This is a genomic window from Thermoflavimicrobium dichotomicum, from assembly GCF_900114055.1.
Taxonomy (GTDB): domain Bacteria; phylum Bacillota; class Bacilli; order Thermoactinomycetales; family Thermoactinomycetaceae; genus Thermoflavimicrobium; species Thermoflavimicrobium dichotomicum.
The window spans coordinates 1-57,671 of the sequence record NZ_FORR01000014.1 but is presented as its reverse complement, the minus strand read 5'-3'; the positions used below and the strand labels follow the sequence as shown (position 1 = coordinate 57,671).

Sequence of the window (57,671 nt, the reverse complement as noted above, 5' to 3'; positions counted from 1 at the left end):
CTTCTTCCTGTAATTCTTCTCGAATCTGCTCAATTTCTCGAAGGGTTGAATTTTGCAGTTGGACCAGGACAGATTCGAGGTAAGTGATTTCTTCTTTCGCTTTTTTTATTTGTTCCTCATTCCACTTTTTTGAGGCCTTTAATTTATTGTATTTCTTGAAATAGTACTGAGCGTTAGCAGATGGTGTTAATTTAGGATCAAGCGGAATGACAATCTCCCTGGCTTCAGGGTCATAGTAATTGATCAAGCGAACCTCCTGGTCTCCCCGTTTGATTTGATGCATATAAGCGGTAAGTAATTCCCCATAAATCCGATAAGTTTCGGCTTTTTCCGCATCGTGCAACTCTTTTTCCAACACGGAAATCTTCTTTGTGTTTTTATCGATTTCGTTTTGTAACAGGCGCATGAGATCGTTTGTTTGTTGCTTGATGCGGTCTCGTTCCGCCTTACCGAAATAAAAAGCTTCCAGGCAGGCACTCATGGTCGGGTAGGTACGTTTTTCACCATGGACATGTGTAAGCGGGATGGCACTAAATACGCTTTTTTGTTCGGCATGGATGATGGTAGGTACATATTGATGATGGCGAATCAGCTCGATCACTTGCTGAAAAGCTTCCCACAGCTGGTCCCGATTTCCCAAACCTGCACGGTGAACGATTTCTCTGGCGATCAGTGGCCCGATGCCTGTAAATCGTTGGACGATTTGTTTGTCCAGTTGTCCACGATTGTAATCAAATCCGGCAATGAAGGTGTTTTTATCTACATCGAGCGGGTTTTGTTTATTTTGCTCCGGTGGAGGCGTATAGGTGGCCCCTGGAAAAACTTGTCGGTGTTGGCTGATCGCCGGAGTGACCCGACGAATGGCATCAAAAATATAGCCTGTTTCTGGATCAAGCAGGATAAAATTGCTATGTCTTCCCATGATTTCAAGGACCATGCACCGAATAACTTCATCGCCCAATTCGTTTCGGGTTCGAAAGAGAATATGGATGATGCGTTCCATTCCAACCTGCTCGATGGACTCGATAATGGCACCTTCACAATGTTTGCGCAGAAGCATGCAAAACATCGGTGGTTCTACTGGATGATCCACCTGATGTTCGACAAAGTGAATACGTGGGTAGGCAGGATGAGCGGATAATAACAAGCGATGATTTTTTCCTTTTGAACGAATATGAAGCAGAATCTCTACATCACTTGGCTGGTATACTTTTGTAATCCGACCACCAGACAAGATTTTGTTTAATTCATGAACAATCGCACGTGTAACGATTCCATCAAAAGACATCGGTATTCATCCTTTTCTATCGATAACTCTACGTTCTTATATCTTACTCGATTTTTGTACAAAAGTCTTTGCAAGATCAGTTGAGAGGAGGGGTTCATCCAAACTTTACAATCACATTATATTAAATAATAGTATCCATTTAGAATAAAAGCAGAGTTCTTATCCATAAAGGATGCCCATGTGGGTACAGGTCCAGTGCCGTAGAACTGCATGGGATGGGGTGATGGCACACCCCTGAACTTGGGCGCCCGCCAAAACGGAAACGGACTGAGGACGCTAACGACCCAAGAATCCCACGGCTTCAGCCGTATGGAGTGTCAATGGAGGGGGATGACGAAGAAGATAGTGGTGATCAGGAAGTTTCTTCGATGATTTCTTTGGCGGGGACGATGATGATTCTAACAGGTGTACTGGAAAATCCGGTGCACCTGTTTTTCTTTGTGCATTTTTATGGGCTTGTCTGAATACACATGAGCTAGAGAAAGTGGCACAAAGGAGGAAATCAAGTTGTCGGAGCAAGCACGTTGGATTGATTGGGAACCAGACAAAGTGACATCACATTTTGGTGTAGATCCTGCAAAAGGTTTAAATGAAAAAGAAGTCGATGAACGACTCAAACAAGTAGGGCTCAATCAATTGACTGAGGGAGAAAAAGCTTCTTACTTTGCTGTGTTTATTGCCCAGTTTAAGGATTTTATGGTCTGGGTTTTGTTAATTGCTACTCTCATATCTGCATTGCTTGGCGAATATACCGATGCCATTGCCATTATTGCCATCGTGATTCTAAATGCCATTTTAGGCTTTATTCAAGAAGTACGGGCAGAGAGATCACTCAGTGCGTTGAAAAAACTGTCGGCCCCAACGGCGCGAGTACTTCGGAATGGAAAATGGGAGCGTGTCGATGCGGCCAAACTGGTCCCAGGAGATATTGTTGTCCTGGAAAGCGGCGATCGAGTTCCCGCTGACCTTCGCTTTTTGAAAACAGAAAATTTATATATTGAAGAGTCTGCTTTAACAGGTGAATCCGTGCCCGTTCAAAAAAGATCGGAAGCATTGGCAAAAGCTGACGTTCCATTAGGGGATCGTAAAAATATGGGCTATATGGGGACCATGGTGGTACGGGGTACGGGACTTGGTGTCGTTGTGTCAACAGGAATGGCCACGGAAATGGGAAGGATTGCTCATTTGATCGAAAGCACAGAAGAGATGGAAACACCTCTCCAGCGGCGTTTGGAGCAGCTGGGAAAAGTATTGGTAGTAGTAGCCCTGATGCTAACCGCACTGGTGGTGGTTACAGGCATCTTGCACGGACACGATGTGTATAAAATGTTTTTGGCTGGAGTCAGCCTAGCCGTGGCTGCTATTCCAGAAGGTTTGCCAGCGATTGTGACCATTGCTTTGGCATTGGGCGTTCAGCGGATGATCAAAAAACGGGCAATTGTCCGCAAACTTCCTTCAGTCGAAACACTCGGTTGTGCGTCTGTAATTTGTTCAGATAAAACGGGTACGCTTACACAGAATAAGATGACCGTTACCCATCTTTGGGTAGACGGCAAACGAGTGCAAGTCTCCGGAAGTGGTTATGCACCATATGGGAACTTTTCCTGGCAGGGAAAAGAGATTCAACCCTTCTCTTCTCAAGCTTTTCGACGTTTGCTCGAAATCGCCGTTCTTTGCAATAATGCCCAATTGTCTTGTAACACGGTGAAAGAAGGATTATTAAAGAGAAAGCAAGAGGAATGGAGGATTGATGGAGATCCAACGGAAGGTGCACTGCTCGTGGTTGGAGCCAAAGGCGGATTGTTGGCAAGTGAAGTGACAGGGGAATGGACACGGGTAAAGGAATATCCCTTTGACTCCGATCGGAAGATGATGTCAGTGATAGTGAAACATCGAAATGGAAAACAGTTTCTCTATACAAAAGGGGCCCCAGACATTTTGCTTTCCCGATGTTCCCATATTTTGCATGATGGAAAAATTACGCCACTTACCCCTACTTTACGAGCTGAAATCCTGAAACAAATTGAAGAGTTGGCTCTGATGGCACTGCGTAATCTGGCTTTTGCTTTTCGAGAAGTCAGGCCTGGCGAGAAAGTTGAACGCAGTAGCACAGTGGAACAAGGATTAACCTTCGTTGGATTGGCAGGAATGATGGATCCACCTCGTGAAGAGGTGAAAGAAGCGATTCGGGTTTGTCGACGTGCTGGAATCAAAACGGTCATGATTACGGGGGATCATCAAACAACAGCAGAAGCGATCGCCATCGAGCTGGGGATCAAACAGCCACATGGTTTGACAATCAACGGGAATGATCTTTACACTATGAGTGATGAAGAACTGCAGCAGAAAATCAATCAGATTGATGTTTTTGCTCGGGTATCACCCGAACATAAATTGAAAATTGTGAAAGCACTGCAAAAGCAAGGCCATGTTGTGGCGATGACAGGTGATGGAGTGAATGATGCTCCTGCAATCAAGGCCGCAGATATCGGAATTGCGATGGGAGTTACCGGAACAGATGTATCCAAGGAATCTTCTTCTTTAATTTTGGCTGATGACAACTTTGCCACGATTGTTGCGGCTGTTGAAGAAGGACGAAATATTTATGATAATATCCGAAAGTTTATCAGCTATTTGCTAGCTAGCAATGTAGGCGAGATTTTGGTCATGTTTCTGGCGATGTTAGGAGGCTTTCCCCTGCCGTTGGTGCCCATTCAAATCTTGTGGGTGAATCTGGTAACAGATGGTTTGCCAGCGATGGCATTGGGTGTAGATCCGGCTGAGGAAGATACCATGACCCGCCCGCCACGTGACAGTAGGGAAAGTGTGTTTGCACGCCGGGTGGGTTGGAAGATTGTCACGCGTGGATTATTGATCGGTTTCTGCTCCCTGATGGCTTTCTGGATTACTTATAGCGAAAATCCAGACAATCTCGTCTTGGCTCAAACCGTTGCTTTTGCGACGCTAGTGATGTCGCAATTGATTTATGTGTTTGATTGTCGGACAACCGGCTCGATCTTCAGCCGTACCCCCTTCGATAACAAACTGTTGATTTTGGCGGTTCTCTCATCCGTCCTTCTTTTGTTGGCCGTGATTTATTATCCACCGTTACAACCCATTTTTCATACGGTGCCACTTGGAATACGGGAGTGGATTTTGATCTGTGTCACCTCCATCTTGCCCGTGAATATTGCAGGACTGCTGGACCTACTCCGACCTGTCAGAAAATTAATCCATGGATAAGCGATGAGGTGAAACATCAATGCAGTTTACAAAAATGCATGGTTTGGGAAATGATTTTGTAATTGTTGTCCGGGAAGAAGTTCCACCCTATGTTGAAAAGTTAGCGAAAGAGATCTGTCATCGTCGATTCGGTATTGGGGCAGATGGTCTGGTCTTTATTCTTCCTTCGGAGCGAGCGGACTTTCGGATGCGCATTTTTAACTCGGATGGTTCAGAATCAGAACAGTGTGGAAATGCCTTGCGTTGTGTTGCGAAATACTATGCGGAAGAGCTGTCAACCATCCGGAAATCAGAGCTTACCGTTGAAACAGGGATTGGCGTGCAGAATGTTTGGCTGGAGATGGAGCAAGATCAAGTCAAACAGATCCGTGTCGACATGGGGGAACCCATTTTGGAAGCGGAGAAAGTACCTGTATTAAGTAAGGAAAAACAGGTCATTCATCAGCCGATCCGGGCAGGGGAGCAAGCATTTTATTTTACTGCTGTATCCATGGGGAATCCACATGCGGTCATTGAAGTGGAGGATGTGCAAAAGATCCCCCTGGATGTTTTGGGCCCCATGATTGAGACGCATGAGTGGTTTCCGCGTAAAACGAATGTGGAATTTATTACCGTTCACTCTCCCGATGAAATCACGATGCGGGTGTGGGAACGGGGAGCAGGAGAAACGATGGCTTGCGGTTCAGGGGCTTGTGCCGTGGTAGTAGCGGGTGTACTTAACGGAAAGTGTGATCGGAAGGCAACGGTACATCTTGCAGGAGGAGATTTGGAAATCGAGTGGAATTCAGGAGACCAGCATGTATATATGACGGGGCCGGCAGAAAAGGTGTTTACAGGTGTTTGGCTAAAAAAATATTGATCAACCGATTTATCAACGATCACCGTTAACCCTTTCTGGAAATTGGCTCAGTGTGGCGATCCCAAAAATATAAAATATGGATCCATTTCTCCCACGCTTCGGGATGGGTTCCTTTCTCTGTGACGACTTCTGTACCATCAACCAAAAGCCGTCAGGTATTGTTCCTGACGGCTTTTTTTAATACATCGTTGTTTGTTTTTTCTTTCTCTTGCGTAGGAGAACAACGAGAAGAATGATCCCTGCAATCAGCAGAATGCCCCAAGTGAACGGGTTGGGCACATCTTTTGCAATGTAAATATGATTGTCACCAGTAGGATTTAATTTCCAAGTCAATGTTTTTCCATCCTCTGATACACTTGTAGCATTGTGTTCAGTCGCAGCTACAGGAAGGGTTAAGATAAAGCGAAGATTGATTTTATCCAGAATCATGTTTTTCCACTGTTCTGGGATTTCATCAAAAGAACTGTTTTGCTGGAATTTTTTTGCATCCACATGAACATCCATTTTCAATGTGGTAAAAAATAAACCCCAGTCGGTGGTAAATCCAGAACCTGTCCCGTTTTCATTGGGGGGCATAGGCTGACTTCCTTGCAAAGAAGCGACTTGCTTTGTTGCCCAATCATAAGCTGTTTTTAAATTGTTACTGAGATTGGTAGGTGGTTCCTTTAAAAAGTTATCCACATTTTTGGTTGCTTTCCAACCGGTTTTGTCGTCTTTGGTAATTTCTTGTATTTGATAACCTTGTTGTGCCAGTTGTTCTTTCATTTTTTCTATTTGGTTGTCTTTGTTACCGGTTAAAAATTTGTCAGCAAGAGATGAAGTAAGAAAGGTAAACTCATAGGTACCTGTTAAATCAGCGTTGAGTGTCACATGTGCATCCACATCAACGCAGCCTGTAAGGAGTACAGCTACCATGAGCAATAGAAGAACAGACAGTGTGATTTTCTTTTTGTTAAGCATGATTTCTCCCCTATTACTGATCTGATTCCGTAAAAATAAATCATATTCGTATTTTATTTAAATGAGTATAATCCAACAAGCTAAAAAGATTTGGATTGTTTTCATCATAGACCAAATTGAGGAATGAGAAAAGAAAATGGTCAAGGATTTCAAGGATTTGTCAGATTTTTGGATTTTCTGTTGGCAAGAAAACACCGCCTCAAAGCGTTAGCCTGGGCGGTGGGAGATTCATGGAAGATCAATCAACATAAAAGTAGCGCCAGAGTGCGTAGTCAGGTCGAGCTGATCCTGTTCAGTGATTCGTGCGGAATCTCTGGTATGAAGCTGGGTTTCGCCATGGATCATCAGGTCACCTTCAATAACAAAGAGGAAAATCCGACGCCCTGGTGCCTGTTGGAATGAAATCTCTTTCTTCGCTTCCAGTTTGGATAGATATAGGGTCAAGTCTTGGTGAATATAAGCGACATGTTCGGACTGGACCTTGTTGGAAACAACGGGTAATAGCGCATTGTTCATTTTTTGTGGGTCATATGAAACCGTTTCATATGAGGGTGACAGTTTTGCCTGATTTGGCAAAAACCAGAGTTGTAGAAGATTCACTTCATCGGTGGCAGAAGGGTTCATTTCTGAATGAATGATACCCGTTCCTGCTGTCATGCGTTGGACTTGTCCAAACTGAAGGATTTCCGCATTTCCGATACTGTCTTCATGTTTTAATTGCCCTTTCAAAACAATCGAAACGATTTCCATCTCCTGATGTGGATGAGGCGGAAAGCCATGACCGGGTTGAACGATATCGTCATTTAAGACACGAAGCGGTCCAAAGCTCATATTGTTGGGATCAAAATACTCGGCAAAAGAAAAACTGAAGTGGCTTGTTAACCAGCCATGATCCGCTTTATATCGGGAGTTTGCTGGATATATCCTGATCATCTGAATTCTCCTTTTTGCTTGATATGGTTATGCACATATAGTTCTATATTAAATATCTTAATTTAAAGATATTCAGTTGTCAATTTATCAATAGCCAATACTTTTAATGGTATCTAAGAATGCGAAGAACTATTTGTCAATCTCCATCAATCTTTTTCGTTTGGGCAAAACAGAGAAGGAGCCCTGGTACCAAAAAGAAGACTTTGTCAACAAGCTGTATTTATTTAAAAAGCTATTTGTAATTAAATATGATTAATCGGTTTAAAGCTTTTGACTATTAAAAACCCAAAACTGAAAAATAAGAATGAAACGTATATTTATACTTATTTGATATGAGAAAATGATTTTAATAAATTTAATCATTGACATAAAAAAATAAAGTATTATTATAGATAAAAAGGGATGTTCCTTTGCCAAATTGGACTGAGGGATTTGTCACACTATTCAAACGGAGGAGAGGTTATGAGCTTATTTCGTACCAAAAGCATCGAGTCGCTTGTCCGAGATGGTCAGCAAAAAAGCAAGTTGAAACGTGCTCTCAATGCCTGGGATTTGACACTTCTGGGAATTGGGGCGATTATTGGAACGGGTATTTTTGTATTAACAGGAACCGGTGCCTTAAAATCGGGGCCAGCTTTGCCTCTGTCATTTATTATTGCCGGAATTGCCTGTGTATTCACAGCATTGGCATATGCTGAATTTGCCTCAACAGTTCCTGTGTCCGGTTCAGCCTACACGTATAGCTATGCCACTTTGGGAGAGATCGTGGCCTGGATCATTGGATGGGATTTGGTGCTTGAGTATCTGTTTGCGGTCAGTTCAGTTTCAGTGGGATGGTCAGGGTATTTTCAGCATCTCCTGTCTGGATTTGGCATTCAGCTGCCAACAGCTTTAACTGCTGCACCAAAAGCAATCCCTGGTGTTAAGACTATTTTCAATTTGCCTGCATTTATCATTGTTATGATTATTACATTTTTATTAGCCCGGGGAGTCACTACTTCCAAACGTGTCAATAATATCATGGTCATCATCAAAGTTTTCGTTATTTTCTTGTTTATTGCTGTCGCTATGTGGTATGTAAAGCCCGTTCATTGGCAACCATTCACACCTTTTGGCTTTAATGGTGTTGTTGCAGCAGCCGCAACCGTATTTTTTGCCTATGTCGGTTTTGATGCAGTCGCATCTGCTGCTGAAGAAACAAAAAATCCGAAACGGGACTTGCCACGCGGTCTTCTGTATTCTTTGCTGATCTGTACAGCCCTTTACGTGATCGTTTCAGCCATTATGACTGGGGTCGTTCCATTCCAGCAATTTGAGAAAAACCTGTCTCATCCTGTATCCTTGGTACTTGATGTAGCAGGACAAAACTGGGTAGCCGGATTTATTGATATCGGTGCAATCATGGGGATGACAACGGTTCTTCTCGTTATGCTGTATGGACAAACCCGTATTTTCTACTCCATGTCTCGGGACGGTTTGTTACCAAAACTGTTCTCCAATGTTCATCCAACCTATCGGACGCCTTTTGGGGCAACTTGGGTATTGGGAACCATTGCTGCTTTTGCAGGGGCACTCATTCCATTGGACAAATTGTCTGAACTCGTGAATATTGGAACACTTTTCGCCTTTACACTCGTATGTATCGGGGTGATTGTCCTTCGTTATACCCGTCCAGATTTACCACGTGCTTTCCGTTGTCCAGGTGTTCCGTTCATTCCGCTTGCAGGTGCAGGAATTTGCATTTACTTGATGCTGAACTTGCAGGCGCTGACTTGGCAAGTCTTCTTCATTTGGTTAGCAATCGGTCTAGTGATCTATTTCACTTATTCCAGACGGAATGCAAGCATCAACAAAGAAGAACAGGTACAAGCAAAAGAAGGTGCTTAAAAGGAAATCCCCCCTGTTATTCAGAACAGGGGGGATTTGTTTATGCACGAATCAAATGCAAACGACGGAAAATGTGCAAGAGGCGGTTGCCCATTGGCAGGAGGCGTACTTCGTTTTCACCCAATGTTTTGGTTAGCAATAAGGTGATAAAGAAGACGATGCCTCCAAATAGACCCAGCACAATGCTCATCCATGTATAAGTGAGTCGTAAGTTGCCTGTTGGATCAACCAGATGTTCCATCCCGATATAAGCAAAGTAAAGGAATATGGACATAATCACACCACAAATGGTGGGTTTTATAAAGATCTGTGTATACTTCACCCTGGTTTGGGTTTTTTCCAGAACCGCCCACATATTCAAGATGCAGACGACGAGATAACAAATAACCATGGATAAAGCAGAACCGGCAATTCCGATCAGGGGAATATAGATAAAGTTTCCGATCACTTTTACGATTCCGCCAATGATCAGGTTTTGAACGGGTATTTTATTGTACCCCAATCCTTGCAAAATGCCGGTGCTGGCAGTGGCAACCGTACTAAAAATGGCGGCAAAGGCTAAAATCGCAAGTGGAAACCAGCCTTTATCATCTTTGTACATCATAATGTTAAGCGGTTTGGCGAGAACTGTTACCATCAAACTGGCCGGTAAGCTAACGATCAGGGTCATTAACCAGGCTTGCGAAATGGTACGGCTGACCGCAGCCATTTCCTTTTTGGCCACATAGGCGGAGATAGCCGGAACGAGTGAAAGTGAGATGGCTACTGAAAAAGATTGAATGAGATTGACAAATGGTTCTCCGCGCCCATAGATACCATACAAGGTATTGGCCATTGATAGATTATGTCCCATCCATTGCAACAGGCGTGGAACAGTGGCCGAATCCAAAAACTGGATCATTGGGTAAACCAATGAGCCTAAAGAAATTGGGATGGAGAAGGCAAGAATTTTTTTGATCAATGGCCACAGTGGCTCAGGGTCGGTAGGTGGTTGCTGTTGTACTTTTTTGCGCCATTCTCTTTTATCTCGCAAGTTGTACCACAGGACAACCAGAAGACCACCAATGGCTCCTGTAAACGCTCCCGCTGTTGCACCTGCGGAGATCTGTTCTGACGAAAATCCTGCTTCTACCATGTAATAGGTTAATACGATGACGGTAACGACACGAAGGATTTGTTCAACCACTTGCGAGATCCCGGTTGGCATCATGTTTTGATGGCCTTGGAAATATCCGCGCAGAACCGCCATCAAAGGAACAAAGACAATGGCCAGGGCCAAAACTTGTAACGAAGCTTTCGTCGTTGGGTTATGTAGCATGACATTCGCTACAAAATCCGCTCCCAGATAAAGAGAAAGAGCCAGTACAAGCCCTGTGATCGAAAGAATGATGGAAGCGGCTTTCAATACGCGCCGTGCGTTCAGATGGTCACCCTTGGACAGGCGTTCGGAGACGAACTTGGATACGGTCAACGGAACGCCTGCAGAAGCGATGACCAGCAAGGTAGCGTATAGAGGGAATGAAACTTTATACAATCCAACGATTTCATCCCCGGCGATATTTTGAAATGGAACCCAAAAGAGTGCTCCAATCATTCTGGTTAATAATGTAGCGATACTAAGTATGAGTGTTCCTTTCACTAGTTTGCTAGCCATGAATGTTACTTCCTTTTACTTTAGATTGATCACTTTTCCTATTTTAACAGCTTTATAAAATAAATCATATAAACCAGGTCATTTATTCGCAAAATCGTAATGGCTGTGAAGATTTTGGTTTCTCATGTGAGAGGTTCATGGGACATTGTCCAGAAATAAAGCAGTCTCTTATTGTTGGGAAACTGTTGACTGTGAAGGCAACAGGAACAACTCGTAAAAGGACCCGATGCCAACCCATGAAGATCGCAGCACAAAGAGAGTACTCGGGTTCGCTTGCATTTTTACAGGAATCAGTTCAAAATAGATTCATGATGAAAAATAGTGGATTAAATAGTATGACAGGTTATGGACGAGGCGAAGCTGAAATTGATCAGGTTCGCATCGTAACAGAAATTCGTTCCGTGAATCACCGCTTCCTTGATATTGTGGTGCGTTTGCCAGCTGGCTGGTTGTCCTTTGAAGAGGGAATGAAGCGAGTTGTGAAAAAGTATATAAAAAGAGGAAGGGTGGATGTATTCGTTAGTGTGGAAGGACAACTCAGTCCTGAAAAACAGGTAACAGTCGACTGGAAATTAGTTGCCGGTTATGTGCAAGCGAGCAAAGAAATAGAGAAACATTTCAACATACAAGGTGAACTTACTTTATCTGATCTGATCCGTTTACCAGATATTTGGCTCATTGAAGAAAGTAAGTGGGATGAAGACCACTATCGTTCCGCTTTGTTTGCTTCTTTGGAGAAAGCGTGTGAAGCCTTGCAAGCGATGCGTGAGCAAGAAGGGCAACACCTGGCGGAAGATCTTGCTTTCCGGATCCAAAAGATAAGCGGGATCGTTGCAGAAATGGAAGAGTTGGCTCCACAAGTGGTGGAGTCACTGGAAAAACGTTTGTATGACAAATTGAAGGAATGGATCCATGAAAATCAGGAGATGGAAGATCGCATATTAGCAGAGATCGCTGTGTTTGCGGACAAAGCTGATATTACCGAAGAACTGACACGGCTGAAAAGCCACACCAAAAAATTTTTGGAGAGTCTTTCTTCGGAGGAACCGATTGGACGCCGTTTGGACTTCTTGTTACAGGAGATGAATCGGGAAGTAAATACCATTGGCTCAAAAGCGAATCATCAATCTATCAGTATGCTTGTTGTCGATGCGAAAAGTGAACTCGAAAAAATGAAAGAACAGGTACAAAATATTGAGTAGAGTTTGTAGAATTAGTGGGTCTCGTTGATTCTTCTTGCAAAACGGTCTAAAATAGCCTAGTAGGATAACTTTTTGAGGCTGCTGATAAACAAGAGGGTTTCTTTGGGAGTTGAGCAACAGAAACCCCATGTTGAAACAGAATCTTTGTCCACAAACTCATCATTTTTTGTCAGTGAGATCCGGGAGTTGATCTACGCTGTCATTATTTACAAGGAGGGCACTTTAACTTGGGTATCAAATTAATAAATATTGGTTTTGGCAATATTGTGTCGGCAAATCGTATTGTGTCCATTGTGAGCCCGGATTCCGCTCCAATCAAACGAATTATTCAGGAAGCACGTGAACGCGGCGTATTAATTGATGCGACATACGGACGTCGGACTCGAGCGGTCATCATTACCGATAGTGACCATGTGATCTTGTCTGCTGTACAGCCGGAGACGGTTGCACATCGCTTGCAAAGCAAAGAACAACCTGAAGAGTTAATCGAGTAGAAAGGATTTGTCATGAAAGCTCATTATCAAACGAGAGGTCTTTTAATTGTCCTTTCAGGCCCGTCTGGTGTAGGAAAGGGAACGGTTTGTGCCGCTCTTCGAAAAAGAATGCCAGAACTGGCCTATTCTGTTTCTGCTACTACACGTGCGCCGCGTGAAGGAGAAAGAGAAGGAGTCAATTATTTCTTCAAAACGGTTGAAGAGTTTAAGCAGATGATTGAGCGTGAAGAGTTGATTGAGTGGGCACAATATGTAGGAAATTACTATGGTACCCCACGTCGTTTTGTGGAAGAAACACTTGCACAGGGAAAAGATGTGTTGCTGGAAATTGACGTACAAGGTGCTCACCAAGTAAAACAGCGTTTTCCTGAAGGCATTTTTATTTTCTTATTGCCACCGACGATGGAAGAGTTGAAAAATCGGATTGTCCATCGCGGCACCGAATCAGAAGTCACTCTGGCTCATCGTTTGAATGCGGCAGCTGACGAGTTTAAGCAAATTCACCAATATGATTATGTTGTCATTAATGACGAAGTGGAAAAAGCATGTGAACGAGTAGAAGCGATTATCAAGGCTGAGCATTGCCGGGTTGATCGCTTGGTAATGACAGAGTAAAGGAGGGTTTTCATGCTTTATCCATCCATTGATAAATTGATGACCAAAGCGGATAGCAAATATTCCTTGGTTGTGCTGGCAGCGAAACGTGCACGTCAACTGCTCGATGGAGCAGAACCGCAGCTCAAGCCCAAATCCAAAAAACATGTGGGTGTGGCTTTAGAGGAAATCGCTGAAGATCTCCTGGTAGCTCCAGTACAGAATCGCAAACAATAACAACCTTTTTGGGTTGTTGAGCCGTTGACAATCAGAGAGACTGTTGACAAATCAAGGGTTCCTTTTCCGGTTGAGCAACTTTTGATGGATCAAATAAGCGGGAACGAAATGGAAAGGGAACCCTTATCAATACAGATCTTTTGTCAACGATGCGACAACCTTTTCGGGTTGTTATTTTTATTGTAAAAATAGCGGATAGAGGAGTATCTATATGCATGGGAAACGAATTGTCATTGGGATATCGGGTGGCATTGCTGCATTTAAAGCCGCATCCATTGTGAGTCAGCTGACCCAACGTGGTGTGGATGTGCGTGTCATCATGACTGCTTCCGCTACACAGTTTATCACACCACTTACCTTGCAAACCTTATCGCGCAACCCAGTAGCGGTGGATACATTTGATGAGAAAGATCCTGCCGTTGTGCAACATATTGATTTGGCAGATCATGCGGATTTATTCATTATTGCGCCCGCTACGGCAAATGTCATTGGCAAGATTGCCCATGGCATTGGCGATGACATGTTAACCACCACGTTGCTTGCCACAACGGCTCCCGTAGTGATATGCCCAGCGATGAATGTGCATATGTATGACAATCCGATCGTTCAGGAAAATATCAAACGGTTGCGTCAATTGGGGATGCATTTCATTGAACCGGCGGAAGGCCAATTGGCTTGTGGTTATGTGGGACGGGGAAGACTGGCAGAACCAGAGGAAATAGTTGCATGGGTTGAGCGTTTCTTTGATGGACAGTCCTGTTTGGCTGGAAAAAAGGTATTGATTACGGCTGGGCCTACCGTTGAACCGCTGGATCCGGTACGCTTCTTTTCCAATCATTCTTCAGGAAAAATGGGATTTGCATTGGCAGAAGCAGCTGCTTTGGCAGGAGCCGATGTCACATTGATCAGTGGACCGGTTTCTCTTCCCACTCCGCCACGTGTACGGCGAATTGATGTCGTACGGGCAGAAGAAATGCTGCAAGCGGTTCTAGATGTTCTCCCTGAAATGGATGTGATTATTAAAGCGGCGGCTGTGGCTGACTACCGCCCAAAGCAGGTGTTTGATCAAAAGTTGAAAAAGAGCCAGGACGAATTGACCGTCGTTTTGGAAAAAACAGCAGATATTGCTCAGGAAGTTGGGAAAAGAAAAGCTCCACACCAATTGTTTGTAGGATTTGCGGCAGAAACGGAAGAAGTAGAAACCTATGCACGGGCGAAACTGGAGCGAAAGGGAATGGATTTGATTGTTGCGAATAATGTTTCCGTTCCGGGAGCTGGATTTGGCACAGATACCAATATCGTCACCGTGTATGATCGGAACGGGAGAGTGAAAACCTTCCCGAAAATGTTAAAAAAGATGTTAGCGAAAGAATTAATCTCTCTGATCGGGGATCGATTACATGGCAAATGAAATGGTACGGATAGCCGAAGTGATTGTGGATGTACCTGCCAATAATACCGATCGTCCTTTTGATTACAGAATCCCACCGGAACTTCAGGATGATGTGCAAGTAGGAAGTCGTGTCCTGGTTCCATTTGGGCATCGTAAGGTCATCGGATATTGTATCGGAATCAAGACGGCTTCTTCCTCCATGCGACTCAAATCCATAATCGATGTGATGGATATGGCACCACCCCTTACCCCTGAACTGGTTCAACTGGGACAGGTGATGGCGGAGGAGTATTTATGCCATACCATTACCGCTTTACAGTCGATGGTACCCGCTGTGCTAAAGGGAACCTATCAAAAAATGGTTAAACTGCATCCTGAATCCAGGGAACCTCTTTTTTCTTTATTGAGTGACCCTGAACAGCAGCTGTATTCGCTTTTGGAGAAGCGTGGTGAATGTACTTGGGAAGAAGTGAACAAGATCCCAGGCATGAGTCGCTCGCTACTGAAAAAACTGATCGAAGAAGAACGCATTTTGGTGGAGGAGCGCATCGGGGATCGTGTAACGAAACAAAAGGTAACATGGGTTTGGGCGGCAGATGCTGATCAGTTGCGTTCCGGTTTACAAACGCTGTCACCTCGAGCTGTGCGACAAAGAGAAATCCTGCAATATTTTCTGGATCATCCAGGTGAAGTGGAACTGTCCAAATTATTGACTCATATACGCACAACCCGGTCTACAGTGAAACGATTGGTGGAACAAGGCTGGCTTTGTTGGGAAGAGCGAGAGCAATACCGTGATCCATATGGAGATCGTACCTTTGGCAAAACAGAACCTCTCCCCCTGACGAAGGAACAACAGCGTGCCTTTCAAGCGATCGTAAGACCCATTCATGAGAAGCGTGCCCATACGATTTTACTACATGGAGTGACAGGAAGCGGAAAAACAGAAATTTATTTACAGGCAATCGAAGAAGTGCTGCGGCAGAAGCGAGAGGCGATTGTTCTTGTTCCGGAGATTTCGCTCACCCCTCAGATGGTGCAGCGTTTTAAAGGACGATTTGGCAAACAGGTAGCTGTGCTTCATAGTCGGCTATCAAACGGCGAACGTTATGATGAGTGGCGCAAAATCCGTCAGGGTGAAGTGCAGATTGCGATTGGGGCACGTTCGGCCATTTTCGCTCCCTTTCAAAATTTGGGGTTAATCATTATCGATGAAGAACATGAAACCTCATATAAACAGGAAGAAAATCCAAAATACCATGCAAGGGATATTGCCAAGTGGCGGGCACAAGCACATGGAGCCACGTTGGTATTGGGATCGGCTACTCCTGCTGTCGAAAGTTATTTCAAAGCTCGTACGGGTGAATATGAATGGATTCAACTTACTGAACGTGTACACGGCCGCCCTTTTCCTGAGGTACAAGTCGTGGATATGCGTGAAGAGCTAAGAAAAGGTAATCGCTCCATGTTCAGTCAGTTACTCGCCCGATCGCTCAAAGAGTGTATCGAGCGTGGTGAGCAAGCGGTTCTTTTTTTAAACCGGAGAGGCTTTGCCACTTTTGTGATGTGTCGCTCGTGCGGGGAAACGCTGATCTGTCCTCATTGTGATATTACGTTAACCTATCATCAAACCAATCAGACAGTTCGCTGTCATTATTGCGGATATGCCGAAAGGTTGCCACAAACCTGCCCGAATTGCCAAAGCAAACATATTCGTCACTTTGGTACTGGAACACAGCGGGTGGAAGCAGAATTGCTTCGCCAATTTCCTGATATCAAAGTGATCCGCATGGATGTGGATACAACGAGTCGAAAAGGGGCGCATGAACGGTTATTGGCACAATTTCGTGATGGCAAAGCACATGTATTACTTGGGACACAAATGATTGCCAAGGGATTGGACTTTCCCAAAGTGACATTGGTAGGGGTGATTGCCGCTGATACCATGCTTCACCTGCCTGATTTCCGAGCTGCAGAGCGGACGTTTCAGCTTTTGATGCAGGTGGGAGGTCGAGCTGGGCGGCACGAACAGCCAGGAAAGGTGATTATTCAAACCTATAGCCCTGATCATTATAGTATACATTTAGCTGCCACTTACCAAACAGAAATGTTTTATCGGCAAGAATTGCTTATTCGCAAGCGGCATGTATATCCGCCTTTTTGCAGTTTGTTTACAATCATGATCAGTCACGTCGATCGGATCCATCTCATGAAATATGGGCAACAGATGGCTCAGTTTATTCGCAACAAGGCTCCAGCTGACTGTCACCTCTTGGGACCTGTTCCACCACCCATTGCGAAATTGAAAGATCGTTACCGTTTGCAGATGTTGATCAAATGTCAAACGGATCCAAAAGTATTGGTCAGATTAAAGCATATTTTGCATCAAATCGAAAACATGTTTGATGATAGAGAATTAGTCATTAGTATGGATCGGGAAATCATGAATTTTCCTGTAGGATATTCCGATCTGTTAGAAACCAGTCAGAGCCTGATTTAGAATAAAAATGAAGCTGGAAGATCAAAAAGATACGATCCTTCCATCATCGGCGTAATAAATATAGAAATAGGTTTTCAAAAATAAGGAGTGATTGAATATGGCGATTCGTAAAATTGTACAATATCCTGATCCAATTTTAAAAGAAAAAGCAAAACCGGTGACAAAATTTCATGCTCGCCTGCACAAATTGCTCGATGATATGGCAGAAACGATGTACGATGCGCAAGGAGTGGGATTGGCAGCACCACAGGTAGGTATTTTAAAAAGAGTGATTGTTGTCGATATTGGGGATGGTTTGATTGAGATGGTAAACCCGGAAATTGTGGAAAAATCAGGAGAACAGATTTCACCACCAGAAGGATGCTTGAGTATTCCGGGACTTGTTGGTGAAGTTCGCCGAGCGAACAAGATTAAAGTGGTTGGACAGGATCGCTACGGCAACCCGATGGAGGTAGAAGCAGAAGGATATTTGGCTCGGGCATTTCAACATGAAGTGGACCATCTGAATGGCATTTTATTTATTGACATCGCAGAACGGGTATACCGTAGAGAGGAAGAGGAGGAAGAGGCGTGATTCGAATTGTGTTTATGGGCACCCCAGATTTTGCGGTGCCTTCTTTAGAGATGTTAATGGCTGAACAATATGATGTGATCGCTGTAGTCACCCAGCCGGATCGCCCGAAAGGACGAAAAAAAGAACTGGCCCCTCCACCTGTCAAGGTAGTAGCGGAAAAGTATCAGATTCCTGTCTATCAGCCGGAACGTCTTCGGAACCCAGACGAAATGCAAAAAATCATCGATTTGAAACCGGATCTGATCGTGACAGCGGCATTTGGACAAATCTTGCCAAAAGAGATTTTGGATGCACCACGCTTGGGTTGTATTAACGTGCATGCCTCGCTGTTGCCGAAATATCGTGGTGGAGCCCCCATACATAAAGCGATTATGGATGGAGAAAAGGTAACAGGCGTGACGATTATGTATATGGTCGAGAAGCTGGATGCCGGAGATATCATTGCACAGCGAGAAGTGCCCATTACACCCGAAGATCATGTGGGAACAATGCATGATAAATTGAGTCGGGTTGGTGCAGAATTGTTAAAGGAAGTGTTGCCCAAATTGATTCGTGGTGAGATCCAGCCGATTCCACAGGATGAAAGTCAGGCTACCTTTGCCCCAAATATTCGGCGGGAAGATGAAAAGTTGGATTGGACACGGACAGCAGAGCAGCTCGCCAACCAAGTACGTGGCTTGCATCCATGGCCAGTGGCTTTTACGTTATGGAAAGAAAAACCGATGAAAATCTGGTGGGCTGAAGCTTCTGATCAAGAAGCCAATGCTTTGCCAGGAACAGTCATTCGGGTCGAAGAGACAGGGATCTACGTGGCGGCTGGAAAAGGAACACTGATTCTAAAGGAAGTGCAACCAGCAGGAAAACGTCGGATGAAAGTAGAGGAGTTTGTCCGTGGACGTCAGATGCAGGTGGGAGAACGGTTGGGTGATGATTGATGAGACGAAAGCCAGCCCGGGAATGGGCACTGGATATCCTATTACAATATGAACAGAATCAATCTTACAGTAACTTGTTATTGAACCAGGCATTGCAAAAAAGCGGATTGGATGCACGAGATAAACGATTGGTAACGGAATTGGTATATGGTTGTATCCAACGGTTAAATACACTGGACTGGATTTTGAATCAATTGGTGAAAAAGGGACTGTCTGCATTAAAGCCATGGGTTAGACAGGCATTACGGCTGGGACTGTATCAGCTCATGTATTTGGATCGGATTCCTGAACGGGCTGCCGTGAATGAAACCGTTCACCTGGCAAAAAAGCGCGGACATCAAGGAATCGCTAATCTGGTCAATGGTGTTTTGCGTCGTTACCTGAGAGAAAAAGAAAAATGGACGTTTCCGGCGTCAACTGATTCCACGAAAGAACTTGCACTGGCTTATTCCCATCCCGAATGGCTGGTGAAGCGTTGGGTACAGGTATACGGATTGGAAACGGCAATAGCGATGATGCAAGCCAATCTTCGACCCGCCAGGGTTTCGGTGCGGGTCAACCGCTTGAAAATCGATCGGGATCGTTTCATGGCCTTATGGAGGGAAAAAGAAGCGGGAGAAGTTGTCCCTTCTGATCTTTCACCAGATGGAGTCATTATCGAACGAGGTGGAAATCCTGCTCACAGCTCCCTATTTGCTCAAGGTTTGTGTACCATCCAGGACGAAAGTTCAATGTTGGTTGCACGGGCTTTGGCTCCCAAACCGGGTATGCGCATTTTGGATGCATGTGCGGCCCCTGGTGGGAAATCGACACATTTGGCTGAGTTAATGGATAATGATGGCTCGGTATTGGCTTGTGATATTCACCCGCATAAAATGGAATTAATTCGTTCGAATGTAAACCGGTTAGGCATTCAAATGATTGAGACCAGACAAATTGATGTGAGAAAATTAGCGGAGGAACCAGACAAGCAAGGATACTTTGATGCGATTTTGCTAGATGCACCGTGTTCGGGGTTAGGGGTTATACGGCGAAAGCCTGATATTAAATGGAGTAAAGAAGCCGAAGAGATCGATTCGCTTGTCCAATTGCAAAAAGAGCTACTGGAATCGGTAGCAAAACTTCTCCGCACAGGCGGTGTGCTGCTGTATAGTACCTGTACCATTGAACCTCGAGAAAATCAAGAGCAAGTCGAGCAATTTTTACAAGCGCATCCTGATTTTATTCCGGATCGTCATTTGCCTGATTACTTACCTCCTGTCGTTCAACAAAAATCAATGACAGGCGAAGGTTGGGTGCAGATTTTTCCTCATCATTTTGAAAGTGACGGTTTTTTCATTGCGAGATTGATCAAGCAAGCTTAGGATCAGAGGATGTTGACATAACGGAAACATTATCAACAAGCTGAGCATTTGCCATATTCGGCAAATGCTTTTTTTATGTGCATGATTGCAGTTGGAATTCCTTTGTATTTTTTTCTTATTTTGGGGAGAAATTAAGCCTGTGGTGATGTCAATGAAAAATCGATCTATTCGTTTTAATCGGTCCAAACAGAAACAGAACAAACGGTTAGAAGAACAATATGAACAAAAACTGGAAGAAAAAGTAGGTAAACAAGAAATTTATCCTGACCTGGAAGAGAATATAAACTTCATTCAAACTTTATTAGGAAATTCGGGAGATTTGGTCACACGTCAGTTTATGATTCAATATGATCCGGATGTCCAGGCAGCCATCATTTACCTGGATGAACTGGTTGCCAAAGAAATTAATCATAATTATGTGTTGCGCCCTTTGATGAAGTTTAGTGAAATCCCTCATAAAAAAGGGCGGGATATCTGGGACATGGCTTATCAAAGCTTGGTTCAGGCTGGAGAAACCAAAGTAGAAGAAGAGATGAAAAAAGCAATAGACGCCATTCTTTGTGGTGATACCGTACTGTTTATCGATGGGTATGCCAAAACCATGATTATTGGTACCAGAGGATGGCAAACACGTGGAATTAGTGAACCGAGAGCGGAGTCGGTTGTACGTGGCCCACGTGAAGGAATGAGCGAAACTTTATTATTCAGTTTGGGTATGATTCGGCGTCGTTTAAAAGATCCGGATCTGCGTGTAAAGATGCATACAATTGGAAAACGAACCAAGACCATCGTTTCTCTTTTATATGTAGATGGGATTGTTGAACCCAAAATTGTAGAAGAAGTGGAAAATCGCCTGAAACGTATTCAGATTGATGGCATCTTGGAAACAGGATATATTGAAGAATTTATTCAGGATCAGACATGGTCTCCCTTTCCCCAGTTACAAAATACGGAAAGGCCTGATGCGGTTGTTGCGCATTTGCTGGAAGGAAAAGTTGCCATTTTAGTGGATGGCACGCCGCATGCGCTGATTGCCCCCGCTGTTTTTACCCAGTTTTACTATAGCCCGGAAGATTACTATGAGCGTTTTCATATTGCCACTTTTTTACGGTTTGTTCGGATTATCAGTTTTTTTGTGGCACTTGCTTTGCCTGCTCTGTATATCGCATTCGTCTCTTTTCATCCAGAGATGATTCCATCCAAACTGCAATTGGCGATGGCAGCCGGAAGAGCGACGGTTCCTTTTCCTTCGATTATCGAAGCCTTGATGATGGAGATGAGTGTAGAGGTGTTGCGTGAAGCGAGCATTCGTCTACCTGGACCCGTTGGACCTACGATTGGAATTGTCGGAGCACTGGTCATCGGAGATGCGGCAGTAAGAGCGGGGCTTGTATCGCCGGCCATGGTCATTGTCGTTGGATTGACAACGATCAGCTCTTATGCCAATCCCAATTATAATGCAGCGATTTCTGTCAGGCTGATCCGTTTCCCGCTCATGATTTTGGCTGCGATTTTTGGATTGTATGGAATCATGCTGGGGCTGATGCTTTTATTGATTCATTTGGTTCAATTGCGTTCATTTGGTGTTCCCTATATGGCACCGTATGCTCCGCTTAATCGTTCTGATTTCAAGGATACATTGATCCGGGTTCCCTGGAAGTGGATGAATAAAAGACCATCCTTCTTCCATCCCGAAGATGAACGAAGACAGGCGAAAAAAGATGGAGAGTCAGAATCCAAACCAAATGAAGAAGGTCAATCCTCTTCATAAAACATTTTGGAGTGTGAATTTAGTTTTCTATAAAGCGGAGGGAGGGATGGGCTCCTTACGGAGTGACGACTTCTGTCCCATCACAGTCATAAAGGAACCCATCCCGAAGTGCGGGAGAAATGTATCCATATTTTCAGGATAGTCTCATGGAATCGATCAAGAATTATTGGATAAAGGAACGAAAAAAAATGGAGAAGAAACCAGCGACTAATCAATCAAACACGCTAACACCCTACCAGATTCTGTGTACTTTATATCTGACGATCGTGGGGATCGGCCTGTTTTCTTTGCCTCGAACTCTTTCCAAAGAAGTAGGATCAGATGGAATATGGGTCATTATGTTTTCAGGCCTGATCGTTTGGATTTTGCTGTTCTTCATTACCCGGCTTTTGCAACTTTTTCCAGGTCAAACATTTGTTCGGTTTGTCCCGGAAATTTTAGGCAGTTCCCGGGATAAAAAGATGGGAAAAATCATGAGTATCCCTTTTTTTCTGCTCTTTGGCATCTATTACCTGTTTACGATGGCAAGTGTGATCCGTTTGTTCGGGGAGACATTGGCAGGCGCTGTCTTTCTACATACACCGGTTGAAGCGATAGTGATTGTTCTCATTCTTGCTACGCTCGTGGCTGCCACGATGAAACCTTATCTGTTGGCCAAAGTGAATGAATTTGTTTTTCCCATTACTTTTATCACTTTCATTTTGATTATCCTGGTGGCAATCAAATATGGAGAAGTGACTAACTTGCTACCCCTTTTCCAATCGAATCCAGAGCAGATTTGGAAAGGAATGTTAACGACAGGCTTTTCATTCACTGGATATGAAATTTGTATCCTTTTTGCAGGTTATTACCAAAATACTAAAAAAGCGATGCGTGTTCATACCCTATTGATTTTACTTGTTACCATTGTTTATGTCGTGGCCTTTGTCGCTTCACTCAGTTTATTTGGACAATATGAGATCACGAAACTTCAGTGGCCTTTGTTGGAGATGGTTAAGGAATACAAGTCGCCTCTTTTCGTCTTGGAACGGTTTGAATCAGGGGTTATTGCCATTTGGGTTACAAATGTGTTCGTCAATGTAGCCAACATGTATTTATTTCTGGTACAGATGATCAGCCAGCTTTATCATTCGGAGTCACACCCGGGGAGAAAATGGATTGCATGGTTGTTTGTTCCGATTGTCTATGCGCTGGTGATGTTACCAAAACATGTTCAGGAGCTGAATGATTGGATGTATTATGTAGGAATCATGAATTTGGTGGTTGTGGGGGCCATTCTTTTCCTGTATGTCGTTGCTCTATTTCGCAGAAGAAAGGGAGATTCTCGCCATGCGTCATCTTTATCTTCTCCGTAGTCTGGTTTGGATTCTGATGTTCAGCTTGCTGATAACAGGATGCTGGGATCGAAGAGAAATAGAAGAAAGGATGTCGGTGACATCACTGGCTATTGATCCGGATAAAAAAGGATATGAAGTAACCGCCATCGTTCCCATTCCTACCAAAATTATTGGAGGTGGCGGAGGAGGGGGAGGAGGAGGAGAAGGAAGTGCAGTCGAAGTTTTTTCCTCAAGCGGAGGAAATTTGGGATACGTTATCAACATGTTGAATGAGAAGACAACCGAATCGATTTATTTGGGAAATACGCAGATTGTTCTTATTGGTGAAGGCCAGGCGAAAAGGGGAATTGGTCCGTTTATCGATTTTTTGCGAAGAAATCCAGAAGTGCGCCGTCAACTCTGGCCGGTCGTCATCAAAGGAAAAGCGAAAGATGCGGTAAAAGTACAAACCAATCTCGAACAAGTACCGACAAACTATATTAAGGATCTGCTGGAAACAGGAGTCGAAGGGGAAGAGATCCCCAATTTCTATCTGGGCAAGTTATTCGTTGAACTTTCCAGTCCTGCCCGGCAAGCACCCATCGTTAATTATATTCGTGCCGAAAAAGACAAGTACGAGTGGCTTGGAGTAGCGATATTCAAGAAAGACAAGATGGTGGGAACTCTGGAAGATAAGGCGGAGCTAAGTGTATTGCTTCATCTTCGTGAGCAGAAAAAGGGACGGATTATTACAACGACTTGCCCGGATCGGAAAGAGGAAATTGTTTTTATGCCCCATGATGTAAAAAGAACGATAACAGTTACAGATCAACCACAGGTCAGGGCAAACATAGAGATTCGAGGAGAGATTATTGAAAAAGGATGCGCTCTTGGCTTTGACCAAAAGAAAGCCTTTAACGCAATCGAAAAACAGCTGGAAGCGGCTTATGAAAAGAAAGCCAAACATTTAATGGATCGTGCACAAAAGGAGTGGAAACTGGACATTTTTCATTTTGGTGATTGGGTACGAGCTTTCAGGCCAGAGTTATGGAAACGTATAGACTGGCATCATACTTTTCCCAGCATACCGATTCAAGTCAATTACAAGGTAATGGTCAAACAGATTGGAATTGAATCCCAATAAAAAAGTACGAAACGTAGCTTTCCACTTTCTAATATTTAAAAAATTATTCATAAATTACTATGAACTTTAGTTCGATTCTCTTTTCTTTCATTACCAGGCTTGATATAATAAGAAAAGTTTTTCAAGAACAAATCTCTATTATTTGTTGGTGTGAAAATGATGAAAACATTTGCCTATGACTACAATCATGATCAATGGAAAAATTGGATGACAGACCAGGGTCAGCCTGCATGGAGAGCGAAGCAAGTGATGGATTGGCTTTATCTCAAGCGGGTTGATTCGTTTGAAGAAATGAGTAATTTGCCGAAAACATTACGTAATCAGCTGGCTGACTCATTTGAGCTACATCCACTCAAAGTGATTACAATACAAAAATCACAAGATGGAACCGTAAAATTTTTGTTCGGACTGACTGATGGCCATGCCATTGAAACGGTGATCATGCGGCATCAATATGGGATTAGTGTTTGTGTGACGACACAAGTGGGATGCCGGATCGGTTGCACTTTTTGTGCCTCAACGTTAGGAGGGCTAAAGCGTAACCTCACGGCTGGAGAAATTGTTGCCCAGGTGGTGATGGCTCAAAAGCATTTGGATTCCACCAATGAACGGGTTCGGTCGGTTGTTGTGATGGGATCAGGTGAGCCATTTGAAAACTACGATGCGACAATGCACTTTATTCGTATCATTAATGATTCCAGTGGATTGCATATTGGCCAGCGTCACATTACGGTATCAACAAGTGGTGTGGTGCCCAATATCTATCGGTTTGCTGATGAAAATTGGCAAGTGGGATTAGCCATTTCTTTGCATGCGCCCAATCAGGATTTGCGTTCGAGTCTTATGCCGATCAATCGCCGGTATCCTTTAGCTGAGCTTTTGGATGCTTGCTGGTACTATCTTGAAAAGACAGGACGTAGACTTACTTTTGAATACGCGCTCATCGGTGGGAAAAATGATCAGGATGAGCATGCGCATGAACTGGGTAAATTACTGCAGGGAATGAACTGTTTGGTAAATTTGATTCCTGTCAACTATGTACCAGAACGGAATTATACCCGTACACCACGCAAGCAGATTTTCAAATTCAAACGGATCCTGGAGTCCTATCAAGTCAATACAACGATTCGCAGAGAACATGGCCATGATATTGATGCAGCATGTGGACAATTACGTGCCAAACACAGTCAGTTGATCCAAACGTAAGTAAGAAACTTCGTGGAGAAAACCAAGTGGATGACAAATCCTTCTTTTACAGTGGGGTTCCTTTTTTGTTGTGCTCCTGCTCAATCAAGCCTGAGCAAAAGTCGCCCAACTGGAAAAGGAACCTCTGTGTTTGTAAATTCTCGGATTTTGTCAGTGACTTTCAGTTTTACTCTTATTTTAAGAATGTTTATCTACAATTCTTTGTTATTTTATTGCATAATTTAATTGCTATCATTCCTATTTAAAATCAGTTAGTTGGGGACCACACAGAAAGGGAAAGGGGTAGCCGGAATGGAGATAGCACGGCGTACAAATATTGGCCTAGTGCGTGATCTCAATGAAGACAGTACCGGTCTCTTACAGGCAAAATGCGGGAAAATCATAGCTGTTCTTGCAGATGGAATGGGCGGACATCAAGCCGGTGATGTTGCCAGTCAAAAAGCGGTTGAAGAGGTCTTGAATTATTTGGGGAATGTTCAATTGGATATTGGAACCGAAGAGAAAAAAGATCAATTATTGCTGGCTGTAGGAACAGCAAATGATGTAGTCTATAAATTAGCGAATCAAAATACCCAATATAAAGGAATGGGAACTACAGTCCTGGCAGCGATTTTTGATATCGATGAAGTGGTGTTTGCGCATGTCGGGGATAGCCGTGCATATATTTTGCATAAAGACAAACTGATTCAATTAACGGTGGATCATACTTATGTCAATATTTTAAAAGAACATGGACAGATTACGGAAGAAGAAGCCCGTACGCATCCCCAGCGCAATATGCTTGTAAGAGCGGTTGGGACCAATAAAGTAGTAGAAGTTGATTTAATTGATATTCCATGGTCGAAAAATGATATTATTCTTTTATGTTCAGATGGTTTGACTTCCATGGTCAGCGAACGTGATATTGGGGAAACGTTGAGCGATACGATGATGACGCTCGATGAGAAAGCAGATAAGCTGATTCAATTGGCGTTGGATGCTGGAGGAAAAGATAATATTTCCCTGTTTCTGATTCGCCATACAGGAAACGAAACAATACAGATGGCTTAACCACATCGGGGCTGAGGAGGAACGAGATTATCATGCAAATGGAAGGGAGAAAGCTAGGGGGACGCTATGAAGTAATTAGCCGCATAGGCGGTGGAGGAATGGCCATCGTCTATAAAGCGAGAGATTTAAAGCTGAATCGATATGTTGCGATCAAGATATTAAGCGAGTCCCTTAGCAATGATTCGGAATTTATTCGACGATTTAGTCGAGAGGCACAAGCAGCGGCCAGTCTATCTCATCCGAATGTTGTCAATGTATATGATGTTGGAAGAGATGGCTATATCCATTACATAGTCATGGAATTGGTAGAAGGACCGACATTAAAGCAATACATTTTGGACCAAGGACCTTTGCCGGTAGATGAAGCAGCACGGATTGCGATTCAAATTTGTGATGGACTGGCACATGCGCATGAAAACCAGATTATCCATCGAGATATCAAGCCGCATAACATTTTGCTAAACCGACATGGGCAAGCGAAAGTGACTGACTTTGGAATCGCACGTGCAGCCAGCTCATCGACAATCACCCAGCAAGGTTCTGTGATGGGATCGGTGCATTATTTCTCGCCAGAACAAGCACGTGGCGGACAAATTGGGGAAAAATCGGATATTTATTCTTTGGGAATTGTATTATATGAAATGCTGACAGGTGAGTTGCCATTTGATGGAGATTCTGCGGTTAGCATTGCGATTAAACATTTGCAGGAAGATCCTGTGGATCCTCGCAAACTGAATCCCAATATTCCCGATCATATGGCAACGATTATTTTACGGGCCATGCAAAAAGACCCAAATATGCGGTATACATCCGTACGTGCCATGAAGCAGGATCTGGAGTATGCCTTGCAGCTGGGAACCTCGCGTCCGGCTACAGGTTTTGGTCCGCGAATTGAAAATGTGTTTGAGACGATCCCGCTTACTGGTGATGATTCAACGCCTTCTTTTACCCAACGGGATGATTCACCTGTGCAACGACCGGAAATACGTACCAACAACAATGATACACGGAGAAAACACAGTCAGAATACCGTTGGCGAACATACACAAAGGAAACTGGAAAATCAGTTAAAAGGCATTTCAGCAGACCAAAACAAAACCATCTTCCAGAAAACAATGGTTTATATCCAGGAAAAATTGACCTGGTGGCAAAAACTTTTATTCGGCCTTTTTACATTTGCTGTCATCATTTTCCTGGCTTTCTATGGCTTTACCAAAATATGGGGATGGATGGGCGATAAGAATAACTCCTCATCTGATGGTTCATCCCAGAATCTGTCCGGTGATATGGTGACCATTCCGGATGTGAAAGGGATGGAAAAAGATGAAGCCAAAGCCGAATTGGAAAAGCTGGGTCTTAAAGTGAAATCCCGCATGAAAAAATCCGATGAAGTGAAGCCGGATAGCGTGTTAAAAACTGATCCGGCTATCGGGGAAAAAGTGAAAAAGGGTTCAACCGTCACCATCTTTGTCAATATTGATGGAGTCAAAGTTGGAGATTATCGTGGGCATTTTGAACAAAGTGCAACCAGACCGATCCCGAAAAAAGGAAACGGTTATGATATCAGAATTATTTATTGTGCCAGCAATGGGAAAGCAAAAACAGGGCAGGCTTATGCACAAGATCCTGCCCCTGGCGAGTATATACAAAAAGGCGGGACAGTAGAAGTCTGGGTTGAGCCTGGCAACGGAATTTGTAAAAAGAAGCCACCATCGAATTCGGCATACAATCTCAATCGCATACCGCAACTTGTTGCTTCTGCAGATCCATGGCTCCGTGGGTCTGCAGATTTTATTTCTTCATCGGTATAATACATAATGAAGAGGAGCCAAATTTGTACAAGGAGGTTGTTTGATGCCGCAAGGGCAAATTTTTAAAGCGATTAGTGGTTTTTATTATGTACGGACCAAAGAGGGGGAAGAACTTGAGTGTCGGGCCCGTGGTGTTTTTAAATTTGAAAAGAAGAAAGTGAAACCGTTGGTGGGTGATTGGGTGGAAGTGGAGAAGATCAGTGAGAGAGAAGGAGTCGTCAAAGCCGTACTTCCCAGGCAGACAGAACTGCTCCGACCTCCGATTGCCAATGTCGATCAGGCGATTGTGGTCTGCTCACTCAAAGAACCCGATTTTCAACAGATGCCATTGGATCGTTTTTTGGTGCAGGCTGAGAAAGAAGGTTTGGATATTGTCATCTGTCTGACCAAACATGACCTGGTCACGGATGAAAACGAAGTGGAAAAGATATGTACCGTCTATGAAGAGGCAGGATATCCGGTTGTGATTACGAGTGTACGCACAGGGCATGGTATTGAACTACTGCAAGCGTATTTAAAGGATAAAGTGTCGGTTTTTGCAGGACAGTCTGGTGTAGGTAAATCTTCGCTACTGAATCAGCTCCTTCCGGATCTGAAGTTGCAAACGGGGGAAGTAAGTCGTAAGATTGGACGGGGGCGCCATACCACCCGACAAGTGGAATTGTTATTATTGCCGCAAGGTGGTCAAGTAGCGGATACACCTGGCTTTAGTCAGCTTTCTTTTCAGGGAATGGAAATCGAAGAGTTGGGAGCCTGTTTTCCAGAAATTAGCAAGAAATCCATTTCATGCCGTTTTCGAGGCTGTTTGCATGTCAATGAACCCGATTGCGCTGTTCGGGAAGCGGTTGAAAGCGGAAAAATGAATGCGGAGCGTTACCAACATTATCTGCAGTTTTTACAGGAGATGAAAGAGCAGAAAAGGAGGTACTAAAAGGATGGTCAAGATTGCTCCATCGATTTTATCAGCCGATTTTGCCAGATTGAAAGATGAGATTCAAGAAGTGGAACAAGCAGGAGCCGATTGGATTCATGTGGATGTGATGGATGGACATTTTGTCCCCAACATTACATTGGGGCCACTCATTGTCGAAGCGATCCGTCCGCATACATCATTACCCCTGGATGTTCATTTGATGATTGAACAGCCGGATCGTTATATCTCTCAGTTTGCCAAAGCAGGTGCCGATTACATATCGGTTCATCAGGAAGCTTGTTCACATTTGCACAGGACGATTTATCATATTAAAGAGCAGGGAGTCAAAGCAGGTGTAGTGATTAACCCGGCGACGCCTGTTGCCATGATTGAGCCCATCCTGCCAGATGTGGATCTTGTTTTGCTTATGACTGTCAATCCAGGATTTGGGGGTCAAAAGTTTATTTCGAACGTACTTTCTAAAATCAGTCAGGTTCGTCAGATTGTAAACGAAAATGATTTGAAGGTTGATATTGAAGTGGATGGGGGAATTAATAAGGAGACAGCCAAAGATGCAGTCAAAGCAGGGGCAAATGTATTGGTAGCCGGATCCGCTATCTTTGGCGCAAGCGATCGCAGGCAAGCGTTGTCGGCCATTCGTTCATCCTGTGAATAGAAGAGTGAGAGGGGAGAGACAATGAATCAGGCATCGAAAAAGCTGGTCACTCTCATTGAAGTTGCCATTATGGCCGCGATTGCAGTCGTGTTTGACAAAATGACCATTTATCAGGCACCTTATGGCGGTTCGGTCACCTTGTCGATGGTCCCCATTGTCATGGTAGCCTTGAGAAGGGGAATGTGGCCGGGGATCGCCTGTGGGGTTATTACAGGTGTTTTACAGTTAATCACCGAAGGGTATGTGGTGCATCCGGTCCAGGCGATTTTGGATTATCCGGTTGCTTATGGGGTGTTAGGAGTCGCTGGTTGGGTGTTGCTAAAAGAAAGTCAGCCTCGTAATGCGAAAATGTTACGGAGTGGCTTTGGCATTTTGATGGCGGGATTATCACGTACATTGGCTCACTTTCTTTCAGGAATCATTTTCTTTGCGAGTATGGCCCCAAAAGGCCAAAGTCCTTATCTCTATTCTCTGATCTATAACGCCGCCTATATGATCCCAAACATGATCATTGCATTTATTATTACCCTTATCCTTATTTATACGGCTCCACAACTGGTACATCGCCAATAAGATGATGAGAGTGGCAGTGGTCGGTGGCGGCGATTTTGATTTGGATGATTTTCGGAGAGTGGACCATGAGTTTGATTGGGTGATCTCAGCAGACGCAGGAACGCTTCGTTTGTTGGAATCTGGGATTCAACCGCATTTGGCTGTTGGGGATTTTGATACAACAGGGGATGAACGTCTTAAGTGGATTCAGGAAAAGGGAATTCCCCTGATTCATCTGCCTGTAGAAAAAGCGATGACCGATCTGCATTATGCGATTCAAGAAGCAATCAAAAGAAAGCCAATGGAGATTTTCATTTTTGGCGCACTCGGTGGTGCTCGCATCGATCATGCACTGGCGAATATCGGTCTTTTGGAATGGATCGATGAACAAGGGGTAAAAGCCATCATGGTTCATCGGCACAATCGCCTTCGTTTGCTTGCGGGCCCAGCGGAAGTGAGCCTGAAAAAAGAAGGTTATACCTATGTATCGCTCATTCCGGTCAGTAAACAGGTCGAGGGGATTACGACCCACGGGATGCTGTATCCTTTACATGAAGGGGTGCTCATTAGAGGGCAAACTTTAGGGATCAGCAATGAAATAAAAGAAGATGTGGCTTGTATTCAAATTCGGCAGGGAAAATGTTTACTGGTGGAAAGCAGTGACGCATAATCTTTGGGACTGGTGAAGTGATATCTGATTTGAATGGATCGTACTTTCTCTCCGTGGATCTCCTGTTCTAGGGACATATTGAAATCTATAGAATATAAATAAATGAGATGATGTCTTGACGAGATAGGAGGGAGAGGAGTGCGTTTTTATACCATTAAACTTCCGAAATTTTTGGGTGGAGTTGTGAAGGTATTTTTAAACATGTTTTCCAAGAAGGATTAATACAGGATTGGTTCGGACAAATCGGTTTCTCGTGTCACCATAGCCGTTACGTGTATAAAGGGCTGGTCGGGAAACCGATTGTATTTATGTTGAAAAATAAAACCTAGTATCCCTGGCGGACGATACTAGGTTTGCACTCATTTATAAATGATTCCGATTATACACGGGTAACTTTACCGGATTTCAAAGCTTTGGTGCTTACATATACACGTTTTGGTTTTCCATCAACAAGGATACGTACTTTTTGTACGTTTACGCCCCATTTTCTTTTGGATTTACGGTTGGAGTGGCTCACTTTGTTTCCGGTTGAACCTTTTTTTCCAGTAATAAAGCAACGACGTGCCATTTACGTCCACCTGCTACCAGAAACACCAATCGGTTTCGTAGCAGATTTCCTCCTTTCCAATTGAAAGTATTTTTTATGAAGTTTCATCTGGGATTTTTCTGCACTCGTCTCTGTCAGACTGACTGCACTCAACGTCTATCCCCATCACGTGCCAATAACATATAACACCAAGACATTGTAGCATATCTTTTGTTTTTTTATCAAGTTGAACGGAAAAAAGCGGTGAGATTTCGGGAAAAGTATACATGAAGCGAACAAATATTGTAAGATGAAAAGAGTGGTCTCTTTCCATATTGGAAACGTTATTGTACAATTGTGCTAGTGAAAAGGCCGAACCTCATCTATGTCTAATATAGACGTTTTTTTGCGTAGTTGGTCGCGCAAGGAAAATTATCAGCAAGGGAGGAGAACGTTGCAATTGATCAAAAGGAAATATTCCCTTTTGGTCTGTACGGAGTCACACCTTAGGAGTGTCAGACCAAACGCAAGTAGCAAACCAGCAAACGCGGACACGATGAATAAGGAACATTGCAACGAGATCACTATGAGCTTAGAAGTAAATACTTCCCTGGGACCTATTGAAGTATCAGACTCTGTCATTGCTAACATTGCTGGGATTGCGGCGATCGATTGCTATGGACTCGTTGGAATGGCGTCGCGCAATCAGTTAAAAGACGGGATTACTGAGCTGCTTGGAAGAGAGAACCTGAGCAAGGGAATCGAAGTCAGACAGGTAAATGGCGAATATATGATTGATCTTTATATTATTGTTGGCTTTGGTGTGAAAATTTCTGAGGTGGCACATAATGTACAAGCAAAAATTCGTTATACACTTGAGCAAATGCTTGGACTTGAAGTGAGTCAGGTGAACATCTATGTTCAAGGTGTTCGCTTGCTGAGTGAAGAGTAAGGAGGAGCACGGTGACACAGCAACAAATCAATGCAACACTTTTTTTGCAAATGATGCAGGCAGGAGCGCAAAACTTGAATCGGCATGTAGAAAATGTGAATGCGCTCAATGTATTTCCGGTTCCAGATGGTGATACCGGAACCAATATGAATTTGACGTTATCTTCCGGTGTGCGCGAGATGGAGAAGCATGCTTCTGCAGGTACAGTGGGGAAGTTAGCGGAAGCGTTATCAAAAGGTCTTTTGATGGGAGCACGTGGAAATTCTGGTGTGATTTTATCACAATTGTTTCGCGGATTTGCCAAAGCCGTAGCCAATAAAGAATCAATTAATGCCGTTCAATTGGCCGATGCCTTCCAACGGGGCGTAGAAACGGCTTACAAAGCGGTGATCAAGCCGGTAGAAGGAACCATTTTAACAGTGGCAAGAGAAGCTGCTGAGGCAGGGATGAGACGTTCATGGTATGCGGAGAACCCAGCGGATATTTTGGATATGATCCTGACAGAAGCCCGTCAGTCCCTTGCACGGACACCTGATCTGCTTCCTGTACTCAAGCAGGCAGGAGTGGTTGATGCGGGAGGACAGGGGCTGATCTATGTGTATGAAGGGATGCTCCAGGCTTTAAGGGGAGAAATCAATGTTGAGGAATTCACCGAACTTCATCAAAATCGTGAATCGCTGGCAGAAGTTGCACATGAACATAATGCACAGTCCAAAATTGATCCTTCGCAAATTGAATATGGTTACTGTACCGAGTTTATTATCCAGCTAAAAACGGATCGCCGTAAAACCGAAGTATTTGAAGAACAGGCTTTCCGGCAAGCAATGACACAATTTGGTGATTCTCTCCTGGTTGTTGCCGATGACGAATTGGTTAAAGTACATATTCATGCAGAATATCCTGGAAATGCACTTAATTATGCGATGAAATTTGGTGACCTCACCGGCATCAAAATCGATAATATGCGTGAACAATATGCCAATGTTACAGAAGGAAAAGCCCATCATCAGCCAACATTGGTTGAGCCAACGGTTGAAGAACCGGAGGAGAAAAAGCCTTATGGCTTTGTGGCTGTAGCTGCTGGTGAGGGATTGGCAAATATTTTCCGTAGTATGGGCGTGGATGTGGTCATTGAAGGTGGCCAAACGATGAATCCAAGTACGGAAGACTTGGTAAAAGCCGTTGAACAAATTGCAGCTGAACATATTTTTATCTTGCCTAACAACAAAAATATTATTTTGACAGCAGAACAAGTGAGCAAAGTCGTTGACCAAGAGGTATCTGTGATTCCTACACGCACCATTCCCCAAGGATTGGCAGCGCTCCTGGCTTTTGACGCCTCACAAAATCCAGCAGAAAATAAGCAAAATATGATTGAACGTTATCAAGAAGTTCGTTCAGGCGAACTGACCTATGCGGTTCGTAATTCCAAAATGAATGGGATTGAGATTCAAGCTGGAGACTTTTTGGGGATTCATGAGGGGAAAATTGAAGTAGTAGGAAAAGATATGTTGGATACTGCCTGTGAACTGCTCAAAAGAATGAAAGCAGATGAAGCGGATATTGTCACAGTGATCTATGGACAAGATGTGGAGGAAGCACAATTAACCGATCTCCAAAAACGGCTGGAAAACGATTTTCCTGATGCGGAACTGGAATGGCATGATGGGGGACAACCTTTGTATTATTTCCTCTTTTCTGTAGAGTAAGACCATGATATTGATAAAAGGAGGGTTTTCTGCTGTTTTGATCTCGCTGCAGCAGGAATGAAATATGTCACAGGTGAAAATTCTTACAGACAGTACGTCAGATATTCCAGCGAATTTACGGGAAGAGCTTAATATTGGCGTTGTTCCTTTAAAGGTGCATATTGATGGAGAAAGTTTTTTGGATGGAGTCACCCTCCATGCGGACGAGTTTTATCAAAAGCTGAAGCAGGCAAAAGAATTGCCTACGACATCCCAACCCTCGCCACATGCTTTCTGTGAAGCTTTTCGTGAAGCGGCAAAACAGGGCGCCAAGCAGATTTTGTCCATCCATCTTTCTTCATTGCTGAGTGGTACCTATCAATCGGCAATGCTTGCGAAAGAGATGGTAGCAGAAGAAGGAATCGAAGTTGAAGTCATGGATTCCAAGTCCGTTTCCTATGCCTTGGGAATTTCTGTCGTTGCCGCTGCACGTGCTGCAAAAGAAGGAAAATCATTGGAAGAATGTAAAGCCATCGCAGAGAGATATCGTAAAGAGCAAGAACTGTTTGTCCTGGTGGATACCCTTGAATTTTTGCAAAAAGGCGGTCGGATTGGAAAAGCTTCGGCACTTGTTGGTTCCTTGCTGAACATCAAACCGATTTTATCCATTAGCGATGAGGGTGAGGTTTGCCCCATTGATAAGGTACGGGGGAAAAATAAGGCCATTTCCCGTTTCTTTGAATTGATGCAGAAGAAAATTGCTCCAGGAACAGCGGTTTCAGCTGCCATGATGCATGCTGACTATTTGGAAGAAGGCGAAAAACTGTTCCAAAGAGTTGAGGAAATGTATGATGTAAAAGAAAAAGTCATTACCTCGATTGGACCTGTAGTGGGTACACATGCTGGTCCTAAAACCATTGCCATTACCTTGGTTCCACTTCATGAAAATGGTTGATTGCGTTTGAATGATCAAGTATGCTATGTTTGATTTGAGAACTTATTGATCTTCTTATTTCCTTCTGCCTCTTGCATTGATTTCAAGGGGGCTATTCTGATGAAATATCGTACTGTGTTTGACATTATTGGTCCAATTATGATTGGTCCTTCCAGTTCACATACAGCAGGGGCGGCACGCATTGGTCGGACTGCCCGCAAAATTTTTGGTCGTCAACCAAAGAAAGCGGTCATTACTTTATATGGTTCTTTTGCCAAGACGTATCGCGGTCATGGAACCGATGTCGCTTTGGTTGGCGGTTTGCTTGATTTTGATACTTTTGATAAACGAATGGTTCAATCCTTGGACATTGCGAGAGAACAGGGCATGGAAGTCATTTTCCAGGAGTCTGACGACTTGACTGAGCATCCAAACACTGCCCGCCTGTATCTCGAAGATGAAAAAGGGAATGTGGAAATCGTAGGTGTTTCCATTGGTGGCGGCAAGATGGAAATTATTGAATTGAACGGCTTTGGATTGAAATTGACGGGAAATGATCCCATCCTGCTGGTTTTACATCAAGACCAGTTCGGTGCTGTAGCACGTGTCGCCACTGTATTAGCGAAACATGAAATTAATATCGCATATATGCAGGTGGCCCGTAAATCAAAAGGGTCACAAGCATTGATGTCGATTGAGACTGATCAATCCGTAGAGGCAGATGTACAAGAAGAAATCAGACAGTTACCGGGCATATTAAATGTAACCGTTCTTTAAGACTCAAGATAGGAAAGCCGCCGTCCATCATTAACGAACGGCGGTTTTCTTTGGAAAGGAAACGATGAGGATGAAGTTTCGTAATGTCGCTGAGTTAGTGGAAATTGCCGAAACAGACGGCTTAAAGATCTCGGAAGTCATGATCCAGCAAGAAGTCGAGCTGATGAATCGTCCACGTGAAGAGATTTTTGCTGAAATGGAACGGAACCTGGAAGTGATGGAACAGGCAATCCAGCGGGGATTGACGGAAGATATCCATTCACGCAGCGGATTAACCGGTGGAGATGCCAAAAAGATCCAGCAATACAAACAAACATCTCCGGTTCTGCTTTCAGGAGAAACCGTTTTGGATGCGGTATCAAAAGCGACAGCTGTATCGGAAGTCAACGCAGCCATGGGAACCATCGTGGCAACACCGACTGCGGGTGCTTGTGGTATTCTGCCTGGAACCATCTTTACGGCAGCTGAAAAACTCAAATCAGATCGGGAAACAATGGTTCGTGCTTTGTTTGTAGCAGGGGCGATTGGATTTTGCATTGCCAATAATGCATGCATTTCCGGTGCCGCAGGTGGATGTCAGGCAGAAGTAGGCTCTGCTACAGCGATGGCTGCAGCTGCTGTCGTGGAAATGGCTGGAGGCACACCCTCTCAATCGGCAGAAGCCGTTGCGATTGCACTGAAAAATATGTTGGGATTGGTATGTGATCCGGTTGCAGGACTTGTGGAAGCTCCTTGTGTAAAAAGAAATGCCATGGGAGCGGCAATTGCGATGGTGGCGGCAGATATGGCCATGGCGGGTGTCAAAAGTGTCATTCCGACGGATGAAGTGATTGAAGCGATGTACAAAATCGGTCAATCGATGCCGGCTGCACTAAGAGAGACAGCTTTGGGTGGGCTAGCTGCTACCCCAACCGGTCGTGCACTGGAAAGACAAATCTTTGGTAATGATGTAAAGAAATGATGCCAAAAGAAATGAGATTGGAAGAAATTTCAATCGATGTTTTACCGGGTGTGGGGGAGCAAAGGAAGAAAGAGCTTGAAGGATTGGGGATTCACTCGATTGCTGATCTCTTGTCATATTATCCGTATCGTTATGAAGATTATCGGTTAACGGATCTCGCTGAAGCACAGCATGAGGAGCGTGTTACGGTTCAAGGACGTGTCTTTACCCAACCCAGCATGAGGTGGTTTGGGAAAAATAAATCACGCATGCATATCAAGCTGGATGTCGATGGCGTTTTTATCAGTGTGATCTGGTTTAATCAGGCTTATTTAAAAAAAATGATTCAACCTGGGAAAACGATTCTGGTTTCAGGGAAATGGGATCGCCATCGTCTGCAGATCACTGCGGATCGTACGGTCATCAGTGAAGAGGAGCAAAAAAAGCTGGTGGGCCGTTTGGAGCCCGTTTATTCGGTAACGAACGGAATCAAGATGAGCTGGCTGCGCAAGCTGGTCTATCAGGCATTTGTAGACTATGGCAAACATATTCCTGAAAATTTGCCGGAAGAATTACTGCAAAGATACAAACTGTTGCCTCGGGCCAAGGCGATGTATTATTTGCATTTCCCCAAAGGGCAAAGAGAAAGCTATCAAGCCAGACGGCGGATTGCCTATGAAGAACTGTTTCTTTATGAATGCAAGCTCATGTGGCTGAAGAGAATGCACCGAACCGAGACGGAAGGGATTGTGCATACGTTTGATCAGCAAAAGGTGGACCAATTTATTGCCGGGCTGGCTTTTCCCTTGACAGGGGCGCAACAACGGGTCGTAAGCGAAATTTTACAAGATATGAAACAGCCGGTTCAGATGAACCGCTTGGTTCAGGGAGATGTTGGTTCAGGAAAAACCGTTGTCGCCGCCATTGCTTTATATGCCAATTATTTAAGTGGCTACCAGGGGGCTTTGATGGTTCCCACCGAGATTCTGGCTGATCAGCATACGGAATCGTTGCGTAAGCTGTTATCTCCTTATGATGTGCGTGTGATTTGCTTGACGGGAAAAATGACTGCCAAAGAGCGACGGGAAGCTTTGGCGGAAATCGAGATGGGGTTGGCGGACATTGTGGTAGGGACCCATGCCTTGATTCAGGAGCCGGTTGTTTTCAGGCGGCTCGGCTTGGTGATTACCGATGAACAGCATCGTTTTGGTGTGAAGCAACGTGCAGCACTGCGTGAAAAAGGCATCTCGCCAGACGTTCTCTTTATGACAGCAACACCGATCCCTCGTACATTGGCCATCACGGTGTTTGGTGAAATGGATGTTTCCACGATCGATGAAATGCCAGCTGGGCGACAGCCTGTCGATACCTATTGGGTTAAAAAAGAGGTATGGCCACGTATTATCAAGTTCATAGAGAAAGAATGCCAAAAAGGCCGTCAGGCATATGTGATTTGTCCGCTTATTGAAGAGTCAGAAAAGCTTGACTTACAAAATGCCCAGGAAGTGTATGAACAGTTGACCGTTGAGCTGGCTCCCATTCGGGTAGGATTGCTCCATGGCCGAATGAATTCGGTGGAGAAAGAAGAAGTCATGAACGCTTTTAGTGCCAATGAGGTACAGGTGTTAATCTCGACGACTGTAGTGGAAGTCGGAGTGAATGTTCCAAATGCAACGGTGATGGTCATTTATGATGCCGATCGTTTTGGATTGGCACAATTGCACCAGCTTCGTGGCCGGGTCGGACGTGGCGGTGGAGCAGCAACCTGTATTTTGGTGGCTGATCCCAAATCAGAATCCGGAGTGGAACGCATGCGCATCATGACAGAGACTACCGATGGCTTTGAAATTTCCAAACGTGATCTGGAATTGCGGGGCCCTGGAGATTTTCTCGGCGTTAAGCAAAGTGGCCTGCCTGATTTTAAAGTGGCTGATCTGAATGAAGATGGTCGTATTCTGGAAGTGGCCAGGCAAGATGCAGCCCGTATTGTGTTACAAAAAGATTTTCCGCAAAATGAAGACTATCGAGTGCTCTATGAATGGTTGCAAAAAGAAAAACTGGAGTCATTAAACTTTGACTGAATGCCTGATCAGTAGGATCAGGTTTTTTCTTTATGAAACTTTTTTAGTTAGCATGAAACGGAGGTTTACTAACAATAAGAGGAGAAAAAATGTGAAGAAGTGGATTTAGAGGTTATTGATAAGCCTTAATCCTTTTCCAGTTGAACGACTTTTTCTTGTTTTAAGCAATAGACGTAAATAGTTATACGTTGAGACTTCTATGAAAAGTTATAACCATCTGCAATCTGCATGATAGGTGTCTCCTGTTCAACGAGATTTTGCTAAATATTCCATTTCACCAAATACCAACTAGTCGGTGAATATTTATTTCGATTATTTTTTGTGTTATTATTAGTATGAAAAAAATAAATTGACAAAATTATAGATACCTTTATGGAACAACAGGAAGCGAAGAAACGTACAATTCAGGCGTACAAAGGCGGAATTACATTTATAGCCATATTTTGAATAACAATTTATATAGAGAGGATGTTTTTTATGGAAAACGATCAAAAAGAAACCAGATCATTTCAAGCAAATAACAATAAAGGGCAGATTAATTATGCTACTGACCATGCCAAGATCGATGCCACAATGATAACGAATATTGGGCATGATGGAATGACACTAAGTGATTATATTGAGGAATTATTTACATTACTTGAGCAAACTGATCAGGTTTCTACAGAAGATAAAGAAGTGTTAAGAGATTTGCTTGAAACAGTAGATGAGCAAAGTGGAAAAGGTCAGCCCAGAAAGACGATTGTAAATCAAGCATTAGACAGACTGAGTAAATTATCTCCCCTATTTGTGGCAGGATCAGGTACCGGACAAGTAATAAGTGCGATTACGGACATATTGGATGTTTGGAAATAAGTTATAGAACCATGATTAGAGACATGGGCAGTTTGAGAAACTTGAGTCTGATCTGGAAACTCGCATGATCTGTTCTTAGGTAGGTTTGCCTCTGAAAGGAGCCAAGCCTACCTGACATTCAAGATTACCAACGATCATTCAAAAATAATTGCTAACGTTGAAAGGGGTGAAAATTTGATTAATCTATCTAAGCATCCTAGATTAGTACCTGTAAAATTCATAGCTATTGTATTGTGGATTATTGCTGCATTTATAAATCCTGATAAATGGATTGGGCTTGGTGGCTTTATCTATTTTTCTTTCAGTGCTATCATTCATGCAATTTCTAGAAATAAGACATCAATGGTCTTTCGAATTTCTTTAGCACTTAGCTCATTGATTTATTATCTGAAAGTACATGTAGTACTTGCCCTTTTCATTATTGGTCCATCACTCCTATATGCTTGTATTTACGCAATAAGGCATGCAATTCATAATCCCGAGAATAGAGAAGTTATAACGAAGAAAAGGAAAATTGTTTATGATCTGGATGACAACGAAGGTCAAATTAATTTAGCGAATGAACAAAGTGAAATCGAAGCGTCATTAAAAGTGAGAAAAAAATAGAGGGATATATAGGAGGTATTTATGCAAGTAAATTTACGTTTAATCACTTTTGTTCAACGACTGATTGGTGTTATTTATTTTCTAATTTATTATATTATTGAGCTTTTTGTTGAAATTGACGATGATTTCGTAATCTTTCCTTTTCTAATGATCTACTTTTTTATAAGCTTTATCAAATACTTTATCTTTCGGATTAATCGAGTTACTCTTTGCTTAGGATTGTTTGTTTTGTGTCTAGGGTATACTATAAATCTCGCAGATTTAAGTTTAGCAGGATTTGCTCCGATACTAGAAGCTGGTTTAGGTGTATTAGGAGTATATTTAAGCTATAAAGGTCTTTTACATTTTTTTGAGCCAAGCGAAAACACTCATCAACATATTGATCCTAAGATTGATACTCGACTAGTTAACAAGATTATATATCGTCTAAGAAGAAATAAGGGACAAATCAATATATCAGACGGAAATTCTCGAATAAAAGCAGAAATGGATATAGAGGATAAGGATAACCACCTCAGTGGATAAAATATAGCTCATTACTTAAAAATTAAGTGTCACTAAGATCCATTAAATCTAAAAAGTCCTCTAGCCTCTGTATTTCAAAAATCATTGTTGGTGATACGCCTTAAAAAACCGACACCTTAACTACAGGTAGTCGGTGAATTTGTGTTTATGTTAGCCCAAGCGGTGGGGGTTCATGAGTGACTCAGTAGGAATCGATTTTCTACCAAGTGTATCAACTATCGGCAGGCTGTTTTTCCTTCTTGTCAGGTTGGAATATATCGACTTCCAGCTTTTCCAATATTTCGATCGCCTTTCGAACAGGCAGTCGAGGCAAACGAAATTCGTCTCTCATCACTTCCTCGATTTCCACTGGGCTTGATAGATAATGATTCGTTACCCGGCCATCCTGGTAGCGGATGCTAAACTTGTTGTTACTGAGGGAAACGCTTCTTTGTTGATCCAATTGCCAGAGCTGACAGCGAAGTATGGAAAGAAAGAAAGCACCTGGTTGATAGGATCGATGGATAGAGGGCAGAAAATCCTGAAACGAGTATCTCCGTTCGATATCAAAAACCCATTCCTCGCCAGCAGAGCGTAATTGGCCATCCGTATAACGCAGGTACGTATAATGATGCTTCTTCCCTTGTTTTGGACGGATCAGGATTTCATCTTTTCCAAACGAAGAAACATGATGGGGGTTTGTTTCAAAGCGGACCGGCTCAAAGAGAGGAGCGGCCGAACCGCAGTCCACATATAGTCTTTCATTTGGGAATTCGGGCAGTTCAACCAAGATCGCCATATGTGACGTCCCTAACATGGTGAGATTGGCTTGGAATCCGCATTCTTTTAATAAATGGAATAGATTGGCGTTTAGTATATAGCACGTTCCTCCAAAATGATAGGTTTCATGATTTTTTAGAAAATCATCGATTGACGGAAGAATATAACCATTTTCTTGCTGGTGATGAAAGTAAATCAGCTTACTGATGTTTTCAAAAGGATAGGTTGTCAGATGGGCACGACAGATTTTGGAGAGAAATGAGAAACTGGGCGGTTCAGGAAACAGGTTTAACTGTTTGAGGTATAAACGGGCCCAGGTGGAAAGTAAGTGCATATTTACCTCCCCTTTTTATACTTAATTGTTTAATTAGTTTCATTATAGAATAAAAATGAAACGCTTGGGATCCAAAGAAGATGGTCGTCTCAACATTTGCATATACATGTGATGGTTAACATGCATAGAATACATCAAATACATTATCTGAATTTGGGCAGGAGGAGAGAAGAGTATTGAATCATAACTTATATCAGGAAATAGCGGATGGAATCAATCAAACCGTAGGCAGAAAAGCAGTTACAGTGGGAAAGTTAAAACAAATTGTCAAGGAAGGGAAACAGATTCGGCGAACACAAGGCATGATGGCTTTATGGCAATATGCGCAAAATATCCCGTATCGTTTTTTGACCTCGGAAGAGGCGGAGATGCTCCGGAATTCACCACGTTTTCGTGAGCTATCTAATAAAACGTTGGAACTGTTGGTCATGGAAGGTGTGATTACACCTTTGGAAGGGAAAATGTTCAGACGGTATATATAGACAAAAAAATGGCTCGCGAATCCAAGCGCGAGCCTATGGTATCTTTCACAAAATGTGAAAAATACAATATGGGAGAGGAGAAACCGGAGGAAGAGCTTATGGGGAAACGTAAGTCTTCTCCGTGGTAAGACAGCTTTTGGCGCTGTCAATAATAGGATTGCCGATATTTTTCATTTTATACACGAAAATTATCCTTGATAAAATGAAACGATCATGCGAAAGGACTTTGTCATAAGTTATTTTTTAAAATAAAATAATCTTTATGAGAGAATAAAGATAACATCTTACATAGGAAAAGGATGTTTTTTATGCGGATTATAGCAGGAATGGCCAAAGGAACGCGTTTGAAAATGGTTTCAGGGACTCATGTTCGTCCGACAGCTGATCGGGTCAAAGAATCCCTTTTTTCTGTGTTGGGACCATTTTTTGAGGGTGGCTGGGCTCTGGACTTGTTTGCAGGCACTGGAGCCTTGGGGTTGGAAGCACTTAGCCGTGGCATGGAACGGGCGATTTTTGTGGACCAATCCCGGACAAGCCTGGAAACCGTGCGAAGCAATGTGAAAGCTTGCAAAATGGAAGACCGGGTCGAGCTCTATTGTAAAGATGCACGTGCAGTGTTAAAAATGCTGAAGCAACGAGAATTGCGCTTTCAGCTGATTTTTCTCGATCCGCCTTATCAGAAATCGTTATTGCTACCTGTTTTAAAGAGTATTGCCACGAGTGATTTACTGAGCGAAGATGGAACGGTTGTAGCTGAACATGCATCACGAGAGCATCCACCTGAGACGGTTGGTTCGCTTAGATCTTATCGTCAACTGACTTATGGGGATACTACCATTACATTGTATGGTACATAAAGGGGGCATAGAAACATGAAAGTTGCAGTATATCCAGGCAGTTTTGACCCCATCACTTATGGTCACCTCGATATTATTGAACGGGGTGCCAAAATATTTGATCGAGTAGTGGTGGCTGTATTGATCAATTCAGCCAAAAAACCTTTATTCACGGTGGATGAACGCCAACAGATGATCCAAAACGCAACAAGGCATCTGCCCAATGTTGAGGTCGACAGTTTTGAGGGATTATTGGTCGACTATATGCGTAAACGGCAAGCACAAGTGATTTTAAGAGGATTGCGAGCGATTTCTGATTTTGAATATGAACTTCAGATCGCTTCGATTAACAAAAAAATGAATGATGAAGTGGAGACTTTGTTTCTTATGACAAATAATCGGCATTCCTTTATTAGCTCCAGTATGGTCAAGGAAGTGGCACGATATGGTGCCGATGTAAAGGATTTGGTTCCAGAAGATGTCGCCGAAGCATTGAGTATCAAGTTCGGTTATAAGTAAAACCCGCTAAAGTACTGATTCTAGCGGGTTCTATCGTATCAGGCGTTTATCGGAATGAAGAAAAAGAAATATCAGCCAACTGATAATAACCATGACAGCAAACCATTGCAATACTTCCCATAAATGGAAAAAATGGGTATTAATGGATGGGGCCAAGGTAGGAAGATCTGCTGGTAAACGCGAAAGAAAGGGCTTAAGTGGCTTCCAGATCAACAAGGTAATGGCTCCGGCCAAAAATCCGTGCAAGATCCGTGCAAAGAAATACGGACTGTAACGAATGTCTGTCTGACTTAAAATACTTGCGATCTGTGCCTGGATTGATAAACCATTCCAACCAAAAAACATGCTAACGACGACTAATTGATATACAAGTGGAATGTAGTGAGAACTTTCACTCACCATTTGAGATCCTAAAGTAATCTCAAACAATCCTGCCAGAAAAGGAACGGATAGCTGATGGGGGAATTGTAACCAGGTAAAGGTGTGTTCGACTGCATCGGATAAGAATGTAGTTAATCCAATATGATTGATCAGATGGACCAGGACCGAAAACATCATGATAAATCCACCAATCAACAATAAGGTGTTTACAGCAGAAGTCACAGCTTCACCCAATAATTGACCAAGAGGTCGCCCATCCTTGACACGCGCCCGATGCATTTCTTTCAAAGCGCGAATCAGGAGAAATTCTGATTTTTCCTTTTCCAGTGGAGTAGGTGTTGCGTGTGCTTGATGGAATCGCATCACTAATCCGACGAGCAAGCTACTCAAGTAATGGGCTAAAGCCAAGATCACACCGACAGATGTACTTTTAAAAAAACCGACGCCTACTGCTCCAAAAATAAACAAAGGGCTTGTTGTACTGGTAAAAGAGACGAGTCGCTCTCCTTCTTCACGACTTATCAGCCTTTGTTCACGGAGGCGTGAGGTCAGTTTTGCTCCCATCGGATTTCCAGATATAAAACCCACAGCCATGACAAATGCTCCGACGCCTGGTACACGAAAAATCGGTCGCATCAATGGCTCAAGCAGAATGCCAATGAAATGAACCACTCCAAAGCTCATCATGACTTCTGCAACGATAAAAAAAGGAAGAAGTGCAGGAAAAACCACTTCCCACCAGATTTTTAATCCGCGCAAAGATGAAAGAAAGGCTTGTTCGGGATACATGATCAAGGAAGCTCCCAGACACAAAGCCATTGATGCCATGACAATGGAGTGTATTCGGCGATGGAGAAGACGTGGAACCATATACATTCCCCTCTCACGGACAAACAAAAAGGTCATTAACATGTCTACGTCTATATGGGCTTGTTTAGACCAATTTATCGAGAGATTGTTTTTAGAAAATCAGCTTATAGTCACAAGGGTGAGGAAGAACAGTGAAGAGACCGAAAATCGGACTGGCATTGGGATCCGGATCTGCACGTGGCCTGGCTCATATTGGTGTGTTAAAAGTGTTAAAAGAAGAAGGAATCCCAATTGATTATGTTGCTGGCACGAGTATGGGAAGTCTGATCGGTGTATTGTTTGCCAATGGAATTGAACCCGAGATGATGGAAAAGCTGGCCTTGCACTTGAAACGTAAACACTGGTTGGATTTAACAGTTCCGGGGTTTGGGTTCATTTTGGGTGAGAAAGTTAAAGATTTGGTTCATCTGTTAACTCATCAGAAAAATCTGGATGAATTTCCCATTCCTACAGCTGTGGTTGCAACTGACCTGATTACAGGGGAAAGAGTGGTTTTCAAGGAAGGATCTGCAGCGGAAGCTGTGAGAGCGAGTATCTCCATTCCAGGGATATTTACACCAGTTGTAACCAATAATCAGGTATTGGTCGATGGAGCTGTAGTGGAGCGTGTTCCCATCAGTGTTGTACGGGAGATGGGAGCAGATATCGTGATTGCTGTCGATGTTTTTCCTGGAAATAATACCCGAATGCGGATCCGGAATATTTTTGATGTCATTATGCAATCTCTGGAAATTATGGAAAGAAGGGTTTTTCAAGATCATTTGGTATCTGCGGATGTCTTGATTCAACCAGATGTTTCCGAGATTAATCCTGCTGCTTTTACACGTGTAACGGAGTGTGTAAAAAAAGGAGAAGAAGCGGCAAGGGCTTCTCTTGAACAAATTCGACAACTGATTTGACGGCTATAAGGAGAGAGGAAGTTGAAAAAAACAAAGCAGCTAGCAATTTTTGGGTTCTGTTTGTCTTTCATCATCATTGGATTTACTGTATTTTATTTCACGCCGGTTTCGTATTTTGCGATGTTGCCGGGAGAGGCGATGGATACCAAAAGTTTTGTGAGAGTTGGAACCACCGGGCAGGATGAACGAGGCAGCTTTTTACTGACGACAATTTCATTAAAAAGAGCCAGTATAGCTGATTATTTACTCTCATTTACTTCTGATGAAATGAAGCTGGTACCTGAAGAACAGATTTTGGCGCAAAACGAATCGGATGAAGAATATGAGAGAAGACAGCAGGAAAATATGATCGAATCACAAAATCATGCCATTATCGCAGCGTTTCGCCAGGCTAAAAAGCCGATGAAAGTCGAACATATCGGTGTTGAAGTGATCGAAGTGACAAAAAATGCGAAAAGCGGTTTAAAAACGGGTGATTTAATCCAAGCCATCGATAAGCGTCCCATACGTGATAGCGAAAGCCTGATTCGGTATTTGCAAAACAAGAAAGCCGGCGAAATGGTGGAAGTTTCATTTGTTCGAAAAAATAAACCAATGAAGCAAAAGGTATCGCTGATCTCCTTGCCATCTGTCAGTAAAGAAGAGAAATCTCGAGCGGGATTAGGGATCGTTCCGATGGATCGAATCAGGTTACACACCAATCCACCCGCACAAATCAAAACAGAAAATATTGGTGGACCGTCTGCCGGATTGATGTTTTCCCTTGAGGTGTTAGACCAGTTATTGCCGGAAAATTTAACCCGTGGGTATACAGTTGCGGGTACAGGTACGATCAATGATAAGGGGGAAGTAGGCCAAATCGGCGGGATTGAATTTAAGGTATTGGCGGCGGAACGGGAAGGGGCGCAAATTTTCTTTTGCCCCAAAGACATTCATCCAGGGGATGATAATGAAAAAATAGCAAAGGAGACGGCTCGAAAGATCCATACCAAAATGAAAATAGTTCCGGTTTCGAAGTTGGACGATGCGGTAAAATATTTACGAAAACTGCCTGAATTATCTTCATCTGTCAATGAGAAAACCTTGACAGCTCTTGGTTCATTGACATATAATAACTCTGTTTTTAAACAAGGAGTGGAATCATGCAAATTTTCCTGCACAAAGTGAGACAGGATCAACCGATCACGATCACAGAACTTGTAGAATTGGATATTCGTAAAGAAGTACCTGGACTTATTCATTTGGAACCTGTTAGGGTAAACGCTCAACTGGAAAAGCAAGAAACACACCTGTTTTCCGTACAGGCAAAGCAGCGAACGAAATCGACCTTGACATGTTCCAGATGCCTGACGGAATTTGAGCTGCCTATGGAAGCCGACTGGGTTGAGCTGTTTACAGATGTTGAATATATGGCACGAGAAACAGAAGAACAGGATATTTTTTTGGTTGAAAACCAGACCATTGACCTGTTTCCATTTATCCGTGAAGCCTGTTTGTTACAGATTCCATTGGCTCCCGTCTGTCGAGAGGATTGTCAAGGGATCTGTCCTAAATGCGGTATCAATAAGAATGTAGCAACATGTGATTGTGATACAACTCGAATTGATCCGCGGTTGGCAAAGTTGCAGGAGCTACTCAAAAAAGATGAAGATGAATAAAAACATGAAAGAACGAAGACAAGCGATCCATGGCAGTCATTTGTAATCGTTTGGAAATGCTGGTCTTCTCACTTGCTTAAAATTATTGTATAATGTGCAGAGTTGCCTTTCCTTAGGAAAAATGGCAGGGGAGGTGAAAAGCATGGCAGTACCATTTAGACGGACATCCAAAACTCGTAAGCGCAAACGCCGTACCCACTATAAATTGAGCGCACCTGGTGTAATCAACTGCCCACAATGCGGTGCACCTAAGCTGGCTCATCGTGTCTGCAGAGAGTGTGGTTATTATAAAGGCGTTGAAGTAGAAGGAGCTGCAAATGTATAATTCCTTCACTTAAAAAGTCGGCCTCTTGTCAGGTCGACTTTTCTTTTTCCTATTGTCAAAAAAACACTTTTTTTATATACTGCTATTAGTACTTGGTATTAGAATGTGGTAACAAAAGGTGGTGAGCTCCGCTGTGCGCTTATCAAAAAAAGAGAGACAGAAAAAATTGATCAGGGAACTGGAAGCAGATCCTTTTTTAACTGATGAGCAAATGGCTAAACTTTGTAATGTCAGCATTCAGACCATTCGATTGGATCGGATGGAGCTGGGAATTCCAGAGCTGCGTGAGCGAATTAAGCACATGGCGGAGAAAAATTTTGACCAGGTCCGTTCTCTTTCACCGCAAGAAGTGATTGGAGAAGTGATCGATCTCCAATTGGATAAAAGTGGTGTATCGATTTTGGAGATCAGGAAAGAACATGTATTTGAAAGAAATGGAATTGCACGAGGTCATTATTTGTTTGCACAGGCAAACTCACTGGCGATCGGTTTGGTTGATGCGGAGATCGCTCTGACTGCTGCAGCAGAGATTCGTTTTGTGCGACCTGTCCGCTTGGGAGAAAAGTGTATGGCCTATGCGAAAGTTGTCGAAGTGCAATCCTCCCGAACCAAAGTCGAAGTACAAACCAAGGTAAACAATGAAGTTGTTTTTTACGGGCTATTTGAAGTATATCGAACGGAGGAAGATCAGCTGGCTAAGGAGGAGCGTTAATGCGTATTGCTTTTGATTTGCATGGAGGAGATTATGCACCGGAATCCGTGATAGAAGGTGTTTCTCTGGCAGCACAAAAGTGGCCTGACACGACTTTTGTTTTGCTCGGTGTGGATCAAAGCCTGGTACCACAGGGAATACATAATATCGAATTTCATCAGGTAACCGAAGTGATTGAACCAGATGATGAGCCAGTGAAATCGATTCGCAGCAAAAAGGATTCCAGTATCGTCGTTGGCTGTCAAATGGTTAAAAACAAGGAAGTGGATGCTTTTATCAGTGCTGGAAATACAGGTGCATTAATGGCGGCAGGCCTCTTTTATACTGGACGTCTGAAGGGAATAGATCGTCCAGCGTTGGCTCCTGTGTTTCCAACACTGTCTGGTAAAGGTATCTTGGTTTTGGATGTCGGGGCAAATCCGGAAGCGAAAGCCGAACATCTTCGTCAATATGCGGTTTTAGGAAGTATCTATGCCGAAAAAGTATTGGGTTTTGAAGAGCCAAGAGTCGGATTGTTAAATATTGGTACAGAAGCAGGGAAAGGAACGAGTTTGACAAAAGAAGCGTTTCAGTTATTGGAGCAAGAAGGATCCATCCGATTTGTTGGAAATACGGAAGCAAGAGATGTATTATATGGTCCCTGTGAAGTTTTGGTTTGTGACGGATTTAGTGGTAATATTTTACTTAAAAATACAGAGGGAGTAGCGAAGTCCATTTTTGACAAATTAAAGCAGGAATTTACACGTACTTGGTACAATAAACTGGCTGCTGCTATTTTGGCACCAAGTCTCAAGCGTTTCAAAAAAGAGATGGATTATAAAGAACATGGTGGAGCTCCTCTGTTAGGCTTAGCGGGACCAGTGATTAAAGCGCACGGCTCTTCCGATGCCAAAGCCATTTATAATGCAGCTCGTCAGGCCCGTTTGTTTGTGGAGAGGCAAGTGATTGCCCAGATGGAGAAAGAGTTTGCTAAACCGAAAGAGGAGTGAGTAATCAGATGAAATCGGTTGGAATTTTGGGGACAGGTGCCTATCTGCCTGAAAAAGTGGTAACCAATAAGGACTTGGAAAAGCTGGTCGATACCAATGATGAATGGATCGTGACACGGACCGGCATTCGGGAAAGACGTGTGGCGGCACCCGATGAGGCCACATCCGATTTGGCTGTGAAAGCTGCACAGCGTGCCCTGGAGCATGCAGGAATCAGCGCAGAGCAAATTGACCTGATCATTGTGGCGACAGTCACACCGGATATGTTTTTTCCGGCTACAGCCTGTCTGGTTCAGGATCGTCTAGGAGCATCCAAAGCGGCTACCTTTGATTTGTCCGCAGCCTGTACCGGATTCCTGTATGGTGTGAGCACGGCTGCCCAGTTTATTGCAACAGGTGTTTACAAGTACGCTTTAGTGATTGGTGTCGACTGTTTGTCCCGGATTTTGGATTGGACAGATCGTTCGACCTGCATCCTGTTTGGCGATGGGGCAGGAGCAGTTGTTCTTGGTCCAGTGGAAGAGGGCTATGGTTTTCGTTCTTATGAGTTGCGCGGAGATGGTTCTGGTGGGGACTTGCTAAAAGTGCCTGCAGGCGGCTCGCGTATGCCAGCCACAGAAGAAACGGTCAAACAGCGTCTGCATTCGGTCGTAATGGAAGGGCGAGAAGTGTTTAAGTTTGCTGTACGGGTATTAAGTACGGCTACAGAAGAAGCGTTGAAAAAAGCGGGGTTAACCAAGGAAAATATCGACTTCCTGATTCCGCATCAAGCCAATATTCGCATTATCGAAGCAGCAGTGAAACGATTTGGTTTGGATGAAAATAAAGTGATTGTCAATCTTGATCGCTATGGCAATATGTCGTCTGCTTCGATCCCGGTGGCACTCAATGAAGCGGTAGAGCAAGGGCGTCTGAAAAAGGGAGACACTATTGTCCTCTGTGGTTTCGGTGCCGGATTAACCTGGGGAGCTACCGTTTTGAAATGGTCGCTAGAATAAGGAGGAGACGAGATGGGTAAGCTTGCTTTTATTTTCCCGGGGCAGGGATCACAAAAAGTGGGAATGGGAAAAGAAATCGCAGAAGCGAACGAAGCAGCAAAACAAGTGTTCCAGGAAGCTGATCAGGTGTTAGGATATTCGTTGTCCCGGATTTGTTTTGAAGGCCCTGAAGAGGAATTGCGTTTGACTTATCATACGCAGCCGGCCATTTTAACAACGAGTATAGCTCTATATCAAGTGTTTAAAGAAGCTGGTTTTGTACCGGATTACGTAGCGGGACACAGTTTGGGAGAGTATTCTGCGTTAGTTGCTGCAGGTTCCATTTCTTTTGCTGATGCTGTCTTTACAGTACATAAACGTGGAACGTATATGGATGAAGCGGTACCAGCTGGTGTGGGTGCGATGTCTGCCGTTTTGCAATTGGATCGCGATCAGCTGAGTAAAGTGTGCCAGGAAGTAAGCAAACCTGGCTGTGTTGTGGAACCAGCGAACTTTAACTGTCCAGGACAAATCGCCATTTCCGGTCATGCTGAAGCGGTGAAAAAAGCAGGAGAAAAGGCGTTGGAAGAGGGAGCCAAGAGAGTGATCCCGCTTTCGGTTAGCGGACCTTTCCATTCTTCTTTGATGCAGCCTGCTGCTGATCGATTACGACAGACATTGGAAAATATTTCTATTCAAGATACAAAGATACCCGTTGTCGCCAATGTAACCGCACGTCCAGTGACGCAAGCGGAAGAAATCCGGCAATTGCTGGTTAAACAGGTGGCTTCCCCGGTCTTGTGGGAAGATAGTGTGCGTTTCATGATCGAGCAGGGTGTGGACACCTTTGTTGAAATCGGTGCTGGTAATGTATTAAGCGGTCTGGTTAAAAAGGTGAATCGTAAAGTACAAACTCTTTCTGTACAAGATCCAGAAACGTTAAATGCTACCATTGAAAAGCTGAATGAAAAGCTAAAGCAAATCGTTGGATAGCTTGGGAGGTTGATTTATGTTAGCAGGAAAAGTAGCTGTGGTAACCGGGGGTTCGCGTGGAATCGGACGAGCCATTGCAGTAACGCTTGCACAAGCAGGTGCGGATGTGGCAATCTTTTATGCTGGAAACAGGCAGGCAGCAGAAGAAACCGTTGGACAAATTCAAGCGGCAGGTCGTAAAGCACTTGCCTTGCAAGTGGATGTATCCAACAGTGAACAGGTAGATGCCGCATTTAAAGAAGTGCTGGCAGCGTTTGACCGGATCGATATTCTGGTCAATAATGCCGGAATCACCCGCGATAATCTGCTCATGCGGATGAAAGAAGAAGATTGGGATCAGGTGATCAATACCAATCTCAAAGGTGTTTTCCTGTGCACCAAAGCAGTTACCCGTCCGATGATGAAACAGCGAAAAGGTCGCATTATCAATATCAGCTCCGTCGTCGGTGTCGCCGGCAACCCCGGTCAGGCCAATTATGTCGCGGCAAAAGCAGGCGTGATTGGGCTGACCAAAACCACAGCCAAAGAACTGGCAAGTCGTGGAATCACCGTCAATGCGATTGCACCTGGCTTTATCGAGACGGATATGACGGCCGTATTGCCAGAAGATCTGAAGCGGCAAATGCTTGATCAAATTCCGCTCGGCCGCTTCGGTAGCGTGGAGGATGTGGCAGAAGCTGTCAAGTTTTTGGCCAGTGATGCTGCAGGCTACATTACAGGCCAAACCATCCATGTAGACGGTGGGATGGTAACAGCTTAATCAGGAGATGCAAGTTGTGTTGGACTTGTGTATACTACGAAGGGGAGGTGAATTGGCATGGCAGAAAATACGTTTGAGCGTGTAAAGAAAATCATTGTAGAACATCTGGATGTAGATCCAGCAGAAGTAACGCTCGAAGCTTCAGTAAAAGATGATTTAGGCGCAGACTCTCTCGATGTAGTAGACTTGATCATGCAATTTGAGGACGAGTTTGGCCTGGAAATCTCGGATGAAGAAGCTGAAAAGATTTCTACGGTTGGAGATATTGTGTCTTATATTGAGCAAAAACAGCAATAATGTACATAAAGTCCCGTTTTTACGGGACTTTATCCAACTACATGCTCCAACGATAACAGCTGGAGAGGCAGGAGATGGGAATGAAAAAGAATCGGGTAGTTATTACTGGTCTTGGTGTAATTACCCCGATCGGTAATGATGTAGATACCTTTTGGAACCATTTGATTGCAGGAAAGTCAGGGATCGATTATATTACCCAGTTTGATGCTTCTGAATATGCCGTACGCATTGCGGCTGAAGTAAAAGATTTCGATCCCTTGCAGTTTATCGATAAAAAAGACGCGAGAAAAATGGATCGCTTTGCCCAGTTTGCAGTATCTGCAGCCAAAATGGCTGTAAAACATGCCGGATTGGATATGAGTAAAGAAGATCCTGAACGTGTAGGGGTATATATCGGGTCAGGGATTGGTGGATTAAGCACCTTGGAAGAGCAACACAAAGTATTGCTCAATCGTGGACCACGTCGTGTCAGTCCTTTCTTTATCCCGATGATGATTTCCAATATGGCTGCAGGTCAGGTATCCATCCATATTGGAGCCAAAGGACCAAATAGCTCCAGTGTTACCGCTTGTGCTACAGGTACACACAGTATTGGTGATGCTTTCCGTATTTTACAGCGAGGAGAAGCGGATGTGATGATAGCTGGTGGAGCAGAAGCAACCATTTTACCGCTTGCTTTCGCTGGATTTGCCTCCATGGGAGCTTTGTCTACCCGAAATGAAGAACCACAAAAAGCCAGCCGTCCATTTGATCGTGATCGCGATGGATTTGTCATGGGTGAAGGTGCCGGAATATTGGTCATGGAAACCCTTGAGCATGCATTGAATCGTGGAGCCAATATCATCGCTGAGATCGCAGGATATGGAATGACGGCAGACGCTTATCATTTGACCAGCCCAGATCCAACAGGGGATGGCCCGGCACGTAGCATGATCAAAGCTTACCAGGATGCAGGCCTGGAGCCAGCGGATATTGATTATATCAATGCACATGGAACCTCTACTCCGCTGAATGAAAAATATGAAACAATGGCGATTAAAAAAGCTTTTGGAGAGCATGCTTACAAATTGGCGATTAGCTCCAATAAATCGATGATCGGCCATCTATTGGGTGCTGCTGGTGGAGTTGAAGCCGTAGCGACCGCATTAACATTAAAACATCAAATCATCCCTCCAACGATCAACTATGAAAACCCGGATCCAGATTGTGACTTGGATTATGTTCCCAATGAAGCACGCTCTGCCCAAGTACGTGTAGCAATCTCCAATTCACTCGGATTTGGTGGACACAATGCGAGTATTCTGTTGAAAGTTTATGAGGATGTGTAACCGTAGGTGGTGAAACATAAAATGAACTTATCGCAATTGGAACAGTTAATCGGCATTACATTTCGCAATAAAAAGCTGTTCCAACAAGCGTTTACTCATACCTCTTACGCCCATGAACGGAAAAACTATGGTGTGGAGCCTGATAACGAACGCCTGGAGTATTTGGGAGATGCTGTATTGGAGCTGGCTGTATCTGAATACCTTTTTCATCGCTATCCTCAGATGAGCGAAGGAGAATTGACTCGTACACGTGCCAGAGTCGTATGTGAACCTTCTCTCGCTTCATTTGCGAAAGAGTTGAACTTTGGCAACTATGTGCGGCTCGGAAAAGGAGAAGAAATGACGGGTGGACGTACCCGTCCATCGTTATTGGCGGATGTGTTTGAAGCATTTATCGGAGCCCTGTTTTTAGATCAGGGATTGGATGTGGTGCGTCGTTTCCTCCATACCGTAGTTTTTCCGAAAGTGAGTGATGAGTTCCTTACTCGCGTGATGGATGCGAAAAGCCAACTGCAGGAGCTGGTTCAGCAAGAGCGGGTAGGCCCATTGGAATATCGCATTGTGGATGTACAAGGTCCTGCACATGATCGCCACTTTGTTGCTGAAGTTTATCTCGATAACCAGTGTTTGGGTAGAGGATCAGGCAGATCCAAGAAAGAAGCCGAACAACAAGCCGCCACACAGGCTTTGGAAAGATGGAAAGAACGAAAAAGATAAATCCACTGCTTCATGCCAGGCAGTGGATTTTTTTTTGAAGTTTGAATAAAAGTGAAACAAAAAAAGGTTTTCTTGGTAAACTGAAAATCTGATTTTTGACGCTGTTCGATAAACAAAGTATGATGTATATGAAGCTTTTATCGATGAAGAGGGAAAAGTTCAACAGAAAAGCCGCCGTCCATGCCTCCAATAGATGAAGAAGTTGAATCCAAAGCGAAAGCCGTGAAACATATGGAAACGAAGAAACCGACCATTGAAGGAGTTATTGTCGATATCGACCAACATGGCATGCTTGTGGAAGGCAAATCAGGAACGTCACCTGGAAAAGGCAAGTTTTACTTTCGAAAGGATACAGAATTATATTATTTGGATGGTTCAAAGTATAAAAAAGGAGATTTAAAAGACTTACAGAAGGGATCTCGAGTCAAAGTGTGGTCGATCGATCCCATCATGGAGTCATATCCTTATCAGACCAAAGCAAAATATGTTTTGGTTGAGAAAACCAAAAAATAAAACGCCAACGGGTCAATCGGGAATTCATCCGGCAAGCAAGTTATATTTATGAAGAATATGCCCTGTTTTCTCCGAACGCTCAAGTGCTACTTGGGCCATTGATGTAGGAGGAAACGGGGGCATGTTTTTTTATTTCAGTTTCATTAAAAGTATGACATCAGGCGATGTGTCCTTCTCACATGTAGTGACATGGAAATTAATTTCGATGAAAAGATATCAATAGAGCAGCGATTTAATGAAAAATCATTTTTCTGTGTCTTGATTTAAATGAAATTTACCTATTTGACAGGTTGTTTCGGTTAAATTTCGGACCTCAGAATGTTTGCGAACAATATTTTTTAATATTTGTAAAATAACAAAAGATATGTAACAATAAAGTAACGATCCATCAGTGATGTTCAGTAGGATTTGCGAAAAGAAGATCATTGATATAGAAGCTCTGATCATGAAAGGATGATTTCAATTGATGATAAACATAAGGGAAATGCAGATGAAGAGACGTGTAAGATCCATCGAAAAAATATTTCATAAAAACGCAGATATTTGCTTCCATTGTTATTCTCTTCATGTTTGGGGATGGGATGAGCAGAAGCCAAGGTGTTGCAGGAGATGCAAGAAACCACTGACATGAATGGAAACAGGGGTTGTTTTTCATTGTGATGATTCATCAAGCATTGGCTTATCGGGTACCGAGTATGGAGCAAGTTCGTGTGTTTGAGGTAGATCAGCCTCGAACCTTGGTGGTTAAACAGAAGAAGTTGAAAAAGATGTTGCGGATCCTGCCCAAGAGAGTAACGTTTGTTGAAACGGATTTGAATGTTCACAAACTGGAACGGACATTGGTCTAAGCCGGTTTTGACATGGCTCGTCCCGCCTTTTTCATCTGGGAAGGGGTAACAAACTATCTCACGGAAAAAGCGGTGAATATGACTTTACGGTTTATTAGTACCACTGCACCGGGGAGCTTTGTTTTATTTACAGAAATGCCGCCTGAAAGCCCACTGGCTTTAGCCGTGGGATGAAAGGTGGCGTTGCTCGGCATCCCCTACATGGGGATACTTGGAGTAACAATTTTTGTTGTAATTTGAATATTAAATCTATAAAATTATAGTATGAGTCAAGAGTGAATGTATAATTGATTTACTATCATTTTGTTTTTTGTCCTAGATATCGTCGTAAGGTACTGTGTTAAACAAAGTAGAAGAACGATTGAAGAAAATTGTAGAGCAAATCTGCAGGGTAATCAGTGGAATATCATAGCGATAGAGGTAATGCCTGATCACTGCTATTTGTTCTTGAATTGATTTCCAACCGATTCTCCATCAGTTATGATGGCGAAATTGAAAGGGGTGACTTCCAGAAAACTTCGCCAGGAATTCTCGCATCTGAACCATTTGCGAAGTCTGTGGACTCGTTCCTTTTTTGTCAGTACCGCTGGAAATGTGTCCGGTAAAACGGTGAAGCAGTATGTGGAATCTCAAAAGAAAAGGGGGTGAATGGATGCCAACGATCACACTAAGGTTAGAACTTCATAAGCCAACTCAGGCCAAACAGGAAATGTATCAGCGAATGACGGAAATAAACACAGCATTTGCTAACTGGCTACTTGTTTACCCAGAGGTGAACAAGGCAACCAGTAAGATTTTTAAAGAGTTTTCTCATGAAATCTTTCCGTCTGCTGTAGTGAACCAGACGATTCGGGAAGTCAAGTCAAAAAAGAAAAACCAAAACACGAAATCATTCAAAAAGCTATGGTGTTGCTTCAACAATCAGAACCTCAAGGTGGAAAAGGCCGGAGACTTCTATACGGTTTCTTTTCCCACCCTGGAAAAACGGATCGGTGTACCTGTTGTAGCCCGTCCTTATCAGCAGGAATGGTTAGAGAGGATCCTGAACGGAACCGTCAAACAGGGTGCCAGCGAGCTATACAGGAAAAAAGGAAAATGGTATATCGCGATTTCAATCACTTTTGAAGTGGAACAACGAAAAGAAACAAAAGTGATGGGAATTGATTTGGGATTAAAATACATAGCTGTCGCCAGTGTTGGAACAATATCATTATTCTTCAAAGGAAACCAGGTTGCTTTTGTACGTAGACGTTTTGGAGCAAAAAGAAGAAAGCTGGGGAAATCGAAAAAGCTTTCTGCCATCAAAAAGTCTAAAAATAAAGAGTCTCGCTGGATGAAAGACCAAAATCATAAAATAAGCCGTC

Annotated in this window: 58 protein-coding genes and 2 pseudogenes (1 of these 60 running past the window's edge); 52 read left to right on the top strand and 8 right to left on the bottom strand. The window is 43.5% G+C overall.

The genetic code is table 11. From position 1 onward, the window contains the following. Positions 1 to 1,288 carry the 5' portion of an Rqc2 family fibronectin-binding protein gene (locus BMZ78_RS13295; RefSeq protein WP_093230927.1) on the bottom strand. The gene continues 449 nt to the left of window position 1, outside the view, so 1,288 of the gene's 1,737 nt are visible here — the first part of the coding sequence; its start codon is at positions 1,286 to 1,288; its stop codon lies off the left edge, out of view. A 320-nt stretch (positions 1,289 to 1,608) separates the two neighbouring features. Between BMZ78_RS13295 and BMZ78_RS18860 the strand changes: the two genes are divergently transcribed. The 3 genes from BMZ78_RS18860 to dapF are packed head-to-tail and all read left to right on the top strand — an operon-like array spanning position 1,609 to position 5,390. Next, positions 1,609 to 1,752: a hypothetical protein gene (locus BMZ78_RS18860; RefSeq protein ID WP_175482474.1), complete on the top strand. Its 144-nt coding sequence runs from the start codon at positions 1,609 to 1,611 to the stop codon at positions 1,750 to 1,752. Between the two features lie 43 nt (positions 1,753 to 1,795). Beyond that, positions 1,796 to 4,531, top strand: a complete 2,736-nt coding sequence (locus BMZ78_RS13290) for a calcium-translocating P-type ATPase, SERCA-type (RefSeq protein ID WP_425263935.1) — start codon at positions 1,796 to 1,798, stop codon at positions 4,529 to 4,531. Between the two features lie 19 nt (positions 4,532 to 4,550). Then, positions 4,551 to 5,390: a diaminopimelate epimerase gene (gene dapF / locus BMZ78_RS13285; RefSeq protein WP_093230926.1), complete on the top strand. Its 840-nt coding sequence runs from the start codon at positions 4,551 to 4,553 to the stop codon at positions 5,388 to 5,390. A gap of 177 nt (positions 5,391 to 5,567) precedes the next feature. Here the strand turns inward: dapF and BMZ78_RS13280 are convergent, their stop codons facing one another. Next, positions 5,568 to 6,350 (bottom strand): DUF3153 domain-containing protein, encoded by a 783-nt coding sequence (locus BMZ78_RS13280; protein WP_093230925.1) that lies wholly within the window; start codon positions 6,348 to 6,350, stop codon positions 5,568 to 5,570. A 228-nt stretch (positions 6,351 to 6,578) separates the two neighbouring features. Beyond that, the gene (locus tag BMZ78_RS13275; protein ID WP_093230924.1) at positions 6,579 to 7,283 is read right to left on the bottom strand and encodes a pirin family protein; all 705 of its coding nucleotides are present in this window, start codon (positions 7,281 to 7,283) and stop codon (positions 6,579 to 6,581) included. 462 nt (positions 7,284 to 7,745) lie between these two features. Here BMZ78_RS13275 and bcaP point away from each other — a divergent pair, with 462 nt between their 5' ends. Then, complete coding sequence (gene bcaP, locus BMZ78_RS13270) at positions 7,746 to 9,170, top strand: branched-chain amino acid transporter BcaP (protein WP_093230923.1); 1,425 nt, start codon at positions 7,746 to 7,748, stop codon at positions 9,168 to 9,170. Between the two features lie 40 nt (positions 9,171 to 9,210). On the opposite strand, the gene BMZ78_RS13265 is transcribed toward bcaP, so the two are convergent. Continuing rightward, on the bottom strand, positions 9,211 to 10,824 hold the full coding sequence (locus BMZ78_RS13265; protein WP_093230922.1) for a putative polysaccharide biosynthesis protein: 1,614 nt from the start codon (positions 10,822 to 10,824) through the stop codon (positions 9,211 to 9,213). A gap of 137 nt (positions 10,825 to 10,961) precedes the next feature. On the opposite strand from BMZ78_RS13265, the gene BMZ78_RS13260 reads away from it, so the two are divergent. From BMZ78_RS13260 to spoVM, 20 genes are all read left to right on the top strand, one after another. Then, complete coding sequence (locus BMZ78_RS13260; protein WP_093230921.1) at positions 10,962 to 12,026, top strand: YicC/YloC family endoribonuclease; 1,065 nt, start codon at positions 10,962 to 10,964, stop codon at positions 12,024 to 12,026. A 227-nt stretch (positions 12,027 to 12,253) separates the two neighbouring features. Beyond that, positions 12,254 to 12,520 (top strand): extracellular matrix/biofilm regulator RemA, encoded by a 267-nt coding sequence (remA, locus tag BMZ78_RS13255; protein ID WP_093230920.1) that lies wholly within the window; start codon positions 12,254 to 12,256, stop codon positions 12,518 to 12,520. Positions 12,521 to 12,532: 12 nt separating this feature from the next. Then, positions 12,533 to 13,135: a guanylate kinase gene (gene gmk, locus BMZ78_RS13250; protein ID WP_093230919.1), complete on the top strand. Its 603-nt coding sequence runs from the start codon at positions 12,533 to 12,535 to the stop codon at positions 13,133 to 13,135. Between the two features lie 12 nt (positions 13,136 to 13,147). Beyond that, the gene (gene rpoZ / locus BMZ78_RS13245) at positions 13,148 to 13,351 is read left to right on the top strand and encodes a DNA-directed RNA polymerase subunit omega (protein ID WP_093230918.1); all 204 of its coding nucleotides are present in this window, start codon (positions 13,148 to 13,150) and stop codon (positions 13,349 to 13,351) included. A 211-nt stretch (positions 13,352 to 13,562) separates the two neighbouring features. Continuing rightward, positions 13,563 to 14,762, top strand: a complete 1,200-nt coding sequence (gene coaBC / locus BMZ78_RS13240; protein ID WP_093230917.1) for a bifunctional phosphopantothenoylcysteine decarboxylase/phosphopantothenate--cysteine ligase CoaBC — start codon at positions 13,563 to 13,565, stop codon at positions 14,760 to 14,762. After that, on the top strand, positions 14,752 to 17,244 hold the full coding sequence (gene priA / locus BMZ78_RS13235) for a primosomal protein N' (protein ID WP_093230916.1): 2,493 nt from the start codon (positions 14,752 to 14,754) through the stop codon (positions 17,242 to 17,244). Before coaBC ends, priA begins: the two co-directional genes overlap by 11 nt. 97 nt (positions 17,245 to 17,341) lie before the next feature. Next, positions 17,342 to 17,818, top strand: a complete 477-nt coding sequence (def, locus tag BMZ78_RS13230) for a peptide deformylase (protein ID WP_093230915.1) — start codon at positions 17,342 to 17,344, stop codon at positions 17,816 to 17,818. Beyond that, positions 17,815 to 18,753, top strand: coding sequence for a methionyl-tRNA formyltransferase (fmt, locus tag BMZ78_RS13225; RefSeq protein ID WP_175482473.1), 939 nt, complete (start codon positions 17,815 to 17,817; stop codon positions 18,751 to 18,753). The genes def and fmt overlap by 4 nt, the downstream gene beginning before the upstream one ends. Beyond that, positions 18,753 to 20,117 (top strand): 16S rRNA (cytosine(967)-C(5))-methyltransferase RsmB, encoded by a 1,365-nt coding sequence (gene rsmB, locus BMZ78_RS13220; protein ID WP_093230914.1) that lies wholly within the window; start codon positions 18,753 to 18,755, stop codon positions 20,115 to 20,117. The genes fmt and rsmB overlap by 1 nt, the downstream gene beginning before the upstream one ends. Before the next feature lie 151 nt (positions 20,118 to 20,268). Beyond that, positions 20,269 to 21,888 (top strand): spore germination protein, encoded by a 1,620-nt coding sequence (locus BMZ78_RS13215; protein ID WP_093230913.1) that lies wholly within the window; start codon positions 20,269 to 20,271, stop codon positions 21,886 to 21,888. A 146-nt stretch (positions 21,889 to 22,034) separates the two neighbouring features. Further along, positions 22,035 to 23,243 (top strand): GerAB/ArcD/ProY family transporter, encoded by a 1,209-nt coding sequence (locus tag BMZ78_RS13210; RefSeq protein ID WP_175482472.1) that lies wholly within the window; start codon positions 22,035 to 22,037, stop codon positions 23,241 to 23,243. Then, a complete protein-coding gene (locus BMZ78_RS13205; protein ID WP_175482471.1) occupies positions 23,218 to 24,348 on the top strand; it encodes a Ger(x)C family spore germination protein in 1,131 nt (376 codons plus the stop codon). Before BMZ78_RS13210 ends, BMZ78_RS13205 begins: the two co-directional genes overlap by 26 nt. Positions 24,349 to 24,507: 159 nt before the next feature. Then, positions 24,508 to 25,554: a dual-specificity RNA methyltransferase RlmN gene (gene rlmN, locus BMZ78_RS13200; RefSeq protein WP_093230910.1), complete on the top strand. Its 1,047-nt coding sequence runs from the start codon at positions 24,508 to 24,510 to the stop codon at positions 25,552 to 25,554. Positions 25,555 to 25,845: 291 nt separating this feature from the next. Continuing rightward, a complete protein-coding gene (locus BMZ78_RS13195) occupies positions 25,846 to 26,604 on the top strand; it encodes a Stp1/IreP family PP2C-type Ser/Thr phosphatase (RefSeq protein ID WP_093230909.1) in 759 nt (252 codons plus the stop codon). A gap of 38 nt (positions 26,605 to 26,642) precedes the next feature. Beyond that, entirely contained in the window at positions 26,643 to 28,415 is a 1,773-nt protein-coding gene (gene pknB, locus BMZ78_RS13190) for a Stk1 family PASTA domain-containing Ser/Thr kinase (RefSeq protein WP_245739858.1), read from the top strand. A gap of 43 nt (positions 28,416 to 28,458) precedes the next feature. Then, complete coding sequence (rsgA, locus tag BMZ78_RS13185; protein ID WP_093230907.1) at positions 28,459 to 29,346, top strand: ribosome small subunit-dependent GTPase A; 888 nt, start codon at positions 28,459 to 28,461, stop codon at positions 29,344 to 29,346. 4 nt (positions 29,347 to 29,350) lie between these two features. After that, positions 29,351 to 30,004 carry a ribulose-phosphate 3-epimerase gene (gene rpe / locus BMZ78_RS13180; protein WP_093230906.1) on the top strand — a complete coding sequence of 218 codons (654 nt, stop codon included), beginning with the start codon at positions 29,351 to 29,353 and terminating at the stop codon, positions 30,002 to 30,004. A 21-nt stretch (positions 30,005 to 30,025) separates the two neighbouring features. Next, complete coding sequence (gene thiT, locus BMZ78_RS13175) at positions 30,026 to 30,577, top strand: energy-coupled thiamine transporter ThiT (RefSeq protein WP_093230905.1); 552 nt, start codon at positions 30,026 to 30,028, stop codon at positions 30,575 to 30,577. Between the two features lie 10 nt (positions 30,578 to 30,587). Then, positions 30,588 to 31,226, top strand: coding sequence for a thiamine diphosphokinase (locus BMZ78_RS13170; protein WP_175482470.1), 639 nt, complete (start codon positions 30,588 to 30,590; stop codon positions 31,224 to 31,226). A 138-nt stretch (positions 31,227 to 31,364) separates the two neighbouring features. Then, the gene (spoVM, locus tag BMZ78_RS13165; RefSeq protein WP_139203327.1) at positions 31,365 to 31,448 is read left to right on the top strand and encodes a stage V sporulation protein SpoVM; all 84 of its coding nucleotides are present in this window, start codon (positions 31,365 to 31,367) and stop codon (positions 31,446 to 31,448) included. Between the two features lie 157 nt (positions 31,449 to 31,605). Here the strand turns inward: spoVM and rpmB are convergent, their stop codons facing one another. Both rpmB and BMZ78_RS19390 read right to left on the bottom strand, forming a co-directional pair. Further along, positions 31,606 to 31,794 carry a 50S ribosomal protein L28 gene (rpmB, locus tag BMZ78_RS13160; RefSeq protein WP_093230902.1) on the bottom strand — a complete coding sequence of 63 codons (189 nt, stop codon included), beginning with the start codon at positions 31,792 to 31,794 and terminating at the stop codon, positions 31,606 to 31,608. Next, positions 31,795 to 31,926 (bottom strand): hypothetical protein, encoded by a 132-nt coding sequence (locus BMZ78_RS19390; protein WP_281244572.1) that lies wholly within the window; start codon positions 31,924 to 31,926, stop codon positions 31,795 to 31,797. Between the two features lie 412 nt (positions 31,927 to 32,338). Here BMZ78_RS19390 and BMZ78_RS13155 point away from each other — a divergent pair, with 412 nt between their 5' ends. The 9 genes from BMZ78_RS13155 (at position 32,339) to BMZ78_RS13115 (ending at position 41,110) form a co-directional block, all read left to right on the top strand. After that, positions 32,339 to 32,704, top strand: coding sequence for an Asp23/Gls24 family envelope stress response protein (locus BMZ78_RS13155; protein WP_093230901.1), 366 nt, complete (start codon positions 32,339 to 32,341; stop codon positions 32,702 to 32,704). 11 nt (positions 32,705 to 32,715) lie between these two features. Beyond that, positions 32,716 to 34,413: a DAK2 domain-containing protein gene (locus BMZ78_RS13150; protein ID WP_341849642.1), complete on the top strand. Its 1,698-nt coding sequence runs from the start codon at positions 32,716 to 32,718 to the stop codon at positions 34,411 to 34,413. A gap of 64 nt (positions 34,414 to 34,477) precedes the next feature. Beyond that, positions 34,478 to 35,347, top strand: a complete 870-nt coding sequence (locus BMZ78_RS13145) for a DegV family protein (RefSeq protein ID WP_093230900.1) — start codon at positions 34,478 to 34,480, stop codon at positions 35,345 to 35,347. 99 nt (positions 35,348 to 35,446) lie between these two features. Next, positions 35,447 to 36,103, top strand: coding sequence for an L-serine ammonia-lyase, iron-sulfur-dependent subunit beta (gene sdaAB / locus BMZ78_RS13140; protein ID WP_093230899.1), 657 nt, complete (start codon positions 35,447 to 35,449; stop codon positions 36,101 to 36,103). 70 nt (positions 36,104 to 36,173) lie between these two features. Beyond that, entirely contained in the window at positions 36,174 to 37,064 is an 891-nt protein-coding gene (sdaAA, locus tag BMZ78_RS13135) for an L-serine ammonia-lyase, iron-sulfur-dependent, subunit alpha (RefSeq protein ID WP_093230898.1), read from the top strand. Further along, positions 37,064 to 39,124 (top strand): ATP-dependent DNA helicase RecG, encoded by a 2,061-nt coding sequence (gene recG / locus BMZ78_RS13130; RefSeq protein WP_093230970.1) that lies wholly within the window; start codon positions 37,064 to 37,066, stop codon positions 39,122 to 39,124. Before sdaAA ends, recG begins: the two co-directional genes overlap by 1 nt. Positions 39,125 to 39,601: 477 nt before the next feature. After that, positions 39,602 to 39,979, top strand: a complete 378-nt coding sequence (locus tag BMZ78_RS13125) for a hypothetical protein (protein WP_093230897.1) — start codon at positions 39,602 to 39,604, stop codon at positions 39,977 to 39,979. A gap of 174 nt (positions 39,980 to 40,153) precedes the next feature. Further along, on the top strand, positions 40,154 to 40,585 hold the full coding sequence (locus tag BMZ78_RS13120) for a hypothetical protein (protein ID WP_093230896.1): 432 nt from the start codon (positions 40,154 to 40,156) through the stop codon (positions 40,583 to 40,585). A gap of 21 nt (positions 40,586 to 40,606) precedes the next feature. Further along, positions 40,607 to 41,110: a hypothetical protein gene (locus tag BMZ78_RS13115; RefSeq protein ID WP_093230895.1), complete on the top strand. Its 504-nt coding sequence runs from the start codon at positions 40,607 to 40,609 to the stop codon at positions 41,108 to 41,110. Positions 41,111 to 41,321: 211 nt separating this feature from the next. Here BMZ78_RS13115 and BMZ78_RS13110 read toward each other — a convergent pair whose 3' ends face one another. Then, positions 41,322 to 42,203: an arylamine N-acetyltransferase gene (locus BMZ78_RS13110; protein ID WP_093230894.1), complete on the bottom strand. Its 882-nt coding sequence runs from the start codon at positions 42,201 to 42,203 to the stop codon at positions 41,322 to 41,324. 176 nt (positions 42,204 to 42,379) lie between these two features. On the opposite strand from BMZ78_RS13110, the gene BMZ78_RS13105 reads away from it, so the two are divergent. The 3 genes from BMZ78_RS13105 to coaD all read left to right on the top strand — a co-directional run bounded on the left by BMZ78_RS13105 (position 42,380) and on the right by coaD (position 44,040). After that, on the top strand, positions 42,380 to 42,685 hold the full coding sequence (locus BMZ78_RS13105; protein WP_093230893.1) for a hypothetical protein: 306 nt from the start codon (positions 42,380 to 42,382) through the stop codon (positions 42,683 to 42,685). A 299-nt stretch (positions 42,686 to 42,984) separates the two neighbouring features. Beyond that, positions 42,985 to 43,542, top strand: coding sequence for a 16S rRNA (guanine(966)-N(2))-methyltransferase RsmD (gene rsmD, locus BMZ78_RS13100; RefSeq protein ID WP_093230892.1), 558 nt, complete (start codon positions 42,985 to 42,987; stop codon positions 43,540 to 43,542). A 15-nt stretch (positions 43,543 to 43,557) separates the two neighbouring features. After that, the gene (coaD, locus tag BMZ78_RS13095) at positions 43,558 to 44,040 is read left to right on the top strand and encodes a pantetheine-phosphate adenylyltransferase (RefSeq protein ID WP_093230891.1); all 483 of its coding nucleotides are present in this window, start codon (positions 43,558 to 43,560) and stop codon (positions 44,038 to 44,040) included. 30 nt (positions 44,041 to 44,070) lie between these two features. On the opposite strand, the gene ylbJ is transcribed toward coaD, so the two are convergent. After that, a complete protein-coding gene (gene ylbJ, locus BMZ78_RS13090; RefSeq protein ID WP_175482468.1) occupies positions 44,071 to 45,291 on the bottom strand; it encodes a sporulation integral membrane protein YlbJ in 1,221 nt (406 codons plus the stop codon). A 131-nt stretch (positions 45,292 to 45,422) separates the two neighbouring features. Between ylbJ and BMZ78_RS13085 the strand changes: the two genes are divergently transcribed. From BMZ78_RS13085 to BMZ78_RS13010, 16 genes and pseudogenes are all read left to right on the top strand, one after another. Further along, positions 45,423 to 46,190: a patatin-like phospholipase family protein gene (locus tag BMZ78_RS13085; protein ID WP_093230889.1), complete on the top strand. Its 768-nt coding sequence runs from the start codon at positions 45,423 to 45,425 to the stop codon at positions 46,188 to 46,190. A gap of 21 nt (positions 46,191 to 46,211) precedes the next feature. Next, positions 46,212 to 47,357: a SepM family pheromone-processing serine protease gene (locus tag BMZ78_RS13080; protein WP_093230888.1), complete on the top strand. Its 1,146-nt coding sequence runs from the start codon at positions 46,212 to 46,214 to the stop codon at positions 47,355 to 47,357. Next, complete coding sequence (locus BMZ78_RS13075) at positions 47,333 to 47,848, top strand: YceD family protein (protein WP_093230887.1); 516 nt, start codon at positions 47,333 to 47,335, stop codon at positions 47,846 to 47,848. Before BMZ78_RS13080 ends, BMZ78_RS13075 begins: the two co-directional genes overlap by 25 nt. Before the next feature lie 142 nt (positions 47,849 to 47,990). Beyond that, a complete protein-coding gene (rpmF, locus tag BMZ78_RS13070) occupies positions 47,991 to 48,173 on the top strand; it encodes a 50S ribosomal protein L32 (protein ID WP_093230886.1) in 183 nt (60 codons plus the stop codon). A 133-nt stretch (positions 48,174 to 48,306) separates the two neighbouring features. Then, positions 48,307 to 48,885, top strand: coding sequence for a transcription factor FapR (gene fapR, locus BMZ78_RS13065; RefSeq protein WP_245739856.1), 579 nt, complete (start codon positions 48,307 to 48,309; stop codon positions 48,883 to 48,885). Beyond that, positions 48,885 to 49,874 carry a phosphate acyltransferase PlsX gene (plsX, locus tag BMZ78_RS13060; protein WP_093230885.1) on the top strand — a complete coding sequence of 330 codons (990 nt, stop codon included), beginning with the start codon at positions 48,885 to 48,887 and terminating at the stop codon, positions 49,872 to 49,874. The genes fapR and plsX overlap by 1 nt, the downstream gene beginning before the upstream one ends. Before the next feature lie 8 nt (positions 49,875 to 49,882). Then, on the top strand, positions 49,883 to 50,872 hold the full coding sequence (locus tag BMZ78_RS13055; protein ID WP_093230884.1) for a beta-ketoacyl-ACP synthase III: 990 nt from the start codon (positions 49,883 to 49,885) through the stop codon (positions 50,870 to 50,872). Positions 50,873 to 50,884: 12 nt separating this feature from the next. Beyond that, complete coding sequence (gene fabD, locus BMZ78_RS13050) at positions 50,885 to 51,844, top strand: ACP S-malonyltransferase (RefSeq protein WP_093230883.1); 960 nt, start codon at positions 50,885 to 50,887, stop codon at positions 51,842 to 51,844. Positions 51,845 to 51,860: 16 nt separating this feature from the next. Further along, complete coding sequence (gene fabG, locus BMZ78_RS13045) at positions 51,861 to 52,604, top strand: 3-oxoacyl-[acyl-carrier-protein] reductase (protein WP_093230882.1); 744 nt, start codon at positions 51,861 to 51,863, stop codon at positions 52,602 to 52,604. A gap of 57 nt (positions 52,605 to 52,661) precedes the next feature. After that, entirely contained in the window at positions 52,662 to 52,901 is a 240-nt protein-coding gene (locus tag BMZ78_RS13040; protein ID WP_093230881.1) for an acyl carrier protein, read from the top strand. Between the two features lie 80 nt (positions 52,902 to 52,981). Further along, a complete protein-coding gene (gene fabF, locus BMZ78_RS13035; protein ID WP_093230968.1) occupies positions 52,982 to 54,229 on the top strand; it encodes a beta-ketoacyl-ACP synthase II in 1,248 nt (415 codons plus the stop codon). Positions 54,230 to 54,250: 21 nt separating this feature from the next. Then, complete coding sequence (rnc, locus tag BMZ78_RS13030) at positions 54,251 to 54,946, top strand: ribonuclease III (protein WP_093230880.1); 696 nt, start codon at positions 54,251 to 54,253, stop codon at positions 54,944 to 54,946. 180 nt (positions 54,947 to 55,126) lie between these two features. Further along, the gene (locus BMZ78_RS13025) at positions 55,127 to 55,459 is read left to right on the top strand and encodes a DUF3221 domain-containing protein (protein WP_093230879.1); all 333 of its coding nucleotides are present in this window, start codon (positions 55,127 to 55,129) and stop codon (positions 55,457 to 55,459) included. 659 nt (positions 55,460 to 56,118) lie between these two features. Next, a pseudogene (locus BMZ78_RS19165) lies at positions 56,119 to 56,481 on the top strand (class I SAM-dependent methyltransferase). Between the two features lie 113 nt (positions 56,482 to 56,594). Then, positions 56,595 to 56,955 (top strand): annotated as a pseudogene (tnpA, locus tag BMZ78_RS13015) (IS200/IS605 family transposase). A 4-nt stretch (positions 56,956 to 56,959) separates the two neighbouring features. Next, on the top strand, positions 56,960 to 57,671 hold a 712-nt coding region (locus BMZ78_RS13010; RefSeq protein WP_093230877.1), incomplete at its 3' end, for a transposase.

Bases quoted from the DNA above. Each gene is read 5' to 3' on its own strand.
- BMZ78_RS18860 (WP_175482474.1), top strand. From the start codon at position 1,609: ATGGAGGGGGATGACGAAGAAGATAGTGGTGATCAGGAAGTTTCTTCG.
- dapF (WP_093230926.1), top strand. From the start codon at position 4,551: ATGCAGTTTACAAAAATGCATGGTTTGGGAAATGATTTTGTAATTGTT.
- BMZ78_RS13280 (WP_093230925.1), bottom strand. From the start codon at position 6,350: ATGCTTAACAAAAAGAAAATCACACTGTCTGTTCTTCTATTGCTCATG.
- BMZ78_RS13275 (WP_093230924.1), bottom strand. From the start codon at position 7,283: ATGATCAGGATATATCCAGCAAACTCCCGATATAAAGCGGATCATGGC.
- bcaP (WP_093230923.1), top strand. From the start codon at position 7,746: ATGAGCTTATTTCGTACCAAAAGCATCGAGTCGCTTGTCCGAGATGGT.
- BMZ78_RS13265 (WP_093230922.1), bottom strand. From the start codon at position 10,824: ATGGCTAGCAAACTAGTGAAAGGAACACTCATACTTAGTATCGCTACA.
- BMZ78_RS13260 (WP_093230921.1), top strand. From the start codon at position 10,962: ATGGGACATTGTCCAGAAATAAAGCAGTCTCTTATTGTTGGGAAACTG.
- gmk (WP_093230919.1), top strand. From the start codon at position 12,533: ATGAAAGCTCATTATCAAACGAGAGGTCTTTTAATTGTCCTTTCAGGC.
- rpoZ (WP_093230918.1), top strand. From the start codon at position 13,148: ATGCTTTATCCATCCATTGATAAATTGATGACCAAAGCGGATAGCAAA.
- coaBC (WP_093230917.1), top strand. From the start codon at position 13,563: ATGCATGGGAAACGAATTGTCATTGGGATATCGGGTGGCATTGCTGCA.
- priA (WP_093230916.1), top strand. From the start codon at position 14,752: ATGGCAAATGAAATGGTACGGATAGCCGAAGTGATTGTGGATGTACCT.
- def (WP_093230915.1), top strand. From the start codon at position 17,342: ATGGCGATTCGTAAAATTGTACAATATCCTGATCCAATTTTAAAAGAA.
- rsmB (WP_093230914.1), top strand. From the start codon at position 18,753: ATGAGACGAAAGCCAGCCCGGGAATGGGCACTGGATATCCTATTACAA.
- BMZ78_RS13215 (WP_093230913.1), top strand. From the start codon at position 20,269: ATGAAAAATCGATCTATTCGTTTTAATCGGTCCAAACAGAAACAGAAC.
- BMZ78_RS13210 (WP_175482472.1), top strand. From the start codon at position 22,035: ATGGAATCGATCAAGAATTATTGGATAAAGGAACGAAAAAAAATGGAG.
- BMZ78_RS13205 (WP_175482471.1), top strand. From the start codon at position 23,218: ATGCGTCATCTTTATCTTCTCCGTAGTCTGGTTTGGATTCTGATGTTC.
- rlmN (WP_093230910.1), top strand. From the start codon at position 24,508: ATGAAAACATTTGCCTATGACTACAATCATGATCAATGGAAAAATTGG.
- BMZ78_RS13195 (WP_093230909.1), top strand. From the start codon at position 25,846: ATGGAGATAGCACGGCGTACAAATATTGGCCTAGTGCGTGATCTCAAT.
- pknB (WP_245739858.1), top strand. From the start codon at position 26,643: ATGGAAGGGAGAAAGCTAGGGGGACGCTATGAAGTAATTAGCCGCATA.
- rsgA (WP_093230907.1), top strand. From the start codon at position 28,459: ATGCCGCAAGGGCAAATTTTTAAAGCGATTAGTGGTTTTTATTATGTA.
- rpe (WP_093230906.1), top strand. From the start codon at position 29,351: ATGGTCAAGATTGCTCCATCGATTTTATCAGCCGATTTTGCCAGATTG.
- thiT (WP_093230905.1), top strand. From the start codon at position 30,026: ATGAATCAGGCATCGAAAAAGCTGGTCACTCTCATTGAAGTTGCCATT.
- rpmB (WP_093230902.1), bottom strand. From the start codon at position 31,794: ATGGCACGTCGTTGCTTTATTACTGGAAAAAAAGGTTCAACCGGAAAC.
- BMZ78_RS13155 (WP_093230901.1), top strand. From the start codon at position 32,339: ATGAGCTTAGAAGTAAATACTTCCCTGGGACCTATTGAAGTATCAGAC.
- BMZ78_RS13145 (WP_093230900.1), top strand. From the start codon at position 34,478: ATGTCACAGGTGAAAATTCTTACAGACAGTACGTCAGATATTCCAGCG.
- sdaAB (WP_093230899.1), top strand. From the start codon at position 35,447: ATGAAATATCGTACTGTGTTTGACATTATTGGTCCAATTATGATTGGT.
- sdaAA (WP_093230898.1), top strand. From the start codon at position 36,174: ATGAAGTTTCGTAATGTCGCTGAGTTAGTGGAAATTGCCGAAACAGAC.
- recG (WP_093230970.1), top strand. From the start codon at position 37,064: ATGCCAAAAGAAATGAGATTGGAAGAAATTTCAATCGATGTTTTACCG.
- BMZ78_RS13125 (WP_093230897.1), top strand. From the start codon at position 39,602: ATGGAAAACGATCAAAAAGAAACCAGATCATTTCAAGCAAATAACAAT.
- BMZ78_RS13115 (WP_093230895.1), top strand. From the start codon at position 40,607: ATGCAAGTAAATTTACGTTTAATCACTTTTGTTCAACGACTGATTGGT.
- BMZ78_RS13110 (WP_093230894.1), bottom strand. From the start codon at position 42,203: ATGCACTTACTTTCCACCTGGGCCCGTTTATACCTCAAACAGTTAAAC.
- rsmD (WP_093230892.1), top strand. From the start codon at position 42,985: ATGTTTTTTATGCGGATTATAGCAGGAATGGCCAAAGGAACGCGTTTG.
- coaD (WP_093230891.1), top strand. From the start codon at position 43,558: ATGAAAGTTGCAGTATATCCAGGCAGTTTTGACCCCATCACTTATGGT.
- ylbJ (WP_175482468.1), bottom strand. From the start codon at position 45,291: ATGGTTCCACGTCTTCTCCATCGCCGAATACACTCCATTGTCATGGCA.
- BMZ78_RS13075 (WP_093230887.1), top strand. From the start codon at position 47,333: ATGCAAATTTTCCTGCACAAAGTGAGACAGGATCAACCGATCACGATC.
- rpmF (WP_093230886.1), top strand. From the start codon at position 47,991: ATGGCAGTACCATTTAGACGGACATCCAAAACTCGTAAGCGCAAACGC.
- plsX (WP_093230885.1), top strand. From the start codon at position 48,885: ATGCGTATTGCTTTTGATTTGCATGGAGGAGATTATGCACCGGAATCC.
- BMZ78_RS13055 (WP_093230884.1), top strand. From the start codon at position 49,883: ATGAAATCGGTTGGAATTTTGGGGACAGGTGCCTATCTGCCTGAAAAA.
- fabD (WP_093230883.1), top strand. From the start codon at position 50,885: ATGGGTAAGCTTGCTTTTATTTTCCCGGGGCAGGGATCACAAAAAGTG.
- fabG (WP_093230882.1), top strand. From the start codon at position 51,861: ATGTTAGCAGGAAAAGTAGCTGTGGTAACCGGGGGTTCGCGTGGAATC.
- BMZ78_RS13040 (WP_093230881.1), top strand. From the start codon at position 52,662: ATGGCAGAAAATACGTTTGAGCGTGTAAAGAAAATCATTGTAGAACAT.
- fabF (WP_093230968.1), top strand. From the start codon at position 52,982: ATGAAAAAGAATCGGGTAGTTATTACTGGTCTTGGTGTAATTACCCCG.
- rnc (WP_093230880.1), top strand. From the start codon at position 54,251: ATGAACTTATCGCAATTGGAACAGTTAATCGGCATTACATTTCGCAAT.
- BMZ78_RS13025 (WP_093230879.1), top strand. From the start codon at position 55,127: ATGCCTCCAATAGATGAAGAAGTTGAATCCAAAGCGAAAGCCGTGAAA.